Raw genomic sequence first — 57,671 nt, forward strand, 5'->3', positions numbered from 1 at the left:
CGTTTCGATGTTCCGGCGTCTTTATCAGACGTCGTTGTAGGCTGCGATGACCGCTTCGACCTGCGAGCTGCTCAGAGCCGCGATCTGTGCGCTCGTGAAGGCCTGGGCCTGTGTGGAGTCCAGGGCGGCGATGTCGTCCGTGGAGAGACCCGGAAGGGCCTTCACGTTGATCGCAGCGATCTCGTCGGTTGAGAAGGTCGCGATCTCGTCCGAGTCCATCGCGTCGAGGGCGGCGGAGGAGAGAGCGGCGATCTGCGTCGAGGTCAGCGCCTGGATCTGGTCGGACGTCAGCGTTGCCACCTGATCGGTGCTGAGGGCAGCGATCTGGGCCGAGGTCAGGGCGATGATCTGGTCGCTGTCGAAGGATGCCAGAGCATCGGTCGAGAGAGACTTGATCTGGTTGGCCGTCAGGGCGGCGACCTGGCCGCTCGTCAGACCGTCGACCTGGGTCGAGGAGAGAACCGCAACCTGCGTCGTCGTCAGCGCGGCGACCTGACCGGTGCTCAGCGCACCGACCTGATCGGTCGAGAGGAAGGACACGATGTCGGTCGACAGGCCGGCCAGAACCTTGGTGCTGATGGCTGCGACTTCATCCGTGGAGAACGTTGCGATCTCGTCGGATGCCATGGTGTCCAGCGCTGCGGCGCTGAGGGCTGCGATCTGCGTGCTGGTGAGCGCCGCGACCTGATCCGAATTCAGGGTCTTGACCTGATCGGTGGTGAGCGAGGAGACCTGCTTGGACGTCAGGACCTCGATCTGGGTGCTTTCCAGCGATGCGACGGCGTCGGTGGAGAGCGCTGCGACCTGGCTTGCCGTCAGAGCCACGACCTGGTCGGTCTTCAGGCCATCGAGCTGGTCGGAGATCAGGCTTGCGACCTGAGCCGTGGTCAGAGCGGCGACCTGAGCGGTGCTGAGAGCAGCGATCTGGTCACTTCCGAAGTTGCCGAGAGCAGCCGTGGAGAGGGCAGCCAGCACCTTGGTGGAGATAGCGGCGATTTCATCCGTGGTGAACTTGGCGATCTCGTCGGATTCCATCACACCCAGCGCTGCGGCGCTGAGGGCTGCGATCTGCGCACTGCCGAGGGCTTCGACCTGATCCGACGTCAGGGTTTCGACCTGGTCGGTGGTCAGGGCTGCGACCTGCTTGGACGTCAGGGCGGCGATCTGGTCGCTGTCGAGCGATGCGATGGCATCGGTCGTGAGCTTTACGATCTGCGTGGCCGTCAGGGCAACGATGTTGGCGGAAGTCAGGCCATCGACCTGGTCCGAGGTCAGCGTTGCGATCTGTGCGGTGGTCAGAGCGGCGATCTGCTTGCTGCTGAGGGCGGCAATCTTGTCGCTGTCCAGGTTGGCGATCGTGTCGGTCGAAAGGGCAGCCAGAACCTTGGTAGAGATGGCGGCAATTTCGTCCGTCGTGAAGGTCGCGATCTCGTCCGAAGCCATCGTGTCCATGGCGGCAGCGGTGAGGGCGGCGATCTGGGTCGACGTCAGAGCAGCAACCTGATCCGAGTTCAGGGTCTTGACCTGATCGGTGGTCATGGCCGCGATCTGCTTGGCCGTGAGGGCTGCGACCTGGTCGCTGTCGAGCGAGACGATGGCGTCGGTCGAAATCGCGGCGATCTGCTTGGCGGAAAGCGCGACGATGTTGGCCGTCGTCAAGCCATCGACCTGATCGGACGTCAGTGTTGCGAGCTGCGCCGTCGTCAGGGCTGCGACCTGCTTGCTGCTGAGCGCGGCAATCTTGTCGCTGTCGAGCTTGGCGATCGTGTCGGTCGAAAGGGCAGCCAGGACCTTGGTGGAGATGGCGGCGACTTCATCCGTCGAGAAGGTTGCGATCTCGTCCGAAGTCATCGTGTCGAGAGCAACGGCGCCGAAGGCGGCGATCTGCGTCGACGTCAGGGCTCCGGCCTGGTCCGAGGTCAGGGCTTCGGCCTGATCGGTGGTGAGAGCTGCGATCTGCTTGGCGGAAAGAGCAGCCACCTGGTCGGTCGAGAGCTTTGCGACGGCATCAGTCGTGAGCACGGCGACCTGCTTGGCCGTCAGTGCAGAGATGTTGGTGCTGGACAGACCTGCAAGCTGGTCGGAGGTCAGCTTCGACACCTGGTCGGTGGTGAGAGCTGCGAGCTGCTTGGAGGAGAGGGCACCAATCTTGTCGCTGTCGAGGTTGGCGATCGTGTCGGTCGAAAGGGCTGCCAGGACCTTGGTGGTGATGGCGGCGACTTCGTCCGTCGAGAAGGTTGCGATCTCGTCCGAGTCCATCAGGTTGAGGGAAGCGGCGCTGAGGGCGGCGATCTGGGTGGACGTCAGGGCAGAGACCTGATCCGAATTCAGGATTTCGACCTGGTCGGTGGTGAGGGCTGCAACCTGCTTGGCCGAGAGCGCGCCGATCTGGTCGCTGTCGAGCGAGACGACGGCATCCGTCGACATCGCGGCGACCTGCTTGGTCGTCAGGGCGGCAACGCCAGCTGTCGTAAGGCCGTCGATCTGTGCGGACGTCAGAACGGCAACCTGTGCGGTGGTGAGCGAAGCAACCTGCTTGGAGGAGAGGGCGCCGATCTGCGCGCTGTCGAAGTTGGCGATCGCGTCGGTGGAGAGGGCAGCCAGAACCTTGGTGGTGATGGCGGCAACTTCATCCGTCGTGAAGGTCGCGATTTCGTCGGAAGCCATCGTGCCGAGTGCAGCGGCGCTGAGGGCAGCGATCTGCGTGCTCGAAAGGGCCGAAACCTGATCGGAGTCCAGGATGGCAACCTGATCGGTCGACAGGGCGGCGACCTGCTTGGCGGTCAGGGCTGCGATCTGGTCGCTGTCGAGTGCCTTGACGGCGTCGGTGGAGAGAGCAGCAACCTGCTTTACCGTGAGGGCCGAAACCTGGCCGCTCGTCAGGCCTGCGACCTGGTCGGAGGTGAGAACGCCAACCTGGGCAGAGGTCAGCGAGGCGATCTGCTTGGAGGAGAGGGCGCCGAGCTGTTCGCTGTTGAAATTGGCGATCGCGTCGGTAGAGATCTGCGCCAGAACCTTGGTGGAGATGGCGGCGACTTCATCCGAGGTGAAGGTCGCGATTTCGTCCGAAGCCATCACGCCCATGGCGGCGGCGCTGAGGGCGCCGATCTGCGTGGACGTCAGGGCGTCGACCTGGTCGCTGTCGAGCTGTGCGACCTGCGCCGTGCTGAGCGCGTTGATCTGGGTCGAGCTGAGGCCGACGATGTTGGTCGCGCTGAGCGCGTCCATCTGCGAAAGGGTGAGGCCGGTGATCGCGGCGGCGGTGACGGCGCTGAGCTGCGTGGAAGACAGCGTGGCGATGTCGTCGGATTCGAGCGCGGCGATCTGCGTCGAGCTCAGAGCCTTGATCTGCGTCGAGCTCAGAGCCGCGATGTCGGTTGTGGTGAGGTTCTGGATCGCGGTCGACGAAAGCGCCTTGATCTGGTTGATCGAGAGAGATGTAACGATTGAAGTCATGAACGCGCCCTTGATGGTTGGCTGTCCACAAACGTCATGTCCCTGCGAGTCGACGTCGCGAAAGGCCCGGCACGGTCCCGTCACGGAAGACTCAGCATGTCCTGCGCTTGCTGCAGCGTGGACGTCCGTTTGGACCCGCTATTGGCGATGCAATTCGGGTGTCCTGACGGACGATTCAATGTTTACTTGGAACATGACTCGAACGAGCCAGCGCATCGGAAGGGCATCATGCTTCCGGAGCCGTATCTCGGCTCCGATCCCTACGCCAGGGTCGTAAGAACCCGGATGGGTATTACTCTTACAACTAGTGAAAGTTCTAAGCAGCAAGTTCTAAAAATACGTTAACGCGATGCAACACATCCTTGCAATCTTCGATACGTTTTGGATGGGAATGATACGCAAGTTTGCCGGTTTGGTACGGCTTTGTGCCACTTCCGGGCATGGCCGGCAGGCGGATAGCTCGCCTAAAGGTTGAAATTGGGGCTTCTGTAGCCAGAACTTGCCGCCGGATGGTAATCCTTTTTTCATGTTCCTTGCTAAAGCGTTAACGGCATTAACCATTTGTTAACCATTCGCCGTTAACCCTTCATTAAGAACGATGGACTGGCGCCCAGGGCAAACGAGCGGCGCCGGATGCATGAGCACTCTCCTCGTTACCGGTCCCCGCTTACTCCGGCATGTCCCCCGACACACATTCAGGGTAAGTCCAATGACCAGCATTCTGACCAACTCCGCCGCCATGGCGGCGCTGCAGACCCTCCGTTCCATCGACAACGGTCTCGAAACGACACAGGCACGCGTCTCCTCCGGCCTGCGCGTCGAAACCGCCGCCGACAACGCCGCCTACTGGTCGATCGCGACCACAATGCGGTCGGACAACCGCGCGATCTCGACCGTCGCCGACGCCTTGGGCCTCGGTGCCGCGAAGGTCGACACCGCCTATACCTCGCTGGAAAACGTCATCGATGTGATGAGCGAGATCAAGGCCAAGCTGGTCGCCGCGCGCGAACCGGGCGTCGACAAGACGAAGATCAACGACGAAATCACCGAACTGAAGAACCAGCTCATCTCGGCGGCCCAGTCGGCATCCTTCTCCGGCGAGAACTGGCTTTATAATACGGGCACGGACGCGCTCGGTATCAAATCCGTGGTCGCGTCCTTCGTGCGCAGTGCCGACGGCAACGTCAAGGTCGCCACGCTCGACTTCGATACCGCAAATTCCGTGCTGATCGATATCGAAACGCCGGAGCAGGGCTACCTCACCAAGCCGATCGACCTTTCCGACGTCATGACGGATCCGCCAAGCTATGGCCCGTACTCCATCATCAATATGGACGCTCTCGGCGATCCTACCGATGATACCGTTGTCAGTCTCAGGGCGGATACGACCTATGAGGAAATCGACGGCATGATCAGCGTCACGGACTTCGTGTTGAAGAACCTGACCAACGCCGCCTCCACGCTCGGTGCCATCACTACGCGTATCGAGATGCAGGAAAGCTTCGTCGCGACCCTCGGGGACGTGATCGACAAGGGCATCGGCCGTCTGGTCGACGCCGACATGAACGAGGAATCGACCCGCCTGAAGGCGCTGCAGACCCAGCAGCAGCTCGGCATCCAGTCGCTCTCGATCGCCAATTCGAGCGCCGAGAACATTCTTCAGCTCTTCCGCCAGTAAGCGCGGCAAGGCTTCGAAATCCACCCGGCCGTTGGTCATCGGCCGGGATGGGCGGTTGGGCCGCGCGATTTGCCCTGGCGCGGCCCAACACCCTTCATCTTCATCCTCGCACAAGTTTGAACGCCTAGGTTCAGCGGCACGATCAGGAAGATTGTGTGCCTTTCGCCTCCCGGAAGGCGCTGTGTCCGTGGAGATAGGTCAGCGGTGTTGTCAGGTTCCAGTGTTTTCGAGAGCAGGCGTTCGAGCGGCCCGCGGTTCATCCGCCGGGCTTCGTTTGCGTTTGCCGGGCACGCGGCAAAGCAGGGAGAGGGCGCATGAGCGCACAACTCGCCCGCTACCTGAAGGATTTCGGCGCACCGCCGCGCGCCAAGGCGCCGACCTTCCAGCCGCCGAGCTTCGGCACTGAGGACGAAAGCGCGACGACTGCCGAACCCTTCGCCATGCCGCTCGCCTTGCCGCCGGTCGATATCGAGGCCGAACGGGCCACCGCCTTCGCGGAGGGACGCTCGGAGGCCGAGGCCGAGCTTCATGCCAGGTTCGACGCCGAGATGGATGCCTTGAAAGAGGCGCACAAGGCCGAACTGGAAACGCTGCGCCTGCGCTACGAGCAGGACTATGCCAGGGCGCTCGCCGAACGCTTCTCGATGCTGACGGGCGAGGTTGCCGATGTCGTCGCCGCCCAGACCGCGCAGGTGCTGGCACCCGTCATGAACCAGATCCTGACCAAGGGTGCCGTCGCCGATCTCGCGCGCATGATCACCGAAGGGCTGCAAGACGGCGAGGGCGTGACCATCACGGTGAAGGGGCCGGCAAACCTCTTCGAACAGCTGAAAGCGCGTTTCGACGACCCCGCGCCGGTCTTCCGGCATGTCGAGACGCAGGATGTCGATTTGACGGTGGAGTATGGCGAAACCGTCCTGGTAACACGGATGGCAGCCTGGGCTGATACCGTACGCAAGGTGCTTGCATGAGCGAAGGCGAAAATCACCACCACGGCAAGAACGAGATCATCATCGTCAAGCGCCATGGCGACCATGACGGCGACCACCATTCGGCCGCCTGGAAGATCGCCTATGCCGACTTCATGACGGCCATGATGGCGTTCTTCCTCGTGATGTGGCTCGTCAATGCCGCCAATGAGAAGACGCAGGCCTCCGTTGCCGCCTATTTCAACCCGATCAAGCTGACCGACGACAAGCCGGCCGACAAATCGGTGAAGAAACCTGCCAACAGTGCGGAAGGCGAGGCGACGCAGGACAAGTCCAAGGAAGCCGGCCAGAAGAAGGCTGCCGGCAACGGCGCCGAAAGCGGCAAGGACGAAAGCACGACGGCGGGCGAGGAGACGAAGAACTCCGAGGCTAACTTCTTCGAGAACCCCTATTCGGTCCTGTCGGAGATCGCGCAGGAAGTCGGCCAGCAGGCCAATGTCAGCGCCAAGGGCGAAGGCGGTGCGGCCAATTCCGGCCCGGCGACGGGTGCTGATGGCGGCGAAGCCTATCGCGACCCGTTCGATCCCGACTTCTGGACGCAGCAGGTCGACATTTCCCAGGCGACCAGCAACGGCAGCGAAGGCAAGGCGAACCAGCAGGTCGCCGTCGCCAGCGACAAGACCGTGCAGGAAGCGCTCGCCAAGGACGATGCAGAGAAGGCGGAAGCTGCCAAAGCCGAAGCCGACAAGGCAGAAGCTGAAAAAGCCGCCGAAGAGAAGAAGACCAAGGAAGACGACGACGCCGGCAAGCTGAAGGCCGAGATCACCCAGCAGATCGGCACGCTCGGCAAACTGGCGGAAGGCCTGACCGTGACGCCCGCCGAGGGCGGCCTGCTCGTCAGCCTGACCGACCAGATGGACACGCCGATGTTCAATATCGGCTCGGCGCTGCCCAAGCGCGAGATGGTGCTGGCTATGGAGAAGATCGGCAAGATCCTCGAAAGCCGCCCCGGCGCCATCGCCATCCGCGGCCATACCGACGCACGGCCCTTTGCCGGCGGCAAGAACGACAACTGGCGCCTGTCCATGGATCGCGCGCAGAGCGCCTATTACATGCTGGTGCGCGGCGGGCTTGCGGAAAAGCGCGTGAGCCAGGTCACCGGCTTCGCCGACCGGCGCCTCAAAGTACCGTCCGATCCCATGGCGGATGCGAACCGCCGTATCGAAATCCTCATCCAGGCCGAAGGCGGCTGATCGATGGGCCTGTTCCGCCGCCTTCTCCTGACAGGTACGGTTTTCTGCGCAGCGCTCGGTGCCGGTGCACCCGCGCGCGCGGACAGCCCCGAGGATATCGAGCCCTACAAGATGATCCGGTCGCTGCAATATGTGCAGGACACGGTGGTGCTCGGCGATCACTCGGCCATGGAGATGCAGCGTTTCCTGCTGACCACCATCGACGACCGGCTGCGCACGGCCGAATCCTCTGTCTTCGACGATCCGCGCAACGTGGATGCAGCCCTCGTCTATGCGATGAGCGGCGGCAATCCGGAGACGCTGGAACTCTTGATCAAGAAGGATGTCGACGGGCATTTCGATTCCCGCCTGACGGATGCGTTGCGCGCCTATCTTTCCGGCCGCGGCACGCAGAGCGTCAAGTCGCTTGCGGAGATCTTTCCGGAATACAAGCGGTCGCGCGTCGGACCTTACCTTGCGCTCGTCTCGGCCAATTCGGTCATCCGCAAGGACCCGGCGCTGGCGCTGACCTATTTCGATTGGGCGAGGCTCGTCGCGCCCGGCACGATCGTTGAGGAGGCGGCGCTACGCCGCTCCATCTTCATCACCAGCGAGGCCGGCTGGATCGACAAGAGCATGATCTATGCGAATCGCTATGCGCGCCGCTACCTTGGCTCGCCCTATGCCAGCCAGTTTGCCGATCTGTTCGTGAAGCTGGCCGTCGATCATTTCGATGAACTTAAGGAAGAGGACATCCTGGAGGTCCTTTCCTTCATGGACGTGCCGCGCCAGCGCGAGGTCTATCTGCGCATGGCGCGCCTTGCAGCCATCACCGGCAAGAACAAGCTCGCGACGCTCGCCGCCACACGGGCGCAAATGCTGTCTGACGACGGCGAAAGCGTACCCAAGGTTCTGGCGGATCTCTATTCGGGGCTCGCTTCCGTGCCGTCGGGTGACGTCGCCTCGGCTATGGAGGCGATTGCCGCCATTCCCGACGACAAGCTTTCGCCGAAGGACCGGGCATTGAAGGCGGCGGCGAAGGCGGTGGCCGAGGAAGTGTTGCGGGCGCCGGAGACGGCCGCAGTGGAAGAGAGCGTGCCGCAAACGCAGGCTGCCCTTCCGGCGGAGGGTGAAGACCCTTCCTATGACGGATTGAGTGAGGCCGAAACGGCAGACCGGAATATGGATCCGCGCGCAGGCGCGGAGGAGACCCCGGTCGCAGCCGCCGAGCCTGAGACGGAGAAGAAAGAGCAGCAGGAGAAGGCGGGTATCGATCCGGCTTTCGACACCTTCGTGTCGAGCGGCCGGTCCAAGCTCGACGCCATCGACGCGCTCTTGAAAGGAGAAGGCAGTTGAGCACCATCGGCAACGGTATTAACGGCGTCGTGCCGGGACAGACGTCGTCCAAGAGCAAGGCGGCCCACGGTAAAACGGCGGACACCGCGGAAAAGAGCGCGTTCGCCAACGCGGTGGCCAGCCTGCAAGGCAAAGCCGGCGATGGTGAGAGCGGTCGCAAGGGCGGGCGCATCTCTATTGCCGAGACCGGCCGCAGCCAGATCCAGATCGAGCAGACCACCGACACGCGCACAAGTACCCCGCGGGACCTAACCGCACTCGCAGAGGCCTTGCAGGAGGCGAGCGTCGCATCGTCGTCCGCCAGGACGGAAAAGGCGCCTCTTGAAGAGCAGTTTGGTCCGCATAAGGATGAGAAGGGGGCACCGCTCCACAAGACGCGGGCGGACGACCACGAGGCTGGCGGAGCCGCTACGAAAAAGGGCGACGAGCCCAAGGCCAAGCATGAGGCGGAAGATAAGCTTCAGACGGTACGTGGCGATTCCAAGGACGTTAAGGGCACCAAGGACGGCAAGGACGCCAAGACCGTTGACGAAGCTCCAGCCGGGAGCGATGTCGGCAATCTCCTCGAAATGCTGAGTACGCCTGCTGCCATTCCGCAATCCGTCATCAATGGCGCTGCCGCCCAGGTAGCGGCATCCGGTATCATGCCGGATGTGAAGGGGCAGGCGGGCGAGAAGGGCGCGGCGAAGGCCGAGATCGCACTCACCGCGAAGGCTGATGGTAAGGCAACTGCCAATGCGGACGCCGCGCTGCTCGCCGATACGGCTGAAGCTGGCGAAGTGCCCGAGTCGGATACGGACCAGCTCTTCCGGCTGATCCGCGCCGACGGCAAGGGCCGGGACCTCGATATGAGCATTTCCGGTACCGGCGAGCGCACGAGCGTGCGCGACGCCAGCCAGACCGCCGCCAAGGCCGAGACGGTGACCGTGCTCGATTCCCGCCGCTACATCGGCCTGGCGCAGACCGGCAATGCCGGTGCGGTGACGACCGCCATCGCGCAGGACCCGAACTGGGCGGCATCGCTCAGCTCCACCAGCGGCCTCAGCCATTCTGAGGAGGCGGTCACCGGCAAGGTCGTCAATACGCTGAAAATTCAGATGAAGCCGATCGACCTCGGCATGGTGACGGCCACACTGCGCCTGCATGGCGACGCGCTGGTCGTTTCGCTGCAGGTGGAGACGGGCGAAGCCTATCGTCAGCTCAGCGACGATCAGGACGCCATCGTCAAGGCGCTGCGTGGCCAGGGCTTCGCCGTCGACCAGGTCAGCGTCCAGCTTTCGCCGGTCGATCGCGGTAGCGGCACGCCGCAGCAGGGCGACGGACAGTCCTCACAGCAACAGCAGCAGTTCTCCAGTCAGCCACAGGCCCGTGAGGGCGGTAACGGCCGCCAGGGCGGCAATGGCGACGGCACACGCACTTTCGCAGGCGAAGGAACCTCCCATGACGGCAACACGTCGGAAAACGCTTCTGGTCTCGCTGGCGGCCAGCCTGTGCGCTCTGGCGGCGTCTACCTCTGAGGCTGCGACATCGGCGGGCAGCTGCGAGCGCGAGATCCTCGCCGCTGCCGCGAAATACGATATCCCGGCCGGCATCCTCTATTCCGTCGGTCTCACCGAGACCGGCCGGAAGGGATCGTTGCAGCCCTATGCCATGAATATCGAGGGCAAGGCCTATTTTGGCCGGAACCAGGAGGAGGCGTTGCAAGCCTTCCAGGCGGCGCGGGCGCACGGCGCCAAGCTGATCGACCTAGGCTGCATGCAGATCAATCACCATTTCCACGGCGACCAGTTCGCGTCGCCGGCGGAAATGTTCGACCCGCGCAAGAATGTCGAATATGCGGCGTCCTTTCTTGCGCGTCTCCACGCCAGGCATGAGACCTGGACCATGGCTGTCGCCCGTTACCATGCGGGCCCGAACAACGACCCCGCGCAGAAGCGTTATGTTTGCCGGGTGATCGCCAATCTGGTTGCGACGGGCTATGGAAGCTGGACGACGAACGCGAAAACGTTCTGCCAGTAATTCTATTAAAAGTTGATATTTTGAGCCTATTCGGCCTGTGCCGTAATGTGGCAGGAATGCGCCCTGTTTTGGCATGGCAAGGCGCAGCGTTAACCTTTGTTAACTTTTCCACCGTAAAATTGTGGCGCAATCCCGGATAAGCTACTATATGTAGACCAAATCGGCACGAAATTCTTAATCAACTGTTAAATTCACCCAGTCACTTTCTCTAGTTGCCGGTGATTCGCCCGATTCGTACCACTGCCTGAACGAAGCACCACACTGATTCGGAGGCGGACGAATGATCGTAGTGGTTGATGAGCGCGAGCTCGTGAAAGACGGCTATACTTCTCTTTTTGGTCGCGAGGGCGTACCCTCGACGGGGTTCGACCCCCGTGAGTTCGGCGAGTGGGTCAACACCGCTGCCGATTCCGACATCGATGCGGTCGAGGCATTCCTGATCGGTCAGGGCCAGCACGGCATGGAACTGCCGCGGGCGATCCGGGATCGTTCGCAGGCTCCGGTCATCGCGGTCAGCGATACACCGTCGCTCGAAAACACCCTTGCGCTGTTCGACAGCGGCGTCGACGACGTCGTGCGCAAGCCGGTTCATCCGCGGGAAATCCTGGCCCGTGCGGCGGCCATCCGGCGCCGCCTGAAGGCGCTCACCAATTTCACCGAGATCGGCCCTATCAGGGTGTTCTCCGATGGTCGCGATCCCGAGATCAACGACGAGGTCTTTCCGTTGCCGCGCCGCGAGCGCCGCATCCTGGAATATTTGGTCGCCAACCGCGGCCGCCGGCTTTCCAAGACCCAGATCTTCAACGCGATCTACGGCATTTTCGACGAGGACGTCGAAGAGAACGTGGTCGAAAGCCACATCAGCAAGCTGCGCAAGAAGCTGCGCAAGAAGCTCGGTTTCGACCCGATCGATTCCAAGCGCTTCCTTGGCTACTGCATCGATTGGCAGGGCTGAAAAAGTTTGTGCTCCGGCGGGGAAGGCGGACCCCGCCGGAGCACATTGCAGCCAGCTTCACGCAAGGCCCGTCCCATAGGGTCTAGGTGACGAGACGAACGGGGATTTGATATGAGCCTTTACGGTACGATGAGAACGGGTGTTTCCGGCATGAACGCCCAGGCGAACCGCCTGAGCACGGTTGCCGACAACATCGCGAATGCGAACACGACGGGCTACAAGAAGGCCTCGACCCAGTTCTCCTCGCTGATTCTGCCCGCGACGGGCGGCGCCTACAATTCCGGCGGCGTGACCACCGACGTGCGCTACTCCATCGCCTCGCAGGGCACCTTCACCTACACGACGTCGTCGACGGACCTCGCCATCAACGGCAAGGGCTTCTTCATCGTCAAGGGCAGCGACGGCCAGGAATACATGACCCGCGCCGGCGCCTTCACCCCGATGGACGACGGCTCGCTGCAGAACTCCGCCGGCTTCACGCTGATGGGCTACGAATATTCCTCGACCGAGGATCCGACGATCGTCGTCAACGGCTTCGACGGTCTGGAAGAGATCAACCTTTCCTCCGGCGAACTCAGCGCCACGGGTTCGACCGAGGGCGCGCTCGACGTCAACCTGCCGTCGAATGCGGCTGACGGTTTCGAGAAGAAGACCTCGCTCAAGGCCTATGACAGCCAGGGCAATTCGCGTCTGATCGAATTCAATTACACCAAGGTGTCGGACAACAACTGGACGGTCGAGGCGACCTACGACGGCACGTCTATCGCCGGCCCGATTGCCATGGTCTTCGGCACCGACGGCAAGCTCCTGTCGCCGTCGCCGGCAACGATCACGACCAGCGCGCTGGCCACCGGCGGTGCGAACCTCGCCTCGCTGGAAATCAGCATCGGCGGCTCCACCCAGCTCGCCTCCGATTTCGGCGTCTCCAACGGCAAGATCGACGGCAACGCGGCCGCCAAGGTCACCGGTTACGAGATCAGCGACGACGGCGTTCTCTCGCTGAAATATTCGAATGGCGAACTGACCCCGAAATACCGTATCGCCATGGCCTCGGTGCAGAGCCCCGACAACCTCAAGCCCCTGCCGGGCAACGTCTACTCGCAGAGCAACGATTCGGGCGTCGTCGTCATGGGTTATGCCGGCAGCAACGGCTACGGCAGCATCATTTCCGGTGCGCTCGAAGATTCCAACGTCGATATCGCCGAGGAACTGACGAGTATGATCGAATCGCAGCGTAACTACACGGCGAATTCAAAGGTCTTCCAGACCGGCTCGGAACTCATGGAAACGCTCGTCAACCTGAAGAGATAATGCGGCCTGAACCCCGCGCGCAGTCGAGAGTTAGGTAAATCCGATGTCGCTTTCAACAGCAATGAAGACTGCTCAGTCGAGCTTTTCGAACGTAGGCCTGCAATCGGCCGTCGCGTCGAAGAACATTGCCAATGCAAGCGACGCGGCCTATGCGCGCCGGTCGGCGGTTCTCGCCACGGCCGCAACGGGTGCTTCTGTCGTCGAAACGCAGCGGGCCCAGAACGAGGCTTTGCTGAAGCAGAACCTCCTCAGCATCTCCAAGTCGTCCGCGCAGGATACGCTCCTGACGGGGCTGACCAACATGAAGATGATGCTCGGCGGCGAGGACTACGAACTCGCCCCGTCCACCTATCTTTCCAAGCTGCGCGACAATCTCCAGGCCTTCGCCGACAAGCCGAACGAAGTTTCGCTTGCCGAGACGGTGGTGGCCGATGCCACCGACGTCGCCAATTCGCTGAACAGCACGTCGCTTGCCGTGCAGAAGATGCGCGCCGAGGCGGATGCCGATATCGGCACTGCCGTGACGGAACTCAACCGTCTGCTCGCCGAGTTCAAGACCTATAACGATCAGGTCAAGCAGGGCACGGCCGCCGGCACCGACGTCAATGACGCGCTCGACCAGCGCGACAAGCTTCTGACGCAGATCTCCCAGATCGTCGGCGTCAGCACGCTGAAGCGTACGAACAACGACCTTGCGCTTTATACCAGCGACGGCACGGTGCTTTTCGAGACCGAGCCGCGCACGGTCACCTTCACGTCGACCCCGACCTATACGGCGGCGGTCACCGGCAACCAGATCTATATCGATGGCGTCGCCGTCCAGGCGGGTGCCGGCGGCAACACCAGCGCCCAGGGATCGATCGCAGCCCTGCTGCAGCTGCGCGACGAAGCAGCCCCGGTTTTCCAGAACCAGCTCGACGAAATCTCGCGCGGCCTGATCTCGATGTTCTCGGAGAGCATCGAGACGCCAGCAGGCTCGGGCACCTTCGTCGACACGGACGGCCTCTTCACCTGGAGCGGCATTCCGACGGTCAATTCGCCCGGTCTCGGTGCGGTGATCAAGGTCAATCCCGCCGTCATCACCAGCCAGGGCGGCAACGCCATGCTGTTGCGTGACGGCATCAACGATACGTTCAATACCGGCAACAATGCCAGCTTCTCTGATCTGCTGAAGAGCTATGCGGCGGCGTTCGAAACGCCCATGACCTTCGATGCGGATGCGGCGATCGACACGACGGCAACGATCCTCGCCTTCTCGACAGGCTCGGTCGGCTGGCTGGAACAGTTGCGCAGCGCGGCGACCACGGCCGGCGACGACAAGGCGGCGCTGCTTGGCCGTACGCAGGAAGCGCTCCAGAACGTGACCTCCGTCAGTCTCGACGAAGAGCTGGCGCTGCTTCTCGATCTCGAACAGTCCTACAAGGCCTCGGCAAAACTCGTATCGGCGGTCGATGAGATGATCACCGCGCTTCTCCAGGCGGCAGGCTAAGCTATGAAGGCTTCTTTCGTTTCCAACATGTCCCTCCAGAACGCGATGCGCATCACGGTTGCGAGCGCGCAGAAGGAGATGCTGAAGGTCCAGGAAGAGTCCGTGACGGGCCGTCATGCGGATGTCGGCGCGGAGCTGGGTGCGAAGACCGCCCGCACGCTGAACCTTCACCGCGACCTGCAGCGCATGGAATCGCTGAAGAGCACCAACGCCCTGACGACGCAGCGCCTTGCCGCCTCCCAGGCCGCGCTCGGCCAGATGTCGACGGCGGCAAACGACGCCATGGGCGTGCTGATCGCGCTTTCCGGCATCACCTCCTCCGACCAGCTCCAGCTTGCCCAGAAGAATATCGGCGAGGCGCTGTCGACCTTCACGGCGGCGGCCAACACCTCCTTCAGCGGCGAATACCTGTTCGCGGGCATCAATTCCGACGTGATGCCGTTCAACGACTATGCCCAGACGTCGCCCGTGTCGGATGCGAAGACCGCTTTCGACGCCGCTTTCCTGGCGCATTTCGGCTTCGACCAGACCGATGCGGCCGTTTCGACCATCGACCCCACGGACATGCAGTCATTTGTCGACTCGCTCGAGACGAGCTTCATGGGCGTGGACTGGGAGAACAACTGGTCGAACGCGTCCGACGAGAACATGAACAGCCGCATCAGCGCCTCCGAAACGGTGCAGAGCTCGACCAACACCAATGTGGACGGCATGCGCCACATGGCGCTCGGTTTGGTGATCGGCAAGGAACTCCTGGCACTCAATATTTCCGAGGCGTCCCGCAAGGTCGTGAGCGATGCAGCGATCGACTATATGGGCCGCGCCGTCTCCGGCATCGACGGGGAACGCTCGAAGCTCGGCATTTCCGAATCCCGCGTGACCCAGGCCAACACCTCTCTCGACGCCCAGGTCACCATCTTGAGCACCAGCATCAAGGATATGGAAGGCATCGATACCTACGAGGCGGCGACACGCGTGACCACGCTCGAATCGCAGCTTTCGCTCGCCTACACGCTCACCTCGCGGATCCAGAACCTAAGCCTGCTGAACTACCTCTGATGAAGCAGAGGATACGGACACACATGAAGGATGTCTGAATGTACCAGTTTTCATATGCCGAGATCATGGAGGAGGGCGTCGCCGTCTCGAAAGATCGAGAACGGCAGGTCCTCGAACGGTCTGTTGCGCTTTTGGAAGCTGCAATCGCGGCCGGCGGAACCTACGGCAAGGAAGCGGTCGAGGCCGTCTATTACACGCGTCGTGTTTGGATCCGGTTCATCGAGGATCTCGGAAATCCGGAAAACCAACTCGACGACGAACTCAGGGCCAATCTGATCTCGATCGCGATCTGGATTCTCAAGGAAATCGAAAAGATCCGCAAACGCGAATCCAAGAATTTCCAGGGCATTATCGACATTACAACCATCATCAAGGATGGAATCAAATGAAAAGTACGCTGCGTATATCGCTGAAGTCTGGGGAACGCATTTTTGTCAACGGCGCCGTTCTGCGGGTTGATCGCAAGGTGGCGATCGAATTCCTCAACGACGTGACCTTCCTTCTGGAAAATCACGTTCTGCAGCCGGAACAGGCGACGACCCCGCTTCGCCAGCTCTATTTCATCGCGCAGATGGCGCTGATCAATCCGGAAGGCGCCGAGCAGTCGATCGCCATGTTCCGCAAGTCGGTCATCATGCTGCTCTCGTGCTTCAAGAACGAGGAGGTGCTTGCCGAGCTAAAGCGCGTCGATGCACTCGTCACGCAGGGCCGCGCCTTCGAGGCGCTGAAGGCGATCCGCGGTCTCTACCCGATCGAGGACCGCATTCTCAACAACCAGGAAATGGCGCCCGCCACGATCGAGCAGATCCGCAGGGAGATCGCACCATGGTAACCCCGGTCGGCGCCGCAAGCAGCGCCACGTCCACTCCGGTCGCGACGGGCAGCGAAGCGACGACCGCCGAAAAGTCGGCGACGCTGAACTATGAGAGCTTCCTGAAGCTGCTCGTGGCGCAGATGAAGAACCAGGACCCGACCGAGCCGATGGATTCGGCCCAGCAGATGGCGCAGCTCGCGACCTTCTCGCAGGTCGAGCAGACCATCAAGACGAACAAGAACCTGGAAAGCCTGCTGCAACGCACATCGTTGCAGGAAGCCAACTCCGTCATCGGCCGCACCGTCACCAGCGAGGACGGCAAGATTACTGGTGTCGTCAAGGAAGTGACGCTATACAACGACGGTATCGTGGCCAAGCTTGATTCGGGCGAGAAACTCGTCATCGGACCCGGCGTGAAGATAAGCGAAACCAAGACTTGAATGAGGCAGACGCCCTCGACATAGCGCAGGCAGCCATCTGGACGGTCGTCGTGGCCTCCGGACCGGCTGTGCTTGCCGCCATGATCGTCGGCGTCACCATCGCCTTCGTGCAGGCGCTGACGCAGGTGCAGGAAATGACCCTCACCTTCGTGCCGAAAATCCTGGCGATCTTCGTTGCGATCGCCATTTCGGCGCCCTTCATCGGCGCCCAGATCTCCATCTTCACGGATCTCGTCTTCTCCCGCATCCAGAGCGGATTCTAGCGCGCCTCCAGACGCGCTTACGCCTTACCGGCGTGACTTTCCCCATCCTCGCACAAGCTTCGCCCTGTAGGTCATCGGGTGAAATGGGCGACGCATGTTCCGCGTCGCCGCCTCTCATGATGAGACGGGAAGCATAAAGATGGCGCAAGTTCCGGCAATCAACCTTCCGAAGGTCAGCCCCAGCGGTCGCGATGTCGCGTTCGCCGTGGGCATCCTGACGATCCTGTCGATCCTTTTCCTGCCGATCCCGGCCTTCATGATCGACATAGGCCTGGCCTTTTCCATCGCCTTCTCGGTCTTGATCCTGATGGTCTCGCTGTGGATCCAGCGGCCGCTCGATTTCTCGGCCTTTCCGACCGTCCTCCTCATCGCCACCATGGTGCGCCTGTCGCTAAACATCGCCACCACGCGCGTCATTCTCTCGCACGGCAATGAGGGCCACGATGCGGCGGGCGGCGTGATCGCCGGTTTCGCCAGCCTCGTCATGTCCGGCGACTTCGTCATCGGTCTCATCGTCTTCATGATCCTGATCGTGGTGAACTTCATCGTCATCACCAAGGGTGCGACGCGTATCGCGGAAGTCGGCGCGCGCTTCACCCTCGATGCGATCCCCGGCAAGCAGATGTCGATCGACGCCGACCTTTCGGCCGGCCTCATCGACGAGAAGCAGGCGCAGCTGCGCCGCCGCGAGCTGGAAGAGGAAAGCTCCTTCTTCGGTTCGATGGACGGTGCCTCGAAATTCGTGCGCGGCGATGCCATTGCCGGCCTTCTCATCACCGCCATCAACGTGTTCGGCGGTATCATCATCGGCTATTTCCGCCACGGCATGGAACTCGGCGAAGCCGCCGACGTCTTCGTCAAGCTCTCGGTCGGCGACGGTCTCGTCTCGCAGATCCCGGCCCTCATCGTCTCGCTTGCTGCCGGCCTTATCGTCTCGCGCGGCGGCACGTCGGGCTCCACCGACCAGGCGGTCATCAACCAGCTCTCCGGCTATCCGCGCGCGCTTCTCGTTGCCGCAGGACTGATGATCATGCTCGCCCTCATGCCGGGCCTGCCCTTCCTGCCTTTCATGGTGCTCGGTGGCCTGATGGCCTTCGGCGGCTGGATCATTCCGCGCCGCATCGAGGCCGAGAACCAGGTCAAGCGTGCTGCCGAAGCACAGCAGGTCCAGGCGACGCGCGACCAGGAGAAGGATTCGGTCAAGTCGGTGCTCAAGACCGCTGAGATCGAACTGCTGCTTGGCAAGCAGGTCTCCACCCGTCTTCTCGGCGCACACCAGGAACTGGCCTTCCGCGTCGGCAAGATGCGCAAGAAGTTCGCCGGGCAATACGGCTTCGTCGTGCCGGAAATCAAGGTTTCCGACGATATCGCCATCCCCGACAAGTCCTACCAGATCCGCATCCACGGTACGACGATCGCCTCGAACATCGTGCGCGTCGGCGAAGTGCTGGTCGTCACCGGCGGCGGCCGCAAGCCGAGCGTGCCGGGCGACGAGATCCGCGAGCCCGCCTTCGGCATGCCGGCCGTCTCGATCCTCGAAACCTTTGCCGAAGACCTGCGCCGCGAGGGCTTCCATCCGATCGACAACGTTTCGGTGGTGCTGACGCATCTGTCGGAAGTCATCCGCAACAACCTGCCGCAGCTCCTCTCCTACAAGGACGTCAAGGTGCTGATCGAGCGCCTCGACCCGGAATACCGCAAGCTCGCCGACGAAATCTGCTCGTCGCACATGTCCTATTCCGGTCTTCAGGCCGTGCTGAAGCTGCTGCTCGCCGAGCGCGTCTCCATCCGCAACCTGCATCTCATCCTCGAAGCAGTCGCCGAACTCGCACCGCATGTGCGCAAGACCGAGCAGATCGTCGAGCATGTCCGCATCCGCATGGCCCAGCAGATCTGCGGCGACCTGACCGACAACGGCGTGCTGCCGGTGCTGCGTCTCGGCAACAAATGGGACATGGTGTTCCACCAGGCGCTGAAACGCGACTCGAAGGGTGAAATCGTCGAGTTCGACATCGACCCGCGCCAGCTCGAAGAGTTTTCCGAACAGGCGACCCGGGTTATCCGCGAGTTTCTCGACCGCGGCACGCCCTTTGTACTGGTCACGTCGCCCGAATCCCGCTCTTATGTGCGCATGATCATCGAACGCCTGTTTGCAACATTGCCGGTTCTCTCGCATGTCGAGCTCGCCAAGGGCATCGAGATCAAGATCCTCGGCTCGATTTCATGATAACCGACCCGCAGGGCACGGTGCTGGCGCTGTTCGCCGCCTTCTGCCGTGTCGGCGGGTGTTTCATGCTGCTGCCGGGCTTCTCCTCGGCCCGTATCTCGATCCAGATTCGCCTCTTCCTGGCGATCGCCATCTCGATGGGCGTGCTGCCGATCATGTGGGATGTGATCTATCCGCGCGCCACCGGCGACCTCGACAAATATCTCTCGATGATCGCCTTCGAGATGCTGACGGGTGCGGCCATCGGCCTGATCGCCCGCTACTACGTGCTCGGCCTGCAATTTGCCGGCACGGTGCTGACCATGATGATGGGCTTCAACGCGCCGCCGACACCGGATGTGCTGGAAGACACCCAGGAAAACCAGCTGACGAACCTCTTGTCCTTTGCCGGCCTGCTCGTGCTGTTCATGCTGGATTTCCACCATGTCGTCATGCGGGCGCTGATCGAATCCTACAATGTCATGCCGATCGGCGCCGGCTTCAATCCGCAGAGCGCGCTGATCACGCTCACTGACACGCTCAGCCAGACCTTCATGATCATGCTCAGGCTGGCGAGCCCCTTCATTCTCTACGGCCTGGTGTTCAACGTCTCCGTCGGCCTGATCAACAAGCTCGCGCCGCAGATCCCGATCTACTTCGTCTCGCTGCCTTTCATCATCATGGGCGGCCTGTTCCTGCTCTATTTCGGCATCTCCTCGCTGCTCGAGATCTTCGCGAGCGGCTTCATTCCGGTCTTCAGGGGGGAATAGCGATGGCGCAGAGCCGTTCGGAAAAGCTCAAGCGTCTCGTGACCGTGCAGCGGCATCTCGAAAAGATGGCCGAGATCGATCTCGCCAACACCACGCGCCAGCGCCAGGAGGCGGCCGAGACGATGGATGCGGTCGCCGACGCGATCAATTCGCTGAACCCGGTGCATCGCAGCTTCTCGCGCCACTATTCCGGCCAGTACAGCCGGTTGCAGCAGCAGGACCAGATGCTGGCCAACGTCCAGCAGATGCATGAGATGCGTGTGGTGCGCGAGCGCACCAAGGGCGACCGCATGGAAGACCATATGAAGGAAGCCCGCAGCGCCGAAGAGCGCGAGGCGGCGGACGACGCCATCTACGATCTGATCGACCAGCACATCGCCTACAAGGGTGGCGACGACTGACGTCTTCTCCAAGCCGTTGGAAGAAAGGCGTTTTGCACGCATCCGATCAAGCTTGCCTCAAATTGGATTCCGGATACGCCGCCGTCACGGCGTCGTCATCCGCCACCAGCCTCCCGTAAGGTTGAGCAGCGATAGTCTTCTCACGGACGATGAAGAGATTTGCCGCAGCGGCTGCGATGTGCAGCGCGGGCAGACCGATGTCCCGATGGTCATGAGGCCGGCGGACCGCCATGAGGACGGGTCCGGCTCGCAGGATTTACCTGAAAGGCTTTGAGACGTGGCAATTACTCCCCCCAGCGATCTGGTGCTCGATGTCGTGCGCGCTGCCGATCCCACCCAGGTTCAGGAAGCGCAAGCCAAGCTGAAATCGAACCGCGCTTCCTTCGAAGCGACCAGTCTTGCCGAAGCAGGCGCCGGATTCCAGGCCGCCGTCGGCACCATTCTCAATCGTGATTCCGCTGGCGCGACTGCGGCGTCGAACGGTGTTTCCGCCGTCGGCGGCAAGGCGGCTGTACCGGAACATCTGCGCAAGTTCGAGACGATGGTCCTGCAGAACTTCGTGAAATCGATGATGCCGAGCGAGAGCGAGCAGATCTACGGCGAAGGCACGGCCGGCGAAATGTGGCGCGGCATGATGGCCGATCAGCTGGGCGAAGCGCTCGGCAAGGGCGGCGGCATCGGCATTGCCGAGGCGCTCGCCAAGAAGAGCGGCATCTCGGGCGGCGCCAAGGACAACGATCCGGACCGTGTCGCCTCCGGCATGGTGCAGGCGTTGCAGCGCGAGGCATTCGCCGACCTGACGCCCGGCATCAAAGACCACAAGAAAACGGCATAAGCGGAGAACAACAAAATGGAACAGGCAAGCAACGAAATCCGAATCCGCTCTGTACTCGGTCGGCTTGAAACCATCATCGACAACGAAAACGTCAATATCGGCCGCGATCCCGAATTCGATCTGCCGACGTCGAATGCCCACAAGAGCCGCTGCCTCTATGAGCTGGCCATGCTGACGCGCGACGTGCGCCCGGAAGAGGTTCCGCAGAGCTTCTCGCCGCAGCTCGGCCGGGTGCGCGAAAAGCTCGCCACCAATGCCCAGCGCGTCTCGGCCCATCTCGATGCCGTGCGTGAGGTCGTCTCCATCTTGAAGAATGCGGTGCAGGACCTCGAGGCTGACGGCACCTATTCTCAGGAACAGTTCCGCCTGGGTTACGGTACATGATCAAGCTCATCGGCACCGGCGTCTGGGTCCTCGCCGTCACGCTCGCCGCCGTATATTTTTCCCTGAAGATGGCCTCGGCTCCCAAGATCGACGAGGAAGCCGCGGCGCGCGAAGCCGCGATGGAATTCGTCACCGGCTACACGACGACCGTGCCAGTCATTGGGGAAGGAGGCGTCAACGGCTATCTGCTCACCAAGCTCGCCTACAAGGCGAACAAGGAGCTGGCGGCCAAGCAGGTCGTTCCGTTGCCGCAGGCGATCACGGACGAGCTCTATACGCTGCTGGTCGGTAAGAAGATGATCGATGTGACAGCGACCGGAAATTTCGATCTCGATGCCTTCAGGGGCGTCGTGAAGGAAGGGCTCAATCGCCGCTTCGGCGCTGATGTCATTGCGGAGGTCTATGTCGAGCAGATCGATTACATCACCACCGCCTCCATCGAGGATCCGGCGCCCAAGAAGGGCGTCACGCTTTTGAAGGGTGAAGTGCCCGAGGTGAAGCCGGCAGAAAAAAGCGGCGGACACTAGATCCGCCGCTGAGTTGAGGCAGTTTTTGAGGGAGCCGGCCGCGAGAGTTTGTCAAGGAAAAGTGGGAACCGGTTTTCCCGAAAAGACAAATGAAAACAAAAGAATCTACCGCGTGCCGGCTTCCATCGTTTCGTCGGCCGGTCGCTTCACCACCATGCCTGACAGCTTGTAGCGCATGACATGGTAGAGGAAGAGCGGATTGCCGATCACATAGCGCCGCCAAAGGCGGCCAGGCTCCTGCATCAGCCGGTAGAGCCATTCGAGGCGCAGTTTGCGGATGCCGAGCGGCGCGCGGCGCACGTCGCCGGCCACGAAATCGAATAGCGCGCCGACGCTCAGCACCAGCCGGGCATGGCCGGGGCCGACATGGCGGTCGATCCACTTCTCCTGCGCCGGGCTGCCCATGGCGACCAGGAGTATATCGACATTGGCCTCGCGCACCTGCTCCATGATTTCGTCGGATTTCGCCCGGTCGAAGAAACCGTCGGAAATCGGGATGAATTCATGCCATGGTGCGTGGCGGCGGAAGTTTTCCGTCGCACGCGTCAATATCGACTGGCGGGTGCCGATCAGGGCGACGCGCATCGGCTTGGCGATATAGGTCAAGAGCGCTGGAACGAAATCCGTGCCGTTGAGGTTCGCCGGGAACTTGCGGCCGTGGAACACCATCGAGGCGATGTCGACACCGTGGCCGTCGGGAAAGACGACCTGGCGCTCGAGCACGGCGCGGTATTCCGGATCGCGCATCATCAGGTTCGCATTGTTGGCGTTGATGAAGGCGATGACGGTCTGGCCGAAGGGCATGGTCGCCACCTCTTCGGCAAAGGTGAAGGCGTCGGCCCAGCTGAGTTCGCAGACGGGAAGACCGAGAATGTCGCGTTGTGCAGTGACGATGTTGCCTGACACGAGGTTCATGACAGGGCTCCTCTCGCGGTAACACCGCACGTCTGGCGACCGGACCGGCCGGCCGTCATGGTCCGCCGGATAGCGCTGTCATCGGGGAATGTGGGAAAGGGCTTCATGCTGCTCCCGCAATACTTGTGCTGCTGGAAGCCGGTGTAACAAGCCCGCCTGAAAGGGCTTTTAAGGAATTCGTTAGAAGACGGCGGGGTACTTTTATCCTTTGCTAACCATGCGCGTTCCGCCTATGTTATCTCACTGAAAAATTTTGTTTTTCCTGCGTTGTCACCCTCGCTTTCGGGCCTTTTCAGGCAAAACTATTTGCAATGGTTGCTTCAAAAAAAGACTGATGCGGGCATTTGATTGGTTCTCTCATGCCGCCCAAAAACCCTTTCAGGAGTGAGAGGAAAACGGATGTTAACGAATTGGGCCGGTTGTTTGTAAAACGGGACGCTTGAATTTATGCGTTTTGGACAGCATAGGGCGTTAAGAGGCCATCCCGCCGTGCAGCCGCGCTCCTAAAGTGAGCGCAATTCGTCAGGGAGAGAAATGTGACCACCATTATCGATGGGAAGCAGGTTGCCGCTTCCGTGATTGACGCCGTGAAGGCCGCGACCGTGATCTTGGAGAACGAGGCCGGCGTCAAGCCCGGTCTCGCCGTCGTCATCGTCGGCGATGATCCGGCAAGCCACGCTTATGTCGGCGCCAAGAGCCGCATGTCGAAGGAATGCGGTTTCAACTCCATCCAGCATACGCTGCCGGAGCAGACGACGCAGGAAGAGCTTGCCGCGCTCGTCGAGACGCTGAATGCCGACGAGACCATCCACGGCATCCTCGTCCAGCTGCCGCTGCCCAAGCACCTGAATTCGGATCCGATCATCCAGTCGATCAAGCCGGAAAAGGATGTCGACGGCCTGCATGTCGTCAATGCGGGCAAGGTGGCTACGGGCGATCTCGACGGCGGCCTCGTCTCCTGCACGCCGGCCGGCGCCATGGTTTTCGTGCGCCGCACCCATGGCGAGGATCTTTCCGGTCTCAACGCGGTGGTGATCGGCCGCTCGAACCTGTTCGGTAAGCCGATGTCGGCTTTGTTGCTCGCCGCCAATGCGACGGTGACGACGGCCCATTCGCGGACAAAAGATCTTGCCGGCGTCTGCCGCAATGCCGATATCCTGGTGGCCGCCGTCGGCCGTCCGGAAATGGTGAAGGCCGACTGGGTGAAGCCGGGTGCCACCGTTATCGATGTCGGCATCAACCGGATCACGAAGGCGGAGGGGAAGACCCGCCTTGTCGGCGACGTCGCCTTCGAGGAAGCCGCCAAGGTTGCCGGTGTCATCACGCCGGTCCCGGGCGGGGTCGGCCCGATGACCATCGCCATGCTGATGGCGAACACCGTCATCGCCGCCTATCGCAAGGCAGGCAGGACGCCGCCGAAGTTTTAATCGCGCGAACATAAAAAGGCGCCCCGCGGGGCGCCTTTTCATTTGCCCATGGGGGCAGGGCCGGTCGAGGCACGCACGATCAGATCGGTCTTCCAGAGCTCCTGCTGCGGCAAGGTCTCCAATTGAAGAATATCGGCGATCAGCCTTCGCGCGATACGCTGGCCGGCGGCGCGCAGCGATGAGCGCGTCGTCGTCAGCGGGACCATGAAATTCTCCGGCTTCAGCATCGGCAGCACGTCGTCATGGGCGATCAGGGAGATGTCCGAGCCGAGCTTCAGCTCCGCCTGGTTGATCGCCCGCACCGCGCCGAGCGCCAGAACCGTACTGGAACACAGCACCGCCGTCGGCGGAGTATCGAGGTGCAGGAAGCGTTTCATCGCGCGAAACCCGTGCTCGTCGGTCATCTGCGAATTGGAATTGCATTCGTCGCGCAGCACGAGGCCGTGTTCGGCCAGCGCCCGCACCGTGCCCTTCGTCCGACGCTTGGAGAAGGTGAGATAGTCGGGGCCGTTGATGAGGGCGATGTGCCGGTGGCCGAGCTGCGCGAGAAGCCGCGCGGCATCGTAGAAAGCGCCCGTATTGTCGATATCGAGATAGGGGTAGTCCGTCGCGATACCCATCGAGCGGCCGTGCACGACGAAGGGCGTCTTCAGCGACTTCATCATGGCGATGCGCGGGTCCTTCTCGCGCATATAGGCAAGGAACAGCGCATCGACATTGCCGCTGGCCACCAGCCGCCGGCACGTCGCGACCTCGTCTTCCGGGTGGCTTGGATTGATGACGAAGTGGAAGTCGTGCTTGACCGCCTCGTCGCCGAGGCCGGCGAGGAACTCGCCGAAATGCACGTCGGACTCGATGCCGTCGGCGGTCGGCATGACGAGGCCGATCGAGCCGGCGCGGCCCGTTGCAAGCCGCTGCGCGGCCCGGTTGGGGCGGTAGCCTGTCTCCCGGACGGCATCGAGAACCCGCTGGCGCGTCTCGGCATTGACTTCCGGATAGCCGTTCAGCGCCCTGCTGACGGTTGTCTGCGACAGACCCAGCAATTGCGATAACTGCTTGAGATTCACATGCTTAGCTTTCTTGAAACATTAAAAGCGCTTTGGAGATTGTGCGTTGATATTCCCCATATTGTTCCCAAAGCGTTTTGACATCTAACATCAGCAATTCCTTCAGGAAAAGCGGATTTGGTCATTTTGCGGCGCAAAACTACGCTGCACTGCGTCAGACACGGCGTTTTTGTTTGAAATGATTTGGGGGTACTTGACGAGGGTGAGGGGGAAATGGGATGAAAGGAAATCCAAAGCGCTTTGAATTTTGGGGTATTTTAGAGAATGCCTGCCCCGGGAGGGCGGGTTTGCTATGGGAGGCAAATCACGTGAAAAAGACATTGCTGATGACGGCTGCGCTGGCACTTCTGATGGCGGGCGGCGCTGCTGCTGCCGATTTGAAGTTCAAGCCCGGCGAGGATTCGAAATTCAACTGGCAGAGCTTTGAAGATTTCAAGAAGGGCCATGACCTCAAGGGCCAGACGCTGACGATCTTCGGCCCCTGGCGCGGCGAGGACGAGGCGCTCTTCAAGAACGTCTATGCCTATTTCGTCGAAGCGACGGGCGTTGACCTGAAATACTCCTCCTCGGAAAACTACGAACAGCAGATCGTCATCGACACCCAGGCCGGCAGCCCGCCTGATGTCGCCATCCTCCCGCAGCCGGGCCTGATCGCCGACCTCGCGTCCAAGGGTTACCTGACGCCGCTCGGCGAGGAGACCCAGAAGTGGCTTCTCGACAATTACGCCGCCGGCCAGTCCTGGGTCGATCTCTCGACCTACAAGGGCAAGGACGGCACTGCCGCGCTCTATGCCTTCCCCTACAAGATCGACGTGAAGTCGCTCGTCTGGTACGTGCCGGAAAACTTCGAAGACGCCGGCTACGAAGTGCCGAAGACCATGGAAGACCTGAAGGCTCTGACGGAAAAAATCGTCGCCGACGGTGGCACGCCGTGGTGCATCGGTCTGGGTTCGGGCGGCGCCACCGGCTGGCCGGCAACCGACTGGGTCGAAGACCTGATGCTGCGCACGGCAACGCCGGAGACCTACGACAAGTGGGTGAAGAACGAGATCCCGTTCAACGATCCGGCTGTGATCAGCGCGCTAGATGAATTCGGCTGGTTCGCCAAGAACGACAAGTTCGTCGATGGCGGCGCGGCTGCCGTTGCCTCCACCGACTTCCGTGACAGCCCGAAGGGCCTCTTCGCCTCGCCGCCGAAGTGCTACCTGCACCACCAGGCCTCGTTCATCCCGTCCTTCTTCCCGGAAGGCACGGTCGTTGGCGAGGATGCGGACTTCTTCTACATGCCGCCCTATGCCAGCAAGCCGGAACTCGGCAACCCGGTTCTGGGTGCCGGCACGCTGGCCATGATCACCAAGGACACCCCGGCTTCGCGCGCCTTCATCGAATTCCTGAAGACGCCGATCGCGCATGAAGTCTGGATGGCGCAGACGAGCTTCCTGACGCCCTACAAGAGCGCCAACAAGGAAGCCTATGCCAACGGTCCGATGAAGAAGCAGGGTGAAATCCTGCTGAATTCCACGACCTTCCGTTTCGACGGTTCCGACCTGATGCCAGGCAAGATCGGTGCGGGCGCGTTCTGGACGGGCATGGTCGACTTCGTCGGCGGCAAGTCCGCGGCCGATGTCGCCGGCGGTGTCCAGAAGGCCTGGGACGCCATCAAGTAACATCCTGGCGAACCGGCGGGTTTTCGCCCGCCGGTTTTCCCAAGCATGCCCACATGCAGCCGGACCATGCGGTGCAAACCGCGTGAGCGCCCCTTGTGCCTCTCAAGGTCCGAATTGCGCGTGGAAAAGAGCGTCGGGGAAGCATTCCTGGGGAGGAACTGCCATGCAGCAATTGTTATTTGCCATTCTCACGATGGTGGGGGGCGTACTCGCCTGTGCCGCCTATTTCTTCGGAACGAACTGGCTGCTCGACAAGATTTTCCCCTCCAAGGGGCTGACGGGCGCGCAGGCATCGCAGAACCTGCGCATCACCAATGCCGTCAGGCCCTGGCTGTTCATGGCGCCGGCGCTGTTCGCACTCGCCATCTACCTCGTCTATCCGGTCTTCGAATCCGTCCGGCTCGCCTTCCATGACCGCTCCGGCCAGCAGTTTGTCGGCTTCAGCAATTTCGTCTGGATGTTCAACGACGGCGAATTCCGCCAGTCGATCTTCAACAATTTCCTCTGGCTCCTCGTGGTGCCCGCACTTTCCACTTTCTTCGGCCTCGTCATCGCCGCGCTGACCGACCGCATCTGGTGGGGCAATATCGCGAAGACGCTGATCTTCATGCCGATGGCGATCTCCTTCGTCGGCGCCGCCGTCATCTGGAAGTTCGTTTACGACTATCGCTCGGAAGGCTCCGAACAGATCGGCATCCTCAACGCCGTCGTGGTCGCCATGGGCGGCCAGCCCGAGGCGTGGATGACCATTCCCTTCTGGAACAATTTCTTCCTGATGGTCATCCTGATCTGGATCCAGACCGGTTTCGCCATGGTCATCCTCTCGGCGGCGCTGCGCGGCATTCCCGAGGAAACCATCGAGGCGGCCGTCATCGATGGCGCGAACGGAATGCAGATTTTCTTCAAGATCATGGTGCCGCAGATCTGGGGCACGATCGCCGTGGTCTGGACGACAATCACCATCCTCGTCCTCAAGGTCTTCGACATCGTGCTCGCCATGACGAACGGGCAATGGCAGACGCAGGTTCTGGCGAACCTGATGTTCGACTGGATGTTCCGCGGCGGTGGCGATTTCGGGCGCGGTGCGTCCATTGCCGTCGTCATCATGATCCTGGTCATTCCGATCATGATCTGGAACATCCGCAACGCCACCAAGGAAATGGAGCGCTGAGATGATTGCTTCCGCCCGTTCGCCGCTCATCATCGTCGTCCATATTTCCGTCCTGCTGCTCGTCGCGCTCTGGACGCTGCCGACCGCCGGCCTTCTGATCTCGTCGCTGCGCGATAAGGATCAACTCGCCGTCTCCGGCTGGTGGACGGCCCTTTCCACCTCCTCGCAGAACCTCACCGGCCGTGCCGCTTCGCCCGAAGCGCAAGTCGAGAAGGACGGCAAATTCGTCATTGAGGGCAAGCTCCTCGACGGCGACAACGCCAAGGTCTCGGCCTTCGGCGTGCGCCCCTTGCAGCCGTCCGCCTTCGAAGCCGGCAAGCCCGCCGATCTGGGTGACGGCCAGACGCTGACCGTCAATGAGGACGGCAGCTACCAGATCGTCTCGCCGACCAGGATGGAAGGCACGCGCGGCCAACGCATCTTCTATACGGCCTCCGTGCCGCCCCGCTTCACGCTCGACAACTATCGCGAAGTGCTGAACGCCGCTGGCATCGGCTCATCCTTCATCAACTCGCTGACGGTGGCGATCCCCTCGACGATCATCCCGATCCTCGTTGCCGCCTTCTGCGCCTATGCGCTCGCCTGGATGCCGTTCCCCGGCCGGGCGATCCTGATTGCCGTCATTGTCGGCCTGCTCGTCGTGCCGCTTCAGATGTCGCTGATCCCGCTCCTGAAGCTCTATAACGGCGTCGGCGCCTTCTTCGGGGTGCCCGCGAAAACCTATGTCGGCATATGGCTTGCCCATATGGGCTTCGGCCTGCCGCTCGCGGTTTATCTCTTGCGCAACTACATGGCCGGCCTGCCGCGCGAAATCCTGGAATCTGCCCGCGTCGACGGCGCGTCCGATTTCGATATCTTCGTGAAGATCATCCTGCCGCTGTCCTTCCCCGCACTCGCCTCGTTCTCCATCTTCCAGTTCCTGTGGACCTGGAACGACCTGCTCGTCGCCATGGTCTTCCTCGGCACGGGCAATGACGAACTGGTGCTGACCGGGCGTCTGGTGAACCTGCTCGGTTCGCGCGGCGGCAACTGGGAAATCCTCACGGCCTCCGCCTTCATCACCATCATCGTACCCCTCATTGTGTTCTTCAGCCTGCAACGCTATCTCGTGCGCGGCTTGCTGTCGGGTTCGGTCAAGGGCGGTTAATGAAAGCAATTCCAGCCAAAGTGTGAAGCGGTTTTGCGTCCGGAATTGCGTAAAACAAAGTAAAACAGGAAATACCAGAATGACGACGACGTCGGATTCCACCCTTCTCATCCCGGACAAGGACTGGTGGCGCGGCGCGGTGATCTACCAGATCTATCCGCGCTCGTTCCAGGATACCAATGGTGATGGCATCGGCGACCTCAAGGGGATCACCGAGCGGCTTGCCCATGTCGCTTCGCTGGGTGCGGATGCGATCTGGATTTCGCCGTTCTTCACCTCGCCGATGAAGGATTTCGGCTACGACGTCTCGGACTACCAGGATGTCGACCCGATCTTCGGCGAGCTTGCCGATTTCGACGCGCTGATCGCCGAGGCACACCGCCTCAACATTCGCGTGATGATCGATCTCGTCCTGTCGCACACCTCCGACAAGCATCCGTGGTTCGTCGAAAGCCGCTCGCGCCGCACCAATCCCAAGGCGGACTGGTATGTCTGGTCGGACTCGAAGCCCGACGGCACGCCGCCGAACAACTGGCTGTCGATCTTCGGCGGTTCCGCCTGGCAGTGGGATCCGACGCGCCTGCAATATTACATGCACAACTTTTTGACCTCGCAGCCGGACCTGAACCTGCACAATCCGGAAGTCCAGGACGCGCTGCTCTCGGTCGCGCGCTTCTGGCTGGAGCGCGGCGTCGACGGCTTCCGCCTCGACACGATCAATTTCTATTTCCACGACAAGGAACTGCGCGACAACCCGTCGCTCGCCCCCGAGCGGCGCAATGCGCAGACGGCGCCGGCCGTGAACCCCTATAACTATCAGGAACATCTCTATGACAAGAACCAGCCGGAGAATCTGGAATTCCTGAAGCGCTTCCGCGCCGTCATGGAAGAGTTCCCGGCGATTGCCGCCGTGGGCGAGGTAGGCGACAGCCAGCGCGGTCTGGAGATCGCCGGCGAATACACGTCCGGCGGCGACAAGATGCACATGTGCTATGCCTTCGAATTCCTGGCGCCCGATCCGCTGACGCCGGCCTTCGTGGCCGATACCCAGCGCGCGCTGGAAAAGGCGGCTCCCGAGGGCTGGGTCTGCTGGGCTTTCTCGAACCATGACGTGATGCGCCATGTCACCCGCTGGGGCAACGCCGTCACCGATCACGAGGCCCATGCCAAGCTGCTCGCCAGCCTCCTGATGTCGCTCCGCGGCTCCGTCTGCATCTATCAGGGCGAGGAACTGGCGCTGCCGGAGGCTGACCTTGCCTATGAGGACCTTCAGGACCCCTACGGCATACAGTTCTGGCCGGATTTCAAGGGCCGTGACGGTTGCCGCACGCCTATGGTCTGGGAGAGCGACAAACAATCCGGCGGCTTCAGCCTTGGTAAGCCGTGGCTTCCCGTTCCCGACGTCCATCTGGAGCGCGCCGTCAATGTGCAGGAGGGCGACGCGGCCTCGGTGCTCGCGCACTACCGCCGGTTCCTGGCCTTCCGCAAGGAGCATGTGGCGCTGGTCAAGGGCGAGATCGAATTCCAGTCGGCCGAAGGCGCCATCCTCTCCTTCGTGCGCACGCACGGTAACGAGAAGGTCTTCTGCGCCTTCAACATGAGCCCGGTCGCCCGCCTCGCCGATCTTCCGGCAGGCCAGCTGGAGGTGCTTGAAGGCCATGGCTTCGGCAGCATCATGCATGAGGAAACTATCGAACTTCCGGCCTGGAGCGGCTTCTTCGCCCGCTTTTCTTGATCGGTCAAAACTATTGGGGAGGTAAGAGCATGACAGGGCTGGTTCTCAAGGATATCCGCAAGTCCTACGGCGCGGTGGATGTGATCCACGGCATCGATCTCGATATCAAGCAGGGCGAGTTCATCGTCTTCGTCGGCCCGTCCGGCTGCGGGAAATCGACGCTGCTGCGCATGATCGCAGGTCTCGAGGAGATCACCGGCGGCGACATGACGATCGACGGCGAACGCGTCAACGACGTGCCGCCCTCCAAGCGCGGCATCGCCATGGTGTTCCAGTCCTACGCGCTCTACCCGCACATGACGGTTTACGACAACATGGCCTTCGGCATGCGGATCGCCGGCGAAAGCAAGGAGGAGATCGACCGCCGCGTGCGCTCGGCGGGCGAAATCCTCCAGCTCACCAAATATCTCGACCGCCTGCCCAAGGCGCTCTCGGGCGGCCAGCGCCAGCGCGTCGCCATCGGCCGCGCCATCTGCCGCAACCCGAAGGTCTTCCTGTTCGACGAGCCCTTGTCGAACCTCGATGCGGCGTTGCGTGTGGCGACCCGCATCGAGATCGCCAAGCTCAACGAGCAGATGGCCGACACGACGATGATCTACGTGACGCATGACCAGGTCGAGGCGATGACGCTCGCCGACCGTATCGTGGTGCTCTCGGCCGGCCATATCGAGCAGGTCGGCCCGCCGCTGGAGCTTTACGAGCGTCCGGCCAATCTCTTCGTTGCTCGCTTCATCGGCTCGCCGGCCATGAACATCATTCCGGCGAAGATCACCGCGGCCGGTGCCGCGACCTCGGTCGAACTGACGGGCGGCCGCGTCTCCAGCGTCGATATCCCGACGGCGGCCTCGGAAGTCGGCAAGACCGCGAGCTTCGGCGTGCGGCCGGAGGATCTGCAGATATCGACGGGGGACGACTTCCTCTTCGAGGGCACGGTGTCGATCGTCGAGGCGCTGGGCGAGGTGACGCTGCTCTATATCGACGGCCTCGTGCAGAACGAGCCGATCATCGCCAAGATCCCCGGCATCCTCGACGTCAAGCGTGGCGAGAAGGTCCGCTTCACGGCTGACAGGGCCAAGCTGCACCTGTTCAATGCGGCCGGGCAGAGCTACCGCGCCGTTTGATTTCGCACCCGGGCGGCAGGATTTTAGGCCTGCCGCTCAACCCGATGTTAAGTCTTGCTCCTTACCCTTTTTCCGAAATTTGAGAGTGCCGGGGGCAGGCAAAATGGGCATGGGTCAAGTACCGCGTAACAACTATCTGAATAAGGAAGAGTCCTTCATGTACGATCGGGAAAAGAGTTTCCCCATGGAGGACACTTGTAACGAGGCGCGCATCGAGTTCACCGAGAACGGTGGCCTGATGAATCTCGTGTCCCGCCGGGGCCTGATCGTCAAGCTGTCGCGCAGCGGCGCCGTCATCACGATGACGACGAAGTTCCAGCTGCCGCGCAACTTCTATCTCGACATCGTGAGCGCCCGCCTGCCGATGATCGGCTGCCTGACCCAGCGCGTCTATCCCAACGACGTGGTCGAGGCCCGCTTCCTGCGTCTGCTCTCCGACAAGGACCTGCAGCGAATCTTCGTCTATTCGACGCACCGCAACCATCAGGGCCGGACGCTGGATATCTACAGCTGATACAAAAAGAGGGGCGAAACGCCCCTCTTCTTATGTCTGCCGGTTGCCGAACTTGGCGCGACCTCTCCTCCGTCATGCTCGGGCTTGACCCGAGCATCCATCCAAGCGCACGCCACCACCTGTGGCTGTGGATCCTCGGCTCAAGGCCGAGGATGACGTTGAGTTTGTGGTTCAGGCCTGCCCGAAGGAGACGCTGCTCAAGCGAAAAGCACGCTCGCGCCGTGATCCGCCGGTCCGGCAATGGCGCGGAAGGCGGCGAAGAGTTCGCGGCCCATGCCGAATTCGTTGCCGGAGAGATCGGCGGTCGCCTGCGGGCGAGCGGCAAATTCGGCGGCATCCACCAGAACTTCGATCGTGCCATGGGCGGCGTCCAGCCGGATCATGTCGCCGTTCCTGATGCGGCCGATCGGGCCGTTGTCCACTGCTTCGGGCGTGACATGGATGGCAGCCGGCACCTTGCCGGAGGCGCCGGACATCCGCCCGTCCGTGAGCAGCGCCACGCGCTGGCCGCGATCCTGCAAAATGCCGAGCACGGTGGTGAGCTTGTGCAACTCCGGCATGCCGTTCGATTTCGGGCCCTGGAAGCGCACGACGGCGACGAAATCGCCGGTCAGTTCGCCGGCCTTGAAGGCGGTGTTGAGCTCGAGCTGGTCGTGAAAGACCTTTGCCGGCGCTTCGATGACATGGCGCTCCGGCTTGACGGCGGAGATCTTGATGACCGCCTTGCCGATATTGCCTGTCAGCATCTTGAGGCCGCCGGTCGGCTGGAAGGGCGTCTCGATACTGGCGAGCACCTTCGGATCGTGGCTGACCTTCGGCGATTGTTCGCGCACGACCGCGCCGTTCTCGCCGAGCCTGGCATCGACCGTATAGGCCTTGAGGCCCTGACCGTAGACCGTGCGCACGTCGTCATGCAGCATGCCGGTCTTCAGGAGTTCCTGGATGAGGAAGCCCATGCCGCCGGCGGCGTGGAAATGGTTCACGTCGGCAAGACCGTTCGGATAGACGCGGGCGAGCAGCGGCACGACATCGGACAGTTCGGAAATATCCTGCCAGGTCAGCATGATGCCGGCGGCGCGCGCCATGGCGATGAGATGCAGCGTGTGATTGGTCGAACCGCCCGTGGCATGCAGGCCGACGACGCCGTTGACGACCGAACGCTCGTCGATCATCTCGCCGGCCGGCGTGAATTCGTTGCCCTGCGCGGTAATGGCGAGCGCCCGCTTGGCGGCTTCCTTGGTCAGCGCATCACGCAGCGGCGTGCCGGGATTGATGAAGGAGGCGCCGGGCATGTGGAAACCCATGATCTCCATCAGCATCTGGTTGGAGTTCGCGGTTCCGTAGAAGGTGCAGGTGCCGGGGCCGTGATAGGATTTCGACTCGGCTTCCAGCAGTTCGGCCCGCCCGACCTTGCCTTCGGCGAAAAGCTGGCGCACGCGCGCCTTCTCGTCGTTCGGCAGGCCCGATGTCATCGGGCCGGCGGGAATGAACACGGCGGGCAGGTGGCCGAAGGTCAGGGCCGCAATCGTAAGCCCGGGCACGATCTTGTCGCAGACGCCGAGATAGACGACCGAATCGAACATGTTGTGCGACAGGCCTACACCGGCCGCCATGGCGATGAGATCGCGTGAAAACAGCGAAAGTTCCATGCCCGGCTGGCCCTGGGTGACGCCGTCGCACATGGCCGGCACGCCGCCCGCCACCTGCGCCACGCCGCCGGCTTCCCGCGCGGCATCGCGGATCAGCGCCGGGTAGGTCTCGAAGGGCTGATGGGCCGAGAGCATGTCGTTGTAGGAGGTGATGATGCCGAGGTTCGGGACGCGGTCGCCGGCGAGCGCGTCCTTCTCGGCGGGGGAACAGACCGCAAAGCCGTGCGCGAGGTTGCCGCAGGAGAGGATCGAGCGGTGCACACCCTTGGAGATGGCGGCGCGGACGCGGCCGAGATAGGGCTCGCGATGCGGCTTGGAGCGTTCGACGATACGGGCGGTGATGGCTTCGATGCGTTTGTCGGCGGACATGGGAGCTATCCTGACTTCCTCGATTGCATTTTTGCACGGCAAGGCGGGCGGGAGTGCTGCGCCATCCGCGGTTGAACGGCGCCACGCGCCGGCATGTTCGGCTTCAGCCGGCTGGGCGTGTTAGGGCGCCCAGTAGATATCGACCGGCGTTGCCGCACGCCTGAGAATGGCGCGGATCGGCATGTCGGTTTCGGGGCCGTCGCTTTCCGCGGCGGCCAGAACGTCCTTCTTGCCCTGGCCTTCGATATGCAGCACCAGAAGGCGGGCATCCTGAAGGCTGGCGAAGGTGAAGGTGAGGCGGGTTTCACCCGCGCCCTCGGCTTCCATGGTGATCACGCCGCGCGGCGTCTCGGCCGAGATCGCTTCCGCGAGATTGTTGCCGCCCGGGAAGAACGAGGCCGTGTGCCCGTCCGTTCCCATGCCGAGGATCGCGACGTCGAAGGGTGCGCCGAGGTTCGCGGCATCTGCCGAGACGATCTTTGCCGCCTCTTCCGCGCTGTCGGCGTGCCGGTAGAGGGGCAGGAAGCCTGCGGCCTTCGCCTTGTTCTGAAGCAGGTTTCCGGCAACCAGCAGATGGTTGGAGCGCGGATTGTCGGCCGGCACGAAGCGCTCGTCGACCAGCGTGACCGTCACCTTCGCCCAGTCGATGTCGCGGCTGGACAGCGCCTTGAAGAAGGCCTTCGGGGTCGAGCCGCCGGAGACCGCGATGGTTGCCTTGCCGCGGGCCGCGATGGCCTCGGCAAGCGCGGCGGACACCGTGTCCGCCAGGCCTTCGGCCAGATCGGCGCCGTCCTTGAATTCATGCAGTCTCGCGCTCATCGCAATTCCCTACGCTTCATGCCAGGTACGGCCGTCGCGCTCGATCAGCGCGATCGACTGGCTCGGACCCCAGGTGCCGGCGGTGTAGCCCTGCGCCTGCTGGCCGGTCGCTTCCCAGGCTTTCAGGATCGGATCGACCCAACGCCAAGCGGCTTCCACTTCGTCGCGGCGCATGAAGAGCGTCTGGTTGTTCCTGACGACGTCGAGCAGCAGGCGCTCATAGGCGTCCGCGTTGCGGGCGTCGAACGCTTCCGCGAAGCTCATGTCGAGCGAGACGTTGCGCAGGCGCATGCCGCCCGGACCGGGGTCCTTGATCATCAGCGACTGCTTGACGCCTTCGTCCGGCTGGAGGCGGATGATCAGCTGGTTGGCCTCGATGCGGCCCGCGGTGGGATCGAAGATCGAATGCGGGATCGGCTTGAAGGTGATGACGATCTCCGACATGCGCGCAGCAAGCCGCTTGCCCGTGCGGATATAGAAGGGCACGCCCGCCCAGCGCCAGTTGCCGATCTCGGCCTTGATGCCGACGAAGGTTTCCGTGTTGGAGACGCCGCCCTCCAGCTCTTCGAGGTAGCCCTTGACGGGGCCGCCAGCCGAAGCACCGGCACGATACTGGCCGCGCACCGTCAGGCGCTCCACATTATACTGGTCGATCGGCTTCAGCGCGCGCAGCACCTTCAGCTTTTCGTCGCGCACGGCTTCGGCGTCCATGGAGGAGGGCACTTCCATCGCGACAAGGCAGAGCAGCTGGAGAATGTGGTTCTGCACCATGTCGCGCAGCGCCCCGGCCTTGTCGTAATAGCCGGCGCGGCTTTCGAGACCGACGGCCTCGGCGACCGTGATCTGCACGTGGTCGATATGGGCGGAGTTCCACAGCGGCTCGTAGAGCGCATTGGCAAAGCGCAGCGCCATCAGGTTCTGCACCGTCTCCTTGCCGAGATAGTGGTCGATGCGGAAGATCTGCTCTTCGCGGAAAACCTTGCCGATCGTGTTGTTCAGCGCGTCGGCGGAGGCGAGGTCGCGGCCGATCGGCTTCTCGACGACGATGCGGGTCTGCTTGGTGATGAGCTTGTGGTCGCGGATCTTTTCCGAGATGTCGCCGAAGATCGCCGGTGCGACGGCAAGATAGAAGGCGCGCACGCGCTCCTTGCCCTCGTCGAGCAGCTCTTTCAGCTTGTCCCAGCCGGCGTCGGATTTGGCATCGACGGCGACATAGAACAGCCGGTCGCAGAAGGTCTTGACCTGTTCGTCCTCGAATTCGCCGGGCTTCAGGTGCTCCTTCAGCGCGTCGACGGCGAACTTGCGGTATTCCGCATCCGTGAAGGCCGTACGCGACGCGCCGATGATGCGCGTCGGGTCGGAGAGCTGGCCGTCGAGCTGGCGGTGGTAGAGGGCCGGAAGAAGCTTGCGTTCCGCAAGATCGCCGGTTCCGCCGAAGACGACATAGTCGAAGGGTTCAACAGGAATGATCTGGCTGCTCATCGGATATCTCGATCTCGTTCTGTTGTCGGGCGTTATAATCTAATCGATTTAAAAACACCAGCGTGCAACGCAACAAAATCGATGTTCCGTGTCGATCAAAGCCTGTCGCGCAGCGCGTACCATGTCATGGCGAGGAACAGAAGGGGCGAACGGAACCTCGACCCACCGGGGAAGGCCGGGATTTTCAGGGCCTTCAGCTGGTCGAGCTCCGGGCTTCCACCGGTTACGTCCTCGGCATAGAGCTTGCCACAATAGTTTGACAGCATGACGCCGTGGCCGGAATAACCGCCGATCGTCGTAATGCCGGGCATGACCTCGCGGACATAGGGCTTGCGCGGCATGGTGATGCCGACGGAGCCGCCCCAGGCATGGGTGAGTTCGATGCCCTTCAGCTCCGGATAGACCTCCTCGATCTGCCGGCGGATGGGCGGTGTCATGTCGTCGAGATTTTCCGAATAGGCCTCGCGACCGCCGAACAGCAGACGGCCGTCGCGGGTCTTGCGGAAATAGCGCACGACGAAACGCGTATCAGCGATCGCCTCGCCGCCGGGAATGACCGAGGGGAATTTATCGAGCGGCACGGTTGCGCCGATGAAGGAGCGGATCGGCATCACATGCGCCGCCGTCTTCGGCTCGAGATTGCCGATATAGGCATTGCAGCAGATCAAGGCCTTGTCGGCGCGGATCGTGCCCTTCGCGGTGGTGATCACGGCCTTGCCGCCCGCCCGCTCGATCTTCAGGGCAGGGGTCTTTTCATGCAGGCTGGCGCCGGCCGCCTGTGCCGCGCGGGCAACGCCGACCAGGAGCTTCATCGGGTGGATATGGCCGGTGCCGGTGTCGCGCATGCCGAAGAAGAAGCGCTTCGAGCCGACGCGCTGTTCGGTCTCTGTGCGGTCCATATAGCTCAGATGCTTGTAGCCGAAGCGGGTCGCGGCGATCTCGATATGGTCGCGGAAGTCCTTTTCGTAGCTCGCCTTGTGGCTGACATTGAGCTGGCCGGGCACGTAGTCGATTTCGAGGTTCTGCGCGGCGGCGAAATCGTGGATATGCTGCTTGGCATTTTCCGCGAGGTCGAACAGCGCCTTGGCGCGCTCGAAGCCGAGTTCGGCCTCAAGCGTCTCCGCGTCGGAGCGCTGGCCGGTGCCGAGCTGGCCGCCATTGCGGCCGGAGGCACCGTCGCCGAAGCGATGCGCCTCGATGAGCGTGACGCGCACGCCCTTCTTCGCGAGATTGTAGGCGGCCTGCAGGCCGGTGAAACCACCGCCGACAACGGCGACATCGGTCTCGACGGAGCCGTCGAGCGGGGCATATTCGGGACGGTCGCCGACACTGGCCTCATACCAGGAGACGCCGGGGGAAATCGGGCTTTGCCAGGGCATAGCGCACACTCATTCGGTCAGGAGGGTGCGGCGGCGCGCCGGGGCGCCGGCCGCTTCTCAGGGACTGATCGTTTCAGCGGCCCGGACCGCCTGATAGCTCAGACGTTGAGCAGCAGGAACTCGCGTTCCCAGGGGCTGATCACCTGCATGAAGGTCTCGAACTCGCCGCGCTTGACGCCGGCATAGAGCCCGATGAACTCCGCGCTCAGAACCTCCGCCAGGGCCGGGTCCGATTCCAGCAGCGAGACGGCTTCGAGAAGGCCGCGCGGCAGGTCGATCGACCCTTCATTGGCGGTGTCTTCCGTCGGCGGGCTCGGATCGATCTGGTTCATGATGCCGAGCAGGCCGCAGCCGAGCGAGGCCGCGAGCGCGAGATACGGATTGGCATCCGATCCCGGCAGACGGTTCTCGACGCGCCGCGCTGCGGCATCCGAAACCGGGATGCGGAAAGCGGTGGTGCGGTTGTCATAACCCCAGGCATTGTTGACCGGCGCCGACATTTCGGGCGTCAGGCGGCGATAGGAGTTCACATAGGGCGCCATCATGACAAGCGTCTTCGGCACATAGGCCTGCATGCCGCCGATGAAGTGGAAGAACTCCTTCGAAGCCGATCCGTCCGGATTGGAGAAGACGTTCTTGCCCGTCTCGATCTCCACCACCGACTGGTGGATGTGCATCGCCGATCCCGCCTGGCCCTGCATGGGCTTGGCCATGAAGGTGGCATAGATGCCGTGTTTGAGCGCCGCCTCGCGGATCGTGCGCTTGAACAGGAACACCTGGTCGGCCAGTTCCACCGGATCGCCGTGGCGCAGGTTGATTTCGAGCTGTGCCGGACCCTCTTCGTGGATCAGGGTGTCGATCTCGAGACCCTGCTTTTCCGAGAAGTGGTAGATGTCGTCGATCAGTTCGTCGAACTCGTTGATCCCTGCGATGGAATAGCCCTGGCCGCCCTGGATGGCGCGGCCGGACCGGCCCTTCGGCGGATGCAGCGGATAGTCCGGGTCCTCGTTCATCGCGACGAGATAGAACTCGATCTCAGGGGCCACGACCGGTTTCCAGCCGCGGTCGCTATACATCTTCACGACGTTCTTCAGAACGTTGCGCGGCGTATAGGGCACGCTTTCGCCGGTCGAGCCGACGATGTCGCAGATGACCTGCGCGGTCGGATCGGTTTCCCACGGCACGACGGACAGCGTCGAAAGATCCGGCAACAGCTTGAGGTCGCTGTCGCGCGGCTCATAGCGGAAATTGCCGGTCTCTTCCGGGTAGTCGCCGGAAATCGTGTGGCGGTAGAGGGCGGAAGGCAGCGCCAGCGAGGTGTTCGAGGTGAATTTCGACGACGGCATCATCTTCCCGCGCGGGACGCCTGCAAGATCAGGCGTGATGCATTCGATATCCTCGATACCGCGGGCCCGAAGCCAGTCTGCGGCGTCCTTCCAGGTCTTTACCCCTCGTGGCACGCTGATGGAGGGAGGTACTTTTCCAGAGCGTACGGCTTTCTCGATTGTAGGGGTAACGACTTTCTTTTTGGACGGCATGACACACCGGGTTTGTTGACGATGGCGCCATCATAGACAGAGTTAAACCCTTTACTAGCTCCCCCCGGGGGGTAGAAAACGCGATTTTTGCGGTATTTTTTGTTTTTCCTGTCCCGATTGACTTTCTGGCGCGATAGCAGAAAGGAAAGGCGAACGGGGATTTTGGACGTGGCAGAACGGCGGGACGTCGTCATTATCGGGGCAGGCGCGGCAGGCATGATGTGCGCCATCGAAGCAAGCAGGCGGGGTCGCCGCGTGCTGGTGCTCGACCATGCGAAGGCGCCCGGTGAGAAAATCCGCATCTCCGGCGGCGGGCGCTGCAACTTCACCAACATCCATGCCGGCCCGAAGAATTTCCTCTCGGCCAACCCGCATTTCGCCAAATCGGCGCTCGCCCGCTACACGCCGCGCGATTTCCTCGATCTGGTCGAGCGCCACCGCATAGCCTGGCATGAAAAGACCCTGGGCCAGCTGTTCTGCGACAACTCGGCGAAGGACATCATCGCCATGCTGCTTGCCGAAATGAAGGCGGCAGGCGCGGAGCTTCGCCTTTCGACCGCCATCACCGACATCGCCCATGACGGCCATTCCTTCCGCATCGCCACGGAGCACGGCCTCATCGAGGCGGCCTCGCTGGTCATCGCTACCGGCGGCAAGTCGATCCCGAAAATGGGCGCGACGGGGTTTGCCTACCGTGTCGCCGAGCAGTTCGGCTTAGCCGTCACGGAAACCCGCGCAGGCCTGGTGCCGCTGATGCTCGATCCGGTGACGCTTGCCGCGCATGACGGCCTGCCGGGCGTCGCCGTGGATGTCATCGCCCGCCACGGTAAGACGGAATTTGCGGAAGCGGCCCTCTTCACCCATCGCGGCCTCAGCGGCCCCGCCATCCTGCAAATCTCCTCCTATTGGCGCGAAGGCGAGGAGATCTCGCTGCACATCCGCCCCGATCTCGACTTCGCCGCCGTCATTGCCGCCGCTCGCAAGCAGAACGGCCGGCAGGCGGTGCAGACGGTGCTTGCCGACCATATCCCGAAGAAGCTGGCGCAGCTTCTCGTCAGCGAACTCGGTATCGACGGGACGCTTGCCGAGCAGCCGGGAAAACGCATCGAGGCGCTCGTGCAGAAGCTGCGCGACTGGCGTTTCCGTCCGCCGGGCTCGGAAGGCTATCGCACGTCGGAAGTCACGCTCGGCGGTGTCGATACGGCAGCGCTCGATTCCCGCAGCATGGCGGCGAAGACGGTGCCGGGGCTCTATTTCGTGGGTGAGGCGGTGGATGTGACCGGCTGGCTCGGCGGTTACAATTTCCAGTGGGCCTGGGCCTCCGGCCATGCGGCGGGCCTGGATGCGTGAGCCTGCGACGCAGGAATAGCGATACGGTCTTTACCGCCCGTTAAGACCTCGCGGCCGATGCTGCCGGAATGTCGGCGTTTCCCGCCTTCGGGAGACAACATGATGTGGGCCGGCTGGCCGGATCATCCGGGTATCTGTTCTCGCGTAACGGAGTATCGCCGCATGTCTGAAAGACGCCGTCCTGCCCGCGCCATCGCCATTGCAGCCGCCGAAGAAAGCCGCCGCCGCCTCGTTGCGATCGGCATCAACTGCGCGCTTGCAGCTGTTCTCGTCGCTGTCCTTGCCGTCGCTGCCCTCTGAATTCCGACCGTCATAAATCGGTTGAAATTGGTGATGGAATTTTAAAGATTGCCGCCGATGATCCCCGCATAGGGTTCCGGAAGCCGCGTCCCATTATGGATGCCTGCGGCATGCAATGACTGCTCCCCCGGATACGCGGCATTGCGGCCGCATGAAGTCGGTAATCCGGCGTCCGAATCCTGGGGAGGCCCTAAAAAGGGGCAGGGGTGGAGCACGCCGACAACGGATGTTCCGCCAATGTTTATTGATCGCATTCTCGCACGCTTCAAAATCCAGACGAAGGTTCTGGTCTTCATTCTGCCCTTCGTGCTCTCGATCTGCGCCGTGGGCTTTACCGGGCTTTATGCCTCCGGCCTGCTGCAGGGCCGCATGGAAATTTCCAACAGCGTTCTCCAGTCGCTGAGCGGCTTCAAGGACGTCTATGCCGGCATGAACCGGTTCCTTCAGAACACCAGCGAGGAGACCCGCGATGCGGTCAACGAGCGGCTGAAGGCGCAGGTATCCCTTCTTCGCCAGACGATGGACGGCCTGACGCCCGATGTCGATGCCTCCAAGCTTATGGATGCCCAGAAGCAGACCAAGGACATCGAGGCGCGCATGGACGGGCTGTGGCTGCTCTATGTCAACGAGAACAAGCTGCACGACAAGATGGGCAAGAACCTCAGCACGCTGTCCAGCGAGCAGGTCAAGATCCTTGACGAGGCGACGAAGCTGCAGCGCACCGTGCGGCAGAACGAGAACGCCGCAAAGAGCATGCTGCGCGAGGCCGAGCGCCTGACGACGGCCAGCAAGTTCTTCGGCGACCTGCTCTCGGAATTCAGCCGCGGCGCCACGCCTGATGACCAGCTGAAGGTCATCAAGGAGCGTTTCCCCTTCATTTCGAAGACCGAGCGCTCCATCTCGACGATCCTTCCGAAGAACCAGAAGGTCGTCTCCATCACCATCCGCAACACGATCGACGAACTCAGCGGCTTCCTGTCCTCGTCGGAGCCCGCTTCCGTCACGGTGCCGGAAATCGCGCGCCGCGTGAACCGCTTCCGCCAGGTCACCATTCAGATGCAGGGGGCCGCCGCCGAAAAGATGCGCGAAGCGACCCGCATCTTCGGCGAGCTCGACGAGCCGATCATCAAGTCCGAGGCGGTTCTCGCCTCGACACGCAAGCTGGTCTCGTCGATCGACGACATCGAAGTCGCCGCCGTGCGTTTCCTCGGCCAGACCTCGGACGACAATCGCGTCAAGCTGCTCGGCAACCTCTCCATGCTGCAGATCGACATCAAGGGCCTGCGCGGCACGGCAAGCGGCCTGCCGTTCTTCGACACGGTCGACGAGACGCTGACGCCGGTTCTGGAACGCATCCAGGCCGACAGCGATGCGCTGGTAAAGATCAGCGCCCAGCGCAATGCGGATTTCGATGCGGCCGGCATGTCCATCGATTCCATCTGGAACCTGCTCAGCCAGTTTGCCGAGGAGCAGAAGACCAGCGCCGGCACGGAACGGGAAAAGGCCAACCAGGTCTCCGTTCTCGCGACCGTCATCGGCGCGGCGATCGCCGTGCTGGCCGGTATCGCGCTGGTTCTGACGCTGAAAGGCCCGATCGGCCAGATCACCGGTGCGATGCGCCGCCTGGCCGATGGTTTCCTCGACACCGGCATATCAGGCGAAGGCCGCGCCGACGAAATCGGCGACATGGCCCGCGCGCTCGGCGTGTTCAAGGAAAACGCGCTGTCGAAAATCCGCGTGGAAGCCGAAAGCGAGCAGCAGCGCGCCGAGGCGGAAGCCGAACGCAGCCGCAACGATGCGGAAAAGCAGGCGCTTGACCGGCAGATCGATTTCGCGGTGAACGCACTTGCCGCCGGCCTCGGGCGTCTCGCCCAGGGCGACCTGTCGCGCCAGATCGATACGCCGTTTACCGGCCGTCTCGAACAGCTGCGCCAGGACTTCAACGTCTCGCTCGAACGCCTTCAGGACACGCTCGGCCAGATTCGCTCCAATGCGCTGTCGATCCAGCGCAGCGGCAACGATATGCTGCAATCGGCCGATGCGCTCTCCAAGCGCACCGAAGCGCAGGCCTCTTCGCTGGAGGAGACCGCCGCCGCCGTCGAGCAGATCACCGTGACCGTGCGCTCCTCCGCCGAGCGGGCGCATGAAGCCAATGTCGTCGTCGGCGCCACCAAGCGCAGTGCTGACAGCTCCGCCTCCGTCGTCAACAATGCGATCGCCGCCATGGGCCGCATCGAGGGCGCCTCGCGCCAAATCGAGCAGATCATCGAGGTCATCGACGACATCGCCTTCCAGACCAATCTGCTTGCCCTCAATGCCGGTATCGAAGCGGCACGGGCAGGCGAGGCCGGCAAGGGCTTTGCCGTCGTGGCGCAGGAAGTGCGCGAGCTTGCCCAGCGTTCGGCCAGTGCCGCCCGCGAGATCAAGGGCCTGATCGAGAAGTCGACGAGCGAGGTCAGCGCCGGTTCGCACCTCGTGCAGGAGACGGGTTCGGTGCTCGCTTCGATCAGCCAGCAGATCGTCACCGTCAGCCAGCATGTGGATATGATGGCGACGGCGAGCCGCGACCAGGCGGCCGCCCTTCAGGAGGTCAATGGTTCCGTCAACCAGATGGACCAGATGACCCAGCAGAACGCCTCGATGGTGGATCTCACGACCACCGCCAGCCGCAAGCTTGCCGGCGATGCCGACACGCTGATGATGCTGGTCGAGCAGTTCCGCCTGGAGGCCGACGAACACGCGGCGGTTTATCGCGCGGCCTGAGTGCCGTTATTCGGATCGAATGCAGAGCCCCGGCGCGTAGAAAGCGCGCCGGGGTTTTCTTTTGTTCGCAGGATCCCGTCAAAGCCGGATGGCGGTTTCCTCTTTCGCCGTGCGGATGACCACCATGGTGAAGAACCGGGCGACGTTGTTTTCGTCGCTGAACAGCCGGTCGCAGAGCGGCACATATTCCTCCATGTCGCACAGGCGCAGCATCAGGACGACATCGGTCTCGCCGGTGACGGCATAGGCCTGCGAAACGGCCTCTTCGGCAACGGCAATATCCAGGAAGCGGCGCATGTGCTGCTCGCCGTGCAGCTTGAGTTCCACCGTGACCAGTGCCTTGATCGTGCGGCCCGCCTTGGCCGGATTGAGGATCGCGACGATACGCTCGATCACACCGGATTTTCGGAGCCGCTGCGTGCGGCGCAGGCAGCTCGAGGGCGACAGGCCCACTGCATCCGCGAGATCCACATTGGTGCGCGACGCGTCGCGTTGCAGGAGGTTCAGAAGCTTCTTGTCGATGCGGTCCATGGGCCGAGCATATTCCCCAACGCGATCTTTGCAATAAAATTGCATTCGACTGCAATCTTTGACCAAAAGTGCGAAGCGGTTCGGGCTAGAGGATGGACAACGCAAGAGGAGCCCGCCATGCCGTTCGTCACGTACGCCCTGAACAAGACCAGGGAAACCCTCGCCATCTACTGGGTGCTTGTCCGGATTACCGTCCCTATTGCCCTCCTGACGGAGTTTTTGGCCAGGATGGGCGTGATCGAGGCGATGACGCCGGCTTTTGCACCGATCATGAACCTTGTCGGGCTTCCGCCCGAACTCGGTCTGGCATGGTTGACCGGCATGCTCGTCGGGATATGGGGTGCCGTGCCGCTCCTCTTCACCCTCGTTCCGGTGTCCTCGCTCAGCGTGGCTGACGTCACGGTCTTTTCGGCGCTCATCCTGTTTGCGCACGGCCTCCCCATCGAGCAGAAGATCATTCAGCAGGCCGGTCCGGGCATGATCGCCACGACGGTGCTGCGCCTTGCCGGCGGCCTGCTCTATGCCTTCCTGCTGCATCATGTGCTCAACGCGACAGGCTGGCTTTCGGCCCCGGTTGATCCCGCCTGGATCCCGCTCGGCGCGACCCCCGATTGGGCCCACTATCTGCGCGGCCTTGCGGAGACGATGGTCTGGATGCTCGTCATCCTCGTCGTCCTCTCCTGGAGCCTCGAGCTTCTCACGGTCACCGGCGTGCTGGCTCTCTTGATGAAGGCGCTTTCGCCGGTGCTGCGTCTGGCAGGCATCCGCGGCGAGGCGGAGCATCTCACCGCCGTTGGTCTCTTCCTCGGCATTTCCTATGGCGCCGGCCTTCTGATCCGCGAGGCGCAATCGGGCGCGATATCGCCGCGCCAGATTTTTTTGTCCTGCGTTTTCATGGGCTTTGCCCATAGCGTGATCGAGGACACGCTCATCGTGATCTCGCTTGGGGCGGATGTGTACGGCGTGCTTATCGGGCGAATTGTCTTCGCCATCGCGGCAACGGCCATCCTTGCCGCTCTGCTGCGCCAGCTCTCCGACCGAGCCTTCTTTGCCCGGATGTTTCGGATGGATGCCATAAAAGCCGGCGGATGATGCGGAATGCCTGAAACGAAAAATCCCCGGCGCAGGGAACGCCGGGGATTTTCTTTGACTGGATGATGCCTATCAGCCGCGACCCTGCGTCACGATGACCGGGATCAAGAGGTCGCCCCAGTTGCCCTCTCCACCGTGGTGGCGGGCGGAGCGGACGAGCTCGACCGAAACGCCGGCCTCGACCGCCTTCATGACGGACTGGTTGAGGCGGTGCAGGTCGTTGGCGACCATGCGGATCATGGCCTGCTGGTCGGGGGTCATGGCGGAAGCCTGTTCTTCAGCGCGTTCCTTGACTCGGGTCTGGACTGTCATGGCATTTCTCCTCTTATAACGGGGTTCTTGAAGGGCTGACGGGACGGGTTATTCGGCGGCCGGGCGGAACTGTTCGTGCTCGGTCGATTCGTGCATTGCGGTCGTCGAGGACTGGCCGCCGGTGATGGCCATGGAGACGGCATCGAAATAGCCGGTGCCGACTTCGCGCTGGTGCTTGGTCGCGGTGTAGCCGTTGATCTCGGCGGCGAATTCCGCTTCCTGCAGCTCCGAGTAAGCGGCCATCTGGCGCTCCTTGTAGCCGCGGGCCAGTTCAAACATGCCGAAGTTCAGCTGGTGGAAGCCGGCGAGCGTGATGAACTGGAACTTGTAGCCCATCGCACCCAGCTCGCGCTGGAACTTGGCGATCGTCGCGTCGTCCAGGTTCTTCTTCCAGTTGAACGAGGGCGAGCAATTGTAGGCGAGCAGCTTGCCGGGATGGGCCTTGTGCACGGCTTCGGCGAACTTGCGGGCCTGTTCGAGGTCCGGCTTGCCGGTCTCCATCCAGATCAGGTCGCAATGCGGCGCATAGGAGATGGCGCGCGCAATGCAGGGCTCGATGCCGTTCTTGACCTGGTAGAAGCCTTCGACCGTGCGGCCCTTGTCCTTATCGACGAAGGGCTGGTCGCGCTCGTCGATATCGGAGGTGAGGAGCTTTGCAGCCTCGGCATCGGTGCGGGCGACGATCAGCGTCGGGACACCCATGACGTCGGCGGCAAGGCGCGCGGCGTCGAGATTGCGGATATGCGCGGCGGTCGGGATCAGAACCTTGCCACCGAGATGGCCGCACTTCTTTTCCGATGCCAGCTGGTCCTCGAAGTGAACGCCGGCGGCACCCGCCTCGATGAAGGCCTTCATGATCTCGAAGGCGTTGAGCGGGCCGCCGAAGCCGGCTTCCGCATCGGCGACGATCGGGGCGAACCAGGTGTCGACCGAAAGGCCGTTGCCCTCGGCAGTCTCGATCTGGTCGGCGCGCTGGAGCGTGCGGTTGATGCGCTTGGCCAGTTCCGGCGCGGCATTGGCCGGATAGAGCGACTGGTCGGGATACATGGCGGAGGCCGTGTTGGCATCGGCGGCGACCTGCCAGCCTGAGAGATAGATCGCCTTCAGGCCGGCGCGGACCATCTGCATGGCCTGGTTGCCCGAGAGCGCGCCGAGCGCGTTGACGAAATCTTCCTCGTGGATGAGCTTCCACAGACGGTTCGCGCCGTTTTCAGCCAACGTGTGGCGGATCTGGACCGAGCCGCGCAGCTTCTCGACCGTCTGAGCCGTATAGGGGCGCTCGATGCCGTCGAAGCGGCCCTTCGGTGCGCTCGGAACGAGATTGTAAAAATCGGTCATAGTATCCTCCAATGCGGTCTCTCGGGATCGGGCTGGTGTCATTTGTTGCCCGATTTGATGTGACAGTATTTACATCGCAGCGCACAATAGGGCGAGAGAAAACCGGAAAATCAGCGGGATAATCGGGTAATGATGTCTTGTCTTTGACAGTTTCGATCTGTAAAAAAGTAAAGATTGTAAATTTTACGATCGTGCAATCCGTGTAAAGGATGTGACATATGGCGGAGAACAAGATCTTTGCCGGCCCGAAAGTCCGGCGCATCCGCAACACGCTCGGCCTGACCCAGACAGCGATGGCCGAGGGGCTTTCGATCTCGCCGTCCTATCTGAACCTGATCGAGCGCAACCAGCGCCCCCTGACGGTGCAGCTGCTGCTGCGGCTCGCTTCCGTTTACAAAGTCGATCTCGACGATCTCCAGGGCGAGAGCGCCGGCAATGCGCGCCAGCTGCGCGAGGTCTTTGCCGATCCGCTGCTGTCGGGCGAACTGCCTGGTGATCATGAGCTGGTGGAAATCGCCGACGCCGCGCCGAATGTCGCAAGCGGCATCGTCAAGCTCTACCGCGCCTATCGTGAACAGGCTGCCCGCCTCACCGACCTTGCCGACCTGCTCGCCCGCGAGGGACATGCCACCACGCTCGCCGGCACGCTGCTGCCGATGGACGAGGTGCGCGACAAGCTGGAGGCGCGCCCCAACTATTTCGGCGCCATCGAGGAGGCGGCCGAGCGGTTTCATGCGGCGCTGGCGCCGGGTGACGACCTGACCAATGCCCTCAAGGGCTGGCTGCGCAAGGAGCACGGCGTCGTCGTGCGCGCGCTGCCGGTCCACACGATGCCGAACCTGCGCCGCCGCTTCGACCGGCATTCCATGCGCCTCTTTCTCTCCGAGCGCCTTTCGCCCTTCGATCAGCTGCGCGAGATCGCCATGGAGACGGTGCAGCTGGCGCTTCAGGATGAAATCTTCGCCGAACTCGACCTGCTCGCCTTTTCCACTGCGGAGGCAAAGCGCATCGCCCGCTTCGAGCTAGCCCGCTACGCCGCCCACGCCCTGATGATGCCCTATGAGGCCTTCCATGCGACGGCACAGCGCGTGCGCTATGATGTCGATGTGCTGCGCTCGCGCTTCGGCGTCTCCTTCGAGCAGGCCGCAAACCGGCTGACCATGCTGCAACGGCCGGGCAAGACAGGCGTGCCCTTCTTTCTACTGGAGATCGACAATGCCGGCCATCGCTTCCGCCGGGCCGGCGCGCAGGGCTTTCCACAGGCGCGCTTCGGCGGCGGCTGTCCGAAACTCGGCGTGCACTCCGCCTTCTCCCAGCCGGGGCAGATTCTCGTCGATCGTGTCGAAATGCCCGATGGCGGCGCCTTCCTGACGGTGTCGCGCACGCTGGAGGGGCCGCAGGGCACCTTTGGCGAACGGGTGCGCCGTACCGCGCTGCTGCTGGGCTGCGATGCCGCCCACGCCGAGGAAACGGTCTATGGCGAGGCGGTGCGCCGCGACGGTGCCGTCGCGGTCGGCACGGCCTGTCGATTGTGCGAGCGGCAGGGCTGTCTGGCCCGCGCCGAGCCCCCGGTGACGCGCCCGCTCGGGCTCGATGAAATGGTCGCGGGCCTCAGCCTTTTCGACTTCCAGTAAATTTCCGCTTGATTTCCGTCGCCGATAGGTTTTGAAATCTGATAGGAATGGGAACAATGTGATATCAAAATTCGCTCTCTGTTTGCGTAGAATGCAGCTTGTCGCCTCCCGAAAAACAACCATAATCGGCGACTGTTCTTCCTACGAACTCATAGACCCGCGAAAGAAACTGGGAGATAAATCAATGATAAAACATATTCTTTTGGCGACGGCTGCCCTTGGCGCAATCCTTGGTGCCGGCAGCGCGCTTGCGCAGGAAAAGGTGGTCAACGTCTACAACTGGTCGGATTATATCGACAGCTCCATTGTCGACGACTTCACCAAGGAAACCGGCATCAAGGTCGTCTACGACGTCTACGATAGCAACGAAATTCTCGAAACGAAGCTTCTCGCCGGAGGTACCGGCTATGACGTGGTCGTGCCGACCAACACGTTCCTGCAGCGCCAGATTTCCGCCGGCGTCTACCAGAAGCTCGACAAGTCCAAGCTGCCGAACCTGAAGAACATGTGGGACATGGTGTCCGAACGCATGCAGCCGTTCGACCCGGGCAATGAATATTCGATCAATTACATGTGGGGCACGATCGGCATCGGCTACAACAAGGCCAAGATCAAGGAAGCGCTCGGCACCGACCAGATCGACAGCTGGAACGTGATCTTCGATCCGGCCAATGCCGAAAAGCTCAAGGATTGCGGCATCAACCTGCTGGATTCACCGACCGACATCATTCCGGTGACGCTCGCCTATCTCGGTCTCAACCCCGACAGCCATGATCCGGCCGATATCGCCAAGGCTGAGGAAGCCCTGCAGAAGATCCGGCCCTTCGTGCGCAAGTTCCATTCGTCGGAATTCATCAACGGCCTCGCGAACGGCGACATCTGCATCGCCGTCGGCTGGTCGGGTGATATCTTCCAGGGTCGCGATCGCGCCGACGAAGCCAAGAACGGCGTCGAGATCGGCTATGCCATTCCGAAGGAAGGCACGCAGATGTGGTTCGACCAGATGGCGATCCCCGCCGACGCGCCGCATGTCGAAGAGGCGCACGCCTTCCTCGATTACATCATGCGCCCGGAAGTCATCGCCAAGGCATCGACCTACATACACTATGCCAACGGCAACAAGGCGGCACAGGCCGTGATGCCGGAAGAGATCGTCAAGGACACGACGATCTATCCGGATGACGCGACGCTGAAGAAGCTCTTCACCAACACGACTTTGGACCCGAAGACGCAGCGCCTGTTCACGCGCACCTGGACCAAGATCGTGACCGGCCAATAACCGGTCCGAAGCGAATTGCCCGGAAGTTTCTTCCGGGCATTTTCTTATGAATTGCCCGAAAATAAGAGATGGGGACAGGCAATGAAATCTCTCGGCAATATTCGTCGCGCCTTTGCACCGTGGACGGACCCGGACGCAAAACCATACATCACGTTCCGCAATGTCACGAAGAGGTTCGGCGATTTCACGGCCGTCGATGATCTCACACTCAACATCTATCACCGCGAGTTCTTCGCGCTGCTCGGCGCATCGGGCTGCGGCAAGTCCACGCTGCTGCGCATGCTGGCCGGCTTCGAGCGACCGACCTCGGGCGAGATCATCCTCGACGGCCAGGACATTGCCGGCATCCCGCCCTACAAGCGGCCCGTAAACATGATGTTCCAGTCCTACGCACTCTTCCCGCACATGTCGGTCGAGAGCAATATCGGTTTCGGCCTGCGCCAGGACGGCATGCCGAAGAACGAGATCGCCGAGCGCGTCACCCAAATGCTCAAGCTGGTGAAGCTGGAGAAATTCGCCAAGCGCAAGCCGCACCAGCTTTCCGGTGGCCAGCGCCAGCGCGTGGCGCTCGCCCGTTCGCTCGCCAAGCGCCCGAAAGTGCTGCTGCTCGACGAGCCGCTCGGCGCGCTCGACAAGAAGCTGCGCGAGGAAACCCAGTTCGAACTGATGGATTTGCAGCAGGAACTCGGCCTGACCTTCGTCGTCGTGACCCACGACCAGGAAGAGGCAATGACCATGGCCGACCGCATCGCGGTGATGAGCCACGGCAAGGTCATCCAGGTCGCGACGCCGGCGGAAATCTACGAGGCGCCGAACTCCCGCTTCGTGGCCGACTTCATCGGCGACGTGAACATTCTCGACGGCAAGGTCTCGGCCAGCGGCAACGGCAAGATCGAACTCGCCGTCGCTGAAGGCTTCACCGTGCGCACCGCCACCGGCAACACGCCGGCCGCAGGCTCCGCCGCAGGTTTCGCCATCCGTCCGGAGAAGCTGAAGGTCACGCGGGCCGCCCCCGCCGACGCATCCGTCAACGCCGCGCAGGGCGAGATCTGGGATATCGGCTATCTCGGCGACATGACGGTCTTCTACGTCAAGCTCGCCAGCGGCAAGGTGGTGAAGGCCTCCATGCTGAATGCGCAGCGCGAGGTCGAGGACCCGATCGCCTATGACGAAAAGGTCTGGGTCTCCTTCGGCGAAACGGCCGGCGTCGTGCTGAAGGATTGACCCGATGAAGAAGCTCGGCTCCGCCATCTTCAGCCGCCTTGTCATCATCATTCCCTATGCCTGGCTGCTGTTCTTCTTCCTCATCCCCTTCTTCATCGTCTTCCGCATTTCGCTGTCGACAACGGCCATCGCCCAGCCGCCTTACGAGCCGGCTTTCGCATGGTCGGACGGCTTGTCCGGTATTCTGACGAAGATGGGGCAATTCAGCTTCGATAATTTCATCTGGCTGACCGAGGATTCGCTCTATTTCAACGCCTATATGTCGAGCATCTGGATCGCCGGCGTTTCCACGCTGGTGACGCTCCTGATCGGCTATCCCATCGCCTATGGCATGGCGCAGGCTCCGCGCACGTTGCGACCCACGCTCCTGATGCTGGTGATCCTGCCGTTCTGGACCAGCTTCCTCATCCGCGTCTATGCCTGGATTGCCATCCTGAAACCCGAAGGGCTGCTCAACCAGTTCCTGCTGAACCTCGGCGTCATCGACCAGCCGCTGATCATCATGAACACCAATTGGGCGATCTATATCGGTATTGTCTATTCCTATCTGCCCTTCATGATCCTGCCGCTCTATTCCGCGCTGGAGAAGATGGACAACACCCTGATCGAGGCCGCACAGGATCTCGGCTGCCCGCAGATGACCGCGTTCTGGAAGGTGACCTTCCCGCTCTCCATTCCCGGCATCGTCGCGGGCTGCATGCTGGTCTTCATTCCGGCCGTGGGCGAGTTCGTCATTCCCGACCTGCTCGGCGGATCGCAGACGCTGATGATCGGCAAGACGTTGTGGAACGAATTCAACGCAAACCGCGACTGGCCGGTCTCGGCTGCCGTCGCAACCATCCTGCTCCTCATCCTGGTCGTGCCCATCGTGTTCTTCCAGAATGCGCAGGCCAAGGCCGAAGAGCAGGGGAGGTAAGCCCATGAACACCTGGTCCCGTTTCAATATCGCATCGGTCGTTCTCGGCTTTTCCTTCCTCTATCTGCCGATCGTGCTGCTGGTCGTCTTCTCCTTCAACGAGTCCAAGCTCGTAACGGTCTGGGCCGGCTTCTCGACCAAATGGTACGTTTCGCTGTTCCACAATCAGGGCCTGATGGACGCCGCCTGGGTGACGATCCGCGTGGCGCTGATCTCGGCAACGGCGGCCACGGCCCTGGGCACCATGGCGGCGCTGGCGCTGACGCGCTATACGCGTTTCCGTGGCCGGCTGCTGTTTTCCGGCATGGTCTACGCGCCGCTCGTCATGCCGGAGGTCATCACCGGCCTGTCGCTGCTGCTGCTCTTCGTCGCTATCGGCTTCGACCGCGGCTTCGTCACGGTCATGCTGGCGCATATTACCTTCTCGATGTGCTTCGTGACGGTGGTGGTGCAGTCGCGTCTGCTCTCCTTCGACCGTTCTGTTGAAGAGGCCGCGCTGGACCTTGGCGCAACGCCGGTCAGGACCTTCCTGGAGGTGACGCTTCCGATCATCGCGCCGGCCGTTCTGTCCGGCTGGATGCTGGCGCTGACGCTGTCGCTCGACGACCTCGTCATTTCCTCGTTCACGTCAGGCCCCGGCGCCACCACGCTGCCGATGAAGATCTACAGCCAGGTGCGTTTGGGTGTGACGCCGGAAATCAACGCGGCCTGCACCCTGCTCATCGGCTTCGTCGCCATCGGCGTCATCATTGCTTCGATCATGACGAAGCGCCGCGAGGTGCAGCGTCAACGCGATGAGCAGGCGGCCTTCGCCGGCCGCTGAGCATTCAGCAAAATGCGATTACTGGCGGGGCTGCTGCCCCGTCAGAATCGAGATGGGCGAGATCACCGGCTCCGGCCAGGACCCGCCGACGAAGAAGCTGAGGGCCGGATTGACCACGGCCGCATCCGCCTGCGGCCTGTCGGCCAGCGTCCCGGCCAGCGCCAGGCTTCCCGAACGATAGGGGATCATGCCGGACAGCGTCAGAAGCTTCTCGTTGCTTTCGATCTCCGCCTTGGTGAGTTCGGCAATGCCCCGGTCGAGCCGGGCTTCCAGATCGGCGCGCACGAAATCGAAGGAGCCATCAGCGGCACTGGAGATACTGAAAAAGGCGTTTTTCGCGGCCTGTTCCTCGAAGGCCTGACGGTTGAAATGGGTCAGTGTTCCCGGTCCCATGCGCAGGCGGAACTGGCCGGACATATCCGATAGCGTCGTTGCCCAAAGCGGTCGGTCCGTCGAAAGCTCGAAATCGGCCGAGCCATGGCCTGACGGCAGCGGTCCGGGCAGCGCGAGCGTGCTGACGACCGTGCCGATATCGACATTATCAAGCGACATCTGCACCTGCGCACCGCCGCGGAACCCCTGTTCGTTCAGCGCGATGCGGCCGGTCATGCGGCCGTCGAGGAGCGTGCTGTCGCCGACGTCGAAGGAGGCGCGGCCGTTTTCGATGCGTATGCCCGCGGCCAGACCCTGCAGCGAAAAAGGCGCGAACTCCGCCGTCTTGGCGGAGAGACGCAGATCCATGCCGAACTGGTGCACGAAAGCCGTATCGAGCGGCGTCGCGGTCTCCTTGGAGCCCGGCAGCGGCGCAAAGGCCGAAAGCAGGGCCTTGAGGTCGATATGATCGAAGGCCAGCGTGCCGCCGATCTGGGGCAGGCCGCGCGGCGGCAGATTGACGTCGAGCACGCCGGTCGCCTCGACATTGTCGAGAGCGAGCTTCACGTCCTCGAGCTTGGCCGTGTAGCCGGCCGTCGCGACCTTCGCCTCGACATTCACCGACCCGACATTGCCGATGGCGGAAATGTCCTTGCCCTGCCAGGCGAGCAGATGGGCAAGCGACGGCGTCGAAAGCTGCATGGTGCCGGCAGCGAAGGCGGCATGTGAAAGGTTGGCCATGCCCTCGAAATTCAGCGTCGCCGGATCGGCGGACAGGCTGGTGCGGGCATTGGCGTTGCGCCCTGCCAACAGTGCCAGCGGCTGGTCGCAGCCAAAGGTCCAGCGGGTCATCTCGCCGTTGACGATGCCGGAAAGCGAGAGGTCCATGGGCTGGCGGAGCGCCGGCCAGGTGATGATGCCGTTGATATCGGACACGCGATAGGCCGGCGTCTCGCCTGCACGGGCGACCTCAAGGATGCCGTCGGTGATGGTGATCGTGCCGAGACGCTCGCTCGGCATGGCGAGGATCGCATGTCCCTCGGGCGTCGCGGCGGTCACATCGATCGCCTGCGCCAGCCAGCCGCTGTGTTTCCAGTTGAAGGCGCCCGCCGCATTCCAGCCGACGCGCACCGTTGGACGCACCAGTTCGAGATCGCTGAAGACGGGATCGCCGCGCACCGCGCCAATGAGATCGAAAGTCGCCGAAATCGTCTCGACGGACGCCAGTTCCTCGCTCTTGCCGTCGACCGGACGCGTGGCGATGCGCACATTGCCGATCGTCACGCGCGGATAGGGCCAGAAGGCAAATTCCGGCTCCTTGCCGATGCGCACCTCAGCCCCCGTCCAGGCCTCCAGCGTTTCCTTGATCGCCTTGCCGACGGTGTCGGTCTGGAGAAGGAAGGGAACGCCGATACGCACCGCAAACAGCAAGGCGAGCGCGACAAGGAGACCCCGCACCAGGAGCTTTGAACGGATGAAACGGGACAGGGTCATTCGGGCACGGATCCTCTGCCGTCAGCTCTTTTATTGGGTTGCGCGAAGGGGATAGGCGCTCGGGGCGAAGAAATCAAATGTTGCCATGGCGGAATTGCGTTCGTCGGTGCCGCGAACCGGCAGCCGGTGCTTTTTATTGCGACGCAACATGGTATACGAATGCGATGGAGTGGAGGAAAGCATGACGTCAGAACTGCCCCTGTGGGAACCTTCGGCCGACATCCTGGCAAAGAGCCCGATGGCCCTGTTCATGAAGGCCGCCGGCCGCATCGCCGGGCGCGACATCACGACCTATGACGCGCTTCACGCCTGGTCCGTCGAAGACCGCGCCGCCTTCTGGACGGCCATCTGGGACGAGTGCGGGGCCATCGGTGAAAAGGGCGGCAGCGCGCTGGAGAATGGTGAGCGCATGCTGGATGCCCGGTTCTTCCCCGAGGGGCGGCTGAATTTCGCGGAAAACCTGCTCCGGAAGACCGGCTCGGAAGATGCCATCGTCTTTCGTGGCGAAGACAAGGTCTCCTACCGTTGGTCCTGGGACGATTTGCGCGCCCGCGTTTCGAAGCTCCAGCAGGCCTTTGCCGCCATGGGCATCGGGGAGGGCGACCGCGTCGCCGCCATGATGCCGAACATGCCGGAAACCATCGCCTGCATGCTTGCCGCCGCCTCGCTCGGCGCCATCTGGTCGTCCTGCTCGCCCGATTTCGGCGAGCAGGGCGTGCTCGACCGCTTCGGCCAGATCACGCCGAAACTGTTCATCACCTGCGATGCCTACTGGTATGCCGGTAAATTGCAGGATGTTTCCGCCAAGGTGCAGGCCGTGGCCGGCAAGCTCGGTGCGCCCGTGCTCGTGGTGCACTATGCCGGCGATGCCGAGGCACTGGCAGGCAGGCTGCCGGATGGCCGCACGCTCGACGCGCTGACAGCGCCCTATGACGCAAAGCCGCTCACCTTCGCGCAGCTTCCCTTCCGCCATCCGCTCTATATCCTGTTCTCCTCGGGCACGACGGGCGTGCCGAAATGCATCGTGCATTCGGCCGGCGGCACGCTGCTGCAGCACCTGAAGGAGCACGCCCTGCATTGCGGCCTCGTCGAGGGCGACCGGCTGTTCTACTTCACCACCTGCGGCTGGATGATGTGGAACTGGCTGGTCTCCGGCCTCGCCGTCGGCGCCACGCTCTGCCTGTTCGACGGTTCGCCCTTCCATCCTGACGGCAACGTCCTGTTCGATTACGCGCAGGACGAGAAGTTTGCCGTCTTCGGCACCTCGGCCAAATATATCGACGCTGTGCGCAAGGGCGGCTTCACGCCGTGCACCACGCATGACCTGTCGAGCCTCAGGCTCCTCACCTCCACCGGCTCGCCGCTTTCGCCGGAAGGGTTCTCCTTCGTTTACGAAGGCATCAAGCCGGATGTGCAGCTCGCCTCCATCTCCGGCGGCACGGATATCGTCTCTTGCTTCGTGCTCGGCATTCCCTTGAAGCCCGTTTGGCGCGGCGAGATCCAGGGCGCGGGCCTCGGCCTTGCCATGAATGTCTGGGACGAGGACGGCCATCCCATGCGCGGCGAGAAGGGTGAGCTGGTCTGCACCAAGGCCTTTCCCTCCATGCCGGTCATGTTCTGGAATGATGCCGACGGTGCGAAGTATCATGCCGCCTATTTCGAGCGTTTCGACAATGTCTGGTGCCACGGCGACTTTGCCGAATGGACCAGCCATGACGGCATCATCATCCATGGCCGTTCGGATGCGACGCTGAACCCCGGTGGCGTGCGCATCGGCACGGCGGAGATCTACAACCAGGTCGAACAGCTGGAAGAGGTCGTCGAGGCGCTGTGTATCGGCCAGGATTGGGACGATGACGTGCGCGTCGTGCTTTTCGTGCGCCTTGCACCCGGCAAGGTGCTGGACGAGGCACTGGAAAAGACGATCCGGACGAAGATCCGCACCGGCGCATCGCCGCGTCACGTGCCGGCGAAGATCATCCAGGTGACCGACATTCCGCGCACCAAATCCGGCAAGATCGTCGAGCTTGCGGTGCGCGAGGTCGTGCATGGCCGCCCAGTCAAGAACAAGGAAGCGCTTGCCAATCCGGAAGCGCTGGACCTTTTCGCCAATCTCGCG

At 62.3% G+C, this 57,671-nt stretch carries 49 protein-coding genes (1 of these 49 running past the window's edge); 37 read left to right on the plus strand and 12 right to left on the minus strand.

Translation table 11 applies throughout. The annotated features are described in order from the left end of the window. Nucleotides 1-24: 24 nt before the first annotated feature. The gene (locus ACOZK4_RS24490; RefSeq protein WP_421594300.1) at nt 25-3,456 is read right to left on the minus strand and encodes a beta strand repeat-containing protein; all 3,432 of its coding nucleotides are present in this window, start codon (nt 3,454-3,456) and stop codon (nt 25-27) included. Between the two features lie 709 nt (nt 3,457-4,165). On the opposite strand from ACOZK4_RS24490, the gene ACOZK4_RS24495 reads away from it, so the two are divergent. The 20 genes from ACOZK4_RS24495 to ACOZK4_RS24590 all read left to right on the plus strand — a co-directional run bounded on the left by ACOZK4_RS24495 (nt 4,166) and on the right by ACOZK4_RS24590 (nt 22,124). Then, entirely contained in the window at nt 4,166-5,134 is a 969-nt protein-coding gene (locus ACOZK4_RS24495) for a flagellin (RefSeq protein ID WP_313523593.1), read from the plus strand. A gap of 314 nt (nt 5,135-5,448) precedes the next feature. Continuing rightward, nucleotides 5,449-6,105, plus strand: coding sequence for a hypothetical protein (locus ACOZK4_RS24500; RefSeq protein WP_421594302.1), 657 nt, complete (start codon nt 5,449-5,451; stop codon nt 6,103-6,105). Next, nucleotides 6,102-7,316 carry a MotB family protein gene (locus tag ACOZK4_RS24505; protein ID WP_421594303.1) on the plus strand — a complete coding sequence of 405 codons (1,215 nt, stop codon included), beginning with the start codon at nt 6,102-6,104 and terminating at the stop codon, nt 7,314-7,316. Before ACOZK4_RS24500 ends, ACOZK4_RS24505 begins: the two co-directional genes overlap by 4 nt. 9 nt (nt 7,317-7,325) lie before the next feature. Then, on the plus strand, nt 7,326-8,651 hold the full coding sequence (gene motC / locus ACOZK4_RS24510) for a chemotaxis protein MotC (RefSeq protein ID WP_421594367.1): 1,326 nt from the start codon (nt 7,326-7,328) through the stop codon (nt 8,649-8,651). Next, a complete protein-coding gene (locus ACOZK4_RS24515; protein ID WP_421594305.1) occupies nt 8,648-10,168 on the plus strand; it encodes a flagellar hook-length control protein FliK in 1,521 nt (506 codons plus the stop codon). The genes motC and ACOZK4_RS24515 overlap by 4 nt, the downstream gene beginning before the upstream one ends. Continuing rightward, nucleotides 10,092-10,670, plus strand: coding sequence for a transglycosylase SLT domain-containing protein (locus tag ACOZK4_RS24520; protein WP_313523602.1), 579 nt, complete (start codon nt 10,092-10,094; stop codon nt 10,668-10,670). Before ACOZK4_RS24515 ends, ACOZK4_RS24520 begins: the two co-directional genes overlap by 77 nt. 280 nt (nt 10,671-10,950) lie before the next feature. After that, complete coding sequence (rem, locus tag ACOZK4_RS24525; RefSeq protein WP_257949870.1) at nt 10,951-11,625, plus strand: transcriptional activator Rem; 675 nt, start codon at nt 10,951-10,953, stop codon at nt 11,623-11,625. A gap of 111 nt (nt 11,626-11,736) precedes the next feature. Continuing rightward, a complete protein-coding gene (locus ACOZK4_RS24530; RefSeq protein WP_421594306.1) occupies nt 11,737-12,936 on the plus strand; it encodes a flagellar hook protein FlgE in 1,200 nt (399 codons plus the stop codon). Nucleotides 12,937-12,979: 43 nt separating this feature from the next. Further along, nucleotides 12,980-14,425 (plus strand): flagellar hook-associated protein FlgK, encoded by a 1,446-nt coding sequence (flgK, locus tag ACOZK4_RS24535; RefSeq protein ID WP_313523608.1) that lies wholly within the window; start codon nt 12,980-12,982, stop codon nt 14,423-14,425. A 3-nt stretch (nt 14,426-14,428) separates the two neighbouring features. Next, nucleotides 14,429-15,484: a flagellar hook-associated family protein gene (locus ACOZK4_RS24540; RefSeq protein ID WP_313523609.1), complete on the plus strand. Its 1,056-nt coding sequence runs from the start codon at nt 14,429-14,431 to the stop codon at nt 15,482-15,484. A gap of 38 nt (nt 15,485-15,522) precedes the next feature. Further along, nucleotides 15,523-15,873 (plus strand): flagellar biosynthesis regulator FlaF, encoded by a 351-nt coding sequence (gene flaF / locus ACOZK4_RS24545; RefSeq protein WP_313523610.1) that lies wholly within the window; start codon nt 15,523-15,525, stop codon nt 15,871-15,873. Further along, nucleotides 15,870-16,316 (plus strand): flagellar biosynthesis repressor FlbT, encoded by a 447-nt coding sequence (flbT, locus tag ACOZK4_RS24550; RefSeq protein WP_244760987.1) that lies wholly within the window; start codon nt 15,870-15,872, stop codon nt 16,314-16,316. The genes flaF and flbT overlap by 4 nt, the downstream gene beginning before the upstream one ends. Beyond that, on the plus strand, nt 16,310-16,738 hold the full coding sequence (gene flgD / locus ACOZK4_RS24555) for a flagellar hook assembly protein FlgD (RefSeq protein ID WP_313523612.1): 429 nt from the start codon (nt 16,310-16,312) through the stop codon (nt 16,736-16,738). The genes flbT and flgD overlap by 7 nt, the downstream gene beginning before the upstream one ends. Beyond that, complete coding sequence (gene fliQ / locus ACOZK4_RS24560) at nt 16,735-17,001, plus strand: flagellar biosynthesis protein FliQ (RefSeq protein WP_117368229.1); 267 nt, start codon at nt 16,735-16,737, stop codon at nt 16,999-17,001. Before flgD ends, fliQ begins: the two co-directional genes overlap by 4 nt. A gap of 139 nt (nt 17,002-17,140) precedes the next feature. After that, a complete protein-coding gene (gene flhA, locus ACOZK4_RS24565) occupies nt 17,141-19,228 on the plus strand; it encodes a flagellar biosynthesis protein FlhA (protein ID WP_313523616.1) in 2,088 nt (695 codons plus the stop codon). After that, complete coding sequence (gene fliR, locus ACOZK4_RS24570; RefSeq protein WP_421594309.1) at nt 19,225-19,977, plus strand: flagellar biosynthetic protein FliR; 753 nt, start codon at nt 19,225-19,227, stop codon at nt 19,975-19,977. The genes flhA and fliR overlap by 4 nt, the downstream gene beginning before the upstream one ends. 2 nt (nt 19,978-19,979) lie before the next feature. Next, nucleotides 19,980-20,378, plus strand: a complete 399-nt coding sequence (locus tag ACOZK4_RS24575) for a hypothetical protein (protein ID WP_117368233.1) — start codon at nt 19,980-19,982, stop codon at nt 20,376-20,378. Between the two features lie 277 nt (nt 20,379-20,655). Next, nucleotides 20,656-21,213, plus strand: a complete 558-nt coding sequence (locus tag ACOZK4_RS24580; protein WP_421594310.1) for a rod-binding protein — start codon at nt 20,656-20,658, stop codon at nt 21,211-21,213. 15 nt (nt 21,214-21,228) lie between these two features. Continuing rightward, the gene (locus ACOZK4_RS24585) at nt 21,229-21,597 is read left to right on the plus strand and encodes a hypothetical protein (protein ID WP_421594311.1); all 369 of its coding nucleotides are present in this window, start codon (nt 21,229-21,231) and stop codon (nt 21,595-21,597) included. Then, nucleotides 21,594-22,124: a hypothetical protein gene (locus ACOZK4_RS24590; RefSeq protein ID WP_313523625.1), complete on the plus strand. Its 531-nt coding sequence runs from the start codon at nt 21,594-21,596 to the stop codon at nt 22,122-22,124. Before ACOZK4_RS24585 ends, ACOZK4_RS24590 begins: the two co-directional genes overlap by 4 nt. Nucleotides 22,125-22,229: 105 nt before the next feature. On the opposite strand, the gene ACOZK4_RS24595 is transcribed toward ACOZK4_RS24590, so the two are convergent. Continuing rightward, nucleotides 22,230-23,039, minus strand: a complete 810-nt coding sequence (locus ACOZK4_RS24595; RefSeq protein ID WP_421594312.1) for a WecB/TagA/CpsF family glycosyltransferase — start codon at nt 23,037-23,039, stop codon at nt 22,230-22,232. Nucleotides 23,040-23,575: 536 nt separating this feature from the next. On the opposite strand from ACOZK4_RS24595, the gene folD reads away from it, so the two are divergent. Further along, a complete protein-coding gene (gene folD, locus ACOZK4_RS24600; RefSeq protein WP_421594313.1) occupies nt 23,576-24,466 on the plus strand; it encodes a bifunctional methylenetetrahydrofolate dehydrogenase/methenyltetrahydrofolate cyclohydrolase FolD in 891 nt (296 codons plus the stop codon). A 38-nt stretch (nt 24,467-24,504) separates the two neighbouring features. On the opposite strand, the gene ACOZK4_RS24605 is transcribed toward folD, so the two are convergent. Then, nucleotides 24,505-25,533, minus strand: a complete 1,029-nt coding sequence (locus ACOZK4_RS24605) for a LacI family DNA-binding transcriptional regulator (RefSeq protein WP_421594314.1) — start codon at nt 25,531-25,533, stop codon at nt 24,505-24,507. 326 nt (nt 25,534-25,859) lie between these two features. Here ACOZK4_RS24605 and ACOZK4_RS24610 point away from each other — a divergent pair, with 326 nt between their 5' ends. The 6 genes from ACOZK4_RS24610 (at nt 25,860) to ACOZK4_RS24635 (ending at nt 32,888) form a co-directional block, all read left to right on the plus strand. After that, nucleotides 25,860-27,200 carry an ABC transporter substrate-binding protein gene (locus ACOZK4_RS24610; RefSeq protein WP_421594368.1) on the plus strand — a complete coding sequence of 447 codons (1,341 nt, stop codon included), beginning with the start codon at nt 25,860-25,862 and terminating at the stop codon, nt 27,198-27,200. Nucleotides 27,201-27,363: 163 nt separating this feature from the next. Then, the gene (locus ACOZK4_RS24615) at nt 27,364-28,371 is read left to right on the plus strand and encodes a sugar ABC transporter permease (RefSeq protein WP_313523634.1); all 1,008 of its coding nucleotides are present in this window, start codon (nt 27,364-27,366) and stop codon (nt 28,369-28,371) included. A gap of 1 nt (nt 28,372) precedes the next feature. Beyond that, nucleotides 28,373-29,518 (plus strand): carbohydrate ABC transporter permease, encoded by a 1,146-nt coding sequence (locus ACOZK4_RS24620; RefSeq protein WP_421594315.1) that lies wholly within the window; start codon nt 28,373-28,375, stop codon nt 29,516-29,518. A gap of 79 nt (nt 29,519-29,597) precedes the next feature. Then, nucleotides 29,598-31,253 carry an alpha-glucosidase gene (locus ACOZK4_RS24625; RefSeq protein ID WP_421594316.1) on the plus strand — a complete coding sequence of 552 codons (1,656 nt, stop codon included), beginning with the start codon at nt 29,598-29,600 and terminating at the stop codon, nt 31,251-31,253. A gap of 29 nt (nt 31,254-31,282) precedes the next feature. After that, on the plus strand, nt 31,283-32,374 hold the full coding sequence (locus ACOZK4_RS24630) for an ABC transporter ATP-binding protein (RefSeq protein ID WP_421594317.1): 1,092 nt from the start codon (nt 31,283-31,285) through the stop codon (nt 32,372-32,374). A 103-nt stretch (nt 32,375-32,477) separates the two neighbouring features. Next, the gene (locus ACOZK4_RS24635) at nt 32,478-32,888 is read left to right on the plus strand and encodes a hypothetical protein (RefSeq protein ID WP_313523641.1); all 411 of its coding nucleotides are present in this window, start codon (nt 32,478-32,480) and stop codon (nt 32,886-32,888) included. A gap of 197 nt (nt 32,889-33,085) precedes the next feature. On the opposite strand, the gene edd is transcribed toward ACOZK4_RS24635, so the two are convergent. The 5 genes from edd to ACOZK4_RS24660 all read right to left on the minus strand — a co-directional run bounded on the left by edd (nt 33,086) and on the right by ACOZK4_RS24660 (nt 40,124). Next, a complete protein-coding gene (gene edd / locus ACOZK4_RS24640; protein WP_421594318.1) occupies nt 33,086-34,906 on the minus strand; it encodes a phosphogluconate dehydratase in 1,821 nt (606 codons plus the stop codon). A 120-nt stretch (nt 34,907-35,026) separates the two neighbouring features. Continuing rightward, entirely contained in the window at nt 35,027-35,725 is a 699-nt protein-coding gene (gene pgl / locus ACOZK4_RS24645) for a 6-phosphogluconolactonase (RefSeq protein WP_421594319.1), read from the minus strand. Nucleotides 35,726-35,734: 9 nt separating this feature from the next. After that, the gene (gene zwf, locus ACOZK4_RS24650) at nt 35,735-37,207 is read right to left on the minus strand and encodes a glucose-6-phosphate dehydrogenase (protein WP_421594320.1); all 1,473 of its coding nucleotides are present in this window, start codon (nt 37,205-37,207) and stop codon (nt 35,735-35,737) included. Between the two features lie 95 nt (nt 37,208-37,302). Continuing rightward, nucleotides 37,303-38,586 carry an NAD(P)/FAD-dependent oxidoreductase gene (locus ACOZK4_RS24655; protein ID WP_421594321.1) on the minus strand — a complete coding sequence of 428 codons (1,284 nt, stop codon included), beginning with the start codon at nt 38,584-38,586 and terminating at the stop codon, nt 37,303-37,305. Between the two features lie 98 nt (nt 38,587-38,684). Next, nucleotides 38,685-40,124 carry a glutamine synthetase family protein gene (locus ACOZK4_RS24660; protein ID WP_421594322.1) on the minus strand — a complete coding sequence of 480 codons (1,440 nt, stop codon included), beginning with the start codon at nt 40,122-40,124 and terminating at the stop codon, nt 38,685-38,687. A gap of 168 nt (nt 40,125-40,292) precedes the next feature. Here ACOZK4_RS24660 and ACOZK4_RS24665 point away from each other — a divergent pair, with 168 nt between their 5' ends. The 3 genes from ACOZK4_RS24665 (at nt 40,293) to ACOZK4_RS24675 (ending at nt 44,537) form a co-directional block, all read left to right on the plus strand. Beyond that, entirely contained in the window at nt 40,293-41,474 is a 1,182-nt protein-coding gene (locus ACOZK4_RS24665; protein ID WP_421594323.1) for an NAD(P)/FAD-dependent oxidoreductase, read from the plus strand. A gap of 162 nt (nt 41,475-41,636) precedes the next feature. Next, nucleotides 41,637-41,774, plus strand: a complete 138-nt coding sequence (locus tag ACOZK4_RS24670; RefSeq protein WP_421594324.1) for a hypothetical protein — start codon at nt 41,637-41,639, stop codon at nt 41,772-41,774. 237 nt (nt 41,775-42,011) lie between these two features. Next, nucleotides 42,012-44,537 (plus strand): methyl-accepting chemotaxis protein, encoded by a 2,526-nt coding sequence (locus tag ACOZK4_RS24675; protein WP_421594325.1) that lies wholly within the window; start codon nt 42,012-42,014, stop codon nt 44,535-44,537. A 78-nt stretch (nt 44,538-44,615) separates the two neighbouring features. Here the strand turns inward: ACOZK4_RS24675 and ACOZK4_RS24680 are convergent, their stop codons facing one another. Beyond that, on the minus strand, nt 44,616-45,068 hold the full coding sequence (locus ACOZK4_RS24680) for an Lrp/AsnC family transcriptional regulator (RefSeq protein ID WP_421594326.1): 453 nt from the start codon (nt 45,066-45,068) through the stop codon (nt 44,616-44,618). Nucleotides 45,069-45,185: 117 nt separating this feature from the next. On the opposite strand from ACOZK4_RS24680, the gene ACOZK4_RS24685 reads away from it, so the two are divergent. Then, nucleotides 45,186-46,160: a nucleoside recognition domain-containing protein gene (locus tag ACOZK4_RS24685; protein ID WP_421594327.1), complete on the plus strand. Its 975-nt coding sequence runs from the start codon at nt 45,186-45,188 to the stop codon at nt 46,158-46,160. A gap of 72 nt (nt 46,161-46,232) precedes the next feature. On the opposite strand, the gene ACOZK4_RS24690 is transcribed toward ACOZK4_RS24685, so the two are convergent. Both ACOZK4_RS24690 and aceA read right to left on the minus strand, forming a co-directional pair. Beyond that, nucleotides 46,233-46,472, minus strand: coding sequence for a hypothetical protein (locus ACOZK4_RS24690; RefSeq protein WP_023516665.1), 240 nt, complete (start codon nt 46,470-46,472; stop codon nt 46,233-46,235). 48 nt (nt 46,473-46,520) lie between these two features. After that, complete coding sequence (gene aceA, locus ACOZK4_RS24695; RefSeq protein ID WP_421594328.1) at nt 46,521-47,810, minus strand: isocitrate lyase; 1,290 nt, start codon at nt 47,808-47,810, stop codon at nt 46,521-46,523. Nucleotides 47,811-48,028: 218 nt separating this feature from the next. Here aceA and ACOZK4_RS24700 point away from each other — a divergent pair, with 218 nt between their 5' ends. The 5 genes from ACOZK4_RS24700 (at nt 48,029) to ACOZK4_RS24720 (ending at nt 53,686) form a co-directional block, all read left to right on the plus strand. After that, a complete protein-coding gene (locus ACOZK4_RS24700) occupies nt 48,029-49,444 on the plus strand; it encodes a helix-turn-helix domain-containing protein (protein ID WP_421594329.1) in 1,416 nt (471 codons plus the stop codon). Between the two features lie 184 nt (nt 49,445-49,628). Beyond that, the gene (locus ACOZK4_RS24705; protein WP_421594330.1) at nt 49,629-50,723 is read left to right on the plus strand and encodes a polyamine ABC transporter substrate-binding protein; all 1,095 of its coding nucleotides are present in this window, start codon (nt 49,629-49,631) and stop codon (nt 50,721-50,723) included. A gap of 81 nt (nt 50,724-50,804) precedes the next feature. Continuing rightward, a complete protein-coding gene (locus tag ACOZK4_RS24710) occupies nt 50,805-51,947 on the plus strand; it encodes an ABC transporter ATP-binding protein (protein WP_313523668.1) in 1,143 nt (380 codons plus the stop codon). Between the two features lie 4 nt (nt 51,948-51,951). Beyond that, entirely contained in the window at nt 51,952-52,863 is a 912-nt protein-coding gene (locus ACOZK4_RS24715; RefSeq protein ID WP_421594331.1) for an ABC transporter permease subunit, read from the plus strand. Between the two features lie 4 nt (nt 52,864-52,867). Continuing rightward, the gene (locus ACOZK4_RS24720; protein ID WP_421594332.1) at nt 52,868-53,686 is read left to right on the plus strand and encodes an ABC transporter permease subunit; all 819 of its coding nucleotides are present in this window, start codon (nt 52,868-52,870) and stop codon (nt 53,684-53,686) included. 18 nt (nt 53,687-53,704) lie between these two features. Here the strand turns inward: ACOZK4_RS24720 and ACOZK4_RS24725 are convergent, their stop codons facing one another. Beyond that, nucleotides 53,705-55,552 (minus strand): AsmA family protein, encoded by a 1,848-nt coding sequence (locus tag ACOZK4_RS24725; RefSeq protein WP_421594333.1) that lies wholly within the window; start codon nt 55,550-55,552, stop codon nt 53,705-53,707. Nucleotides 55,553-55,733: 181 nt separating this feature from the next. Between ACOZK4_RS24725 and ACOZK4_RS24730 the strand changes: the two genes are divergently transcribed. Beyond that, nucleotides 55,734-57,671, plus strand: the 5' portion of a protein-coding gene (locus ACOZK4_RS24730; protein ID WP_421594334.1) for an acetoacetate--CoA ligase. Its footprint extends 15 nt past the window's final position; the window shows 1,938 of its 1,953 coding nt (coding positions 1-1,938); the start codon lies at nt 55,734-55,736; its stop codon lies off the right edge, out of view.

Source organism: Shinella sp. M27 (assembly GCF_049199905.1).
In the GTDB taxonomy this organism is placed as follows: domain Bacteria; phylum Pseudomonadota; class Alphaproteobacteria; order Rhizobiales; family Rhizobiaceae; genus Shinella.

Bases quoted from the DNA above. Each gene is read 5' to 3' on its own strand.
- ACOZK4_RS24490 (WP_421594300.1), bottom strand. From the start codon at position 3,456: ATGACTTCAATCGTTACATCTCTCTCGATCAACCAGATCAAGGCGCTT.
- ACOZK4_RS24495 (WP_313523593.1), top strand. From the start codon at position 4,166: ATGACCAGCATTCTGACCAACTCCGCCGCCATGGCGGCGCTGCAGACC.
- ACOZK4_RS24500 (WP_421594302.1), top strand. From the start codon at position 5,449: ATGAGCGCACAACTCGCCCGCTACCTGAAGGATTTCGGCGCACCGCCG.
- ACOZK4_RS24505 (WP_421594303.1), top strand. From the start codon at position 6,102: ATGAGCGAAGGCGAAAATCACCACCACGGCAAGAACGAGATCATCATC.
- ACOZK4_RS24520 (WP_313523602.1), top strand. From the start codon at position 10,092: ATGACGGCAACACGTCGGAAAACGCTTCTGGTCTCGCTGGCGGCCAGC.
- rem (WP_257949870.1), top strand. From the start codon at position 10,951: ATGATCGTAGTGGTTGATGAGCGCGAGCTCGTGAAAGACGGCTATACT.
- ACOZK4_RS24530 (WP_421594306.1), top strand. From the start codon at position 11,737: ATGAGCCTTTACGGTACGATGAGAACGGGTGTTTCCGGCATGAACGCC.
- flgK (WP_313523608.1), top strand. From the start codon at position 12,980: ATGTCGCTTTCAACAGCAATGAAGACTGCTCAGTCGAGCTTTTCGAAC.
- ACOZK4_RS24540 (WP_313523609.1), top strand. From the start codon at position 14,429: ATGAAGGCTTCTTTCGTTTCCAACATGTCCCTCCAGAACGCGATGCGC.
- flaF (WP_313523610.1), top strand. From the start codon at position 15,523: ATGTACCAGTTTTCATATGCCGAGATCATGGAGGAGGGCGTCGCCGTC.
- flbT (WP_244760987.1), top strand. From the start codon at position 15,870: ATGAAAAGTACGCTGCGTATATCGCTGAAGTCTGGGGAACGCATTTTT.
- flgD (WP_313523612.1), top strand. From the start codon at position 16,310: ATGGTAACCCCGGTCGGCGCCGCAAGCAGCGCCACGTCCACTCCGGTC.
- flhA (WP_313523616.1), top strand. From the start codon at position 17,141: ATGGCGCAAGTTCCGGCAATCAACCTTCCGAAGGTCAGCCCCAGCGGT.
- fliR (WP_421594309.1), top strand. From the start codon at position 19,225: ATGATAACCGACCCGCAGGGCACGGTGCTGGCGCTGTTCGCCGCCTTC.
- ACOZK4_RS24575 (WP_117368233.1), top strand. From the start codon at position 19,980: ATGGCGCAGAGCCGTTCGGAAAAGCTCAAGCGTCTCGTGACCGTGCAG.
- ACOZK4_RS24585 (WP_421594311.1), top strand. From the start codon at position 21,229: ATGGAACAGGCAAGCAACGAAATCCGAATCCGCTCTGTACTCGGTCGG.
- ACOZK4_RS24590 (WP_313523625.1), top strand. From the start codon at position 21,594: ATGATCAAGCTCATCGGCACCGGCGTCTGGGTCCTCGCCGTCACGCTC.
- ACOZK4_RS24595 (WP_421594312.1), bottom strand. From the start codon at position 23,039: ATGAACCTCGTGTCAGGCAACATCGTCACTGCACAACGCGACATTCTC.
- ACOZK4_RS24610 (WP_421594368.1), top strand. From the start codon at position 25,860: ATGACGGCTGCGCTGGCACTTCTGATGGCGGGCGGCGCTGCTGCTGCC.
- ACOZK4_RS24615 (WP_313523634.1), top strand. From the start codon at position 27,364: ATGCAGCAATTGTTATTTGCCATTCTCACGATGGTGGGGGGCGTACTC.
- ACOZK4_RS24620 (WP_421594315.1), top strand. From the start codon at position 28,373: ATGATTGCTTCCGCCCGTTCGCCGCTCATCATCGTCGTCCATATTTCC.
- ACOZK4_RS24625 (WP_421594316.1), top strand. From the start codon at position 29,598: ATGACGACGACGTCGGATTCCACCCTTCTCATCCCGGACAAGGACTGG.
- ACOZK4_RS24630 (WP_421594317.1), top strand. From the start codon at position 31,283: ATGACAGGGCTGGTTCTCAAGGATATCCGCAAGTCCTACGGCGCGGTG.
- ACOZK4_RS24635 (WP_313523641.1), top strand. From the start codon at position 32,478: ATGGGCATGGGTCAAGTACCGCGTAACAACTATCTGAATAAGGAAGAG.
- edd (WP_421594318.1), bottom strand. From the start codon at position 34,906: ATGTCCGCCGACAAACGCATCGAAGCCATCACCGCCCGTATCGTCGAA.
- pgl (WP_421594319.1), bottom strand. From the start codon at position 35,725: ATGAGCGCGAGACTGCATGAATTCAAGGACGGCGCCGATCTGGCCGAA.
- zwf (WP_421594320.1), bottom strand. From the start codon at position 37,207: ATGAGCAGCCAGATCATTCCTGTTGAACCCTTCGACTATGTCGTCTTC.
- ACOZK4_RS24655 (WP_421594321.1), bottom strand. From the start codon at position 38,586: ATGCCCTGGCAAAGCCCGATTTCCCCCGGCGTCTCCTGGTATGAGGCC.
- ACOZK4_RS24660 (WP_421594322.1), bottom strand. From the start codon at position 40,124: ATGCCGTCCAAAAAGAAAGTCGTTACCCCTACAATCGAGAAAGCCGTA.
- ACOZK4_RS24670 (WP_421594324.1), top strand. From the start codon at position 41,637: ATGTCTGAAAGACGCCGTCCTGCCCGCGCCATCGCCATTGCAGCCGCC.
- ACOZK4_RS24675 (WP_421594325.1), top strand. From the start codon at position 42,012: ATGTTTATTGATCGCATTCTCGCACGCTTCAAAATCCAGACGAAGGTT.
- ACOZK4_RS24680 (WP_421594326.1), bottom strand. From the start codon at position 45,068: ATGGACCGCATCGACAAGAAGCTTCTGAACCTCCTGCAACGCGACGCG.
- ACOZK4_RS24685 (WP_421594327.1), top strand. From the start codon at position 45,186: ATGCCGTTCGTCACGTACGCCCTGAACAAGACCAGGGAAACCCTCGCC.
- ACOZK4_RS24690 (WP_023516665.1), bottom strand. From the start codon at position 46,472: ATGACAGTCCAGACCCGAGTCAAGGAACGCGCTGAAGAACAGGCTTCC.
- aceA (WP_421594328.1), bottom strand. From the start codon at position 47,810: ATGACCGATTTTTACAATCTCGTTCCGAGCGCACCGAAGGGCCGCTTC.
- ACOZK4_RS24700 (WP_421594329.1), top strand. From the start codon at position 48,029: ATGGCGGAGAACAAGATCTTTGCCGGCCCGAAAGTCCGGCGCATCCGC.
- ACOZK4_RS24705 (WP_421594330.1), top strand. From the start codon at position 49,629: ATGATAAAACATATTCTTTTGGCGACGGCTGCCCTTGGCGCAATCCTT.
- ACOZK4_RS24710 (WP_313523668.1), top strand. From the start codon at position 50,805: ATGAAATCTCTCGGCAATATTCGTCGCGCCTTTGCACCGTGGACGGAC.
- ACOZK4_RS24715 (WP_421594331.1), top strand. From the start codon at position 51,952: ATGAAGAAGCTCGGCTCCGCCATCTTCAGCCGCCTTGTCATCATCATT.
- ACOZK4_RS24720 (WP_421594332.1), top strand. From the start codon at position 52,868: ATGAACACCTGGTCCCGTTTCAATATCGCATCGGTCGTTCTCGGCTTT.
- ACOZK4_RS24725 (WP_421594333.1), bottom strand. From the start codon at position 55,552: ATGACCCTGTCCCGTTTCATCCGTTCAAAGCTCCTGGTGCGGGGTCTC.